Genomic DNA, 41,025 nt, shown 5'->3' on the forward strand with positions numbered 1-41,025 from the left:
AGCCATGATCTCCTGGTTTACGCGCTTGCCACGTGTCAGCTCTTTGAGCTTCTCATATGGTTTTTCGATACCATATTTACGCATTACTGTCTGGATTGGCTCTGCAAGTAGCTCCCAGTTGTCATCCAGCTCAGCCAACAGACGATCGGCATTGACTTCCAGCTTGCTGATCCCTTTAAGTGTCGCCTGGTAAGCGATCAGGGTATAACCCATACCAACACCCAGGTTACGTAGTACAGTTGAGTCAGTCAGGTCACGCTGCCAGCGAGAAACCGGTAGCTTTTGTGCAAGGTGAGTGAAGATAGCATTGGCAATGCCCAGGTTGCCTTCTGAGTTTTCGAAGTCAATTGGGTTTACTTTATGCGGCATGGTCGAAGAGCCGATTTCGCCTGCAATGGTTTTTTGCTTGAAGTGGTTCAGTGCAATGTAGCCCCACACGTCACGGTCAAAATCGAGCAAAATGGTGTTGAAACGTGCCACTGCATCGAATAGCTCAGCGATGTAATCGTGCGGCTCAATTTGTGTAGTAAACGCATTCCAGGTCAGACCCAGGCTAGTGACAAACTGCTCTGCATGCGCGTGCCAGTCATAGTCTGGGTATGCGCTCAGGTGAGCATTGTAGTTACCTACGGCGCCATTAATTTTGCCCAGGATCTGAACGTTGGCGATTTGCTCGCGCTGACGTTGCAGGCGTACATAGACGTTAGCGAATTCCTTACCCATAGTTGAAGGAGAAGCAGGCTGACCGTGGGTACGGGTCATCATAGCGACCGATTTATATTCAATTGCTTTTTCTTTAATGGCAGCAAGTAACTTATCGCAGTAGGGCAGTAGTACCTGGTCGCGTGCTTCACTGAGCATCAGGCCATGCGATAGGTTGTTAATATCTTCTGAGGTACAGGCAAAGTGAATGAACTCGTTAACAGCCTGAAGCTCAGCGTTGTCGGCCACTTTCTCTTTTAACAGATACTCAACGGCTTTAACGTCATGGTTGGTGGTGCGCTCAATCTCTTTGACACGCTCGGCATCGGCTTCGCTGAAGTTATCAACAATGCTGTCCAGCAGGGCATTTGCCTGCTCACTGAAAGCCGGAACTTCGTTGATTGCAGCGGCCTGGGCCAGGGCTTGTAGCCAACGCACTTCAACGGTTACGCGGTACTTGATCAGGCCGAACTCACTGAAAATACTTCTCAGCTCACTGGTTTTGCTACCATAGCGGCCATCCACTGGAGAGATAGCGGTTAACGCCGAAAGCTCCATAACTTCTCCTAACTAATTGGTTTTTTGAACGATATTTAAATATAACTTTGTGCAGCAGCAATAATTTTCTTCTTAGCAAAGAAGAACTGGCGACGCTTACCACCGAGCTGACGCCACAGCACTGCACTGCGGATCCCGGCCAACAGCAGGGCCCGGATCTGATGTTGTACATTGGATTGTTTGAGTAACTCGGGTTTACCAAAAATTTGAATTTTCGGCCCAACCGGACTCACGACCTGGCTGTAAATATCCGCAAGTGCCCCAATGATTTGCTCATCAACAATGTCGAAATGTTGTAACTGTCTGTCGAGCTGTTCGATACGTTTGCCAAGCTCCGACATCGCCTTGTCATTGGCGGACAGGGCACGCTCCAGCTGCATCAGGCTGCCAACGTATTTAACCATTTCGACGTCTTTTTCACCTTGTGCGCTCAGCTGATCGACCAGTGCGCGACAGCCTTGCTTCACTGCACTGGGATCTTCATAGACATCTTGTGGATTTTTTGGCGATGTAATGGTAATACTTTTTAACAGGCTCTCCGCTTCATGACGATTAAAAGTGCCATAGCGGGCACATTTTTGCACAAGCTTGGCTATCTGACACATGGCTGCCAGCGGGATCACGACTTCACGTTGCATTACTTGATCACCGACTCAATAATACCGCCACCCAGGCAGACGTCATCCAGATAAAATACGGCAGATTGACCTGGTGTTACCGCTTTTTGCGGCTCATCGAACAGTACCCGAGCCATACCATCCTGACCAACCAGCAGGGTACATGGAATATCTTCCTGGCGGTAACGGGTTTTAACCGTACAACGTGTGGTGCCTTGCGGGCCTACTCGATCAACCCAGTGCAACTGGTTGGCGTTGAGTCCATTGCTGAACAGGCGAGGGTGGTTTTTGCCTTGTCCAACGACCAGTACATTGCGCTCCACGTCTTTGTCGACGACATACCAGGGCTCACCTGAACCTTCTTTCATGCCTCCGATCAGCAGGCCTTTGCGCTGGCCCAAAGTGTGATACATCAGGCCTTCGTGTTCACCGACATGATTGCCTTCACTGTCTTCAATTTTGCCTGGCTGAGCCGGCAAGAATTTTTGCAGGAAGTCTTTGAACTTGCGCTCACCAATAAAGCAAATACCGGTGCTGTCTTTTTTGTCGTGGGTGATCAGATCTTGCTCTTCTGCAATACGGCGTACTTCTGGTTTTTCAATATTGCCAACCGGGAACAGGGTTTGTGCTACGTGCTCGTGGCTAAGCGTGTACAGGAAATAGCTCTGGTCTTTGTTGTTGTCCAGTCCGCGCAACATGGCAAACTTGCCATCGCGCTCTTCACGACGCACATAGTGACCCGTCGCAATATAATCGGCGCCCAATGCCTCGGCTGCAAATTCAAGAAATGCCTTAAATTTGATTTCTTTGTTGCACATGATATCCGGGTTTGGCGTACGGCCTGCTTTGTATTCGGCAAGAAAGTACTCGAAGACATTGTCCCAGTATTCTGCGGCAAAGTTGACGGTATGTAGCTCAATACCCAGCTTGTCGCACACAGCCTGAGCATCTTTTAAATCTTCAGCAGCGGCACAGTATTCGTCATTGTCGTCTTCTTCCCAGTTCTTCATGAACAGGCCTTCAACCTGATAACCTTGCTGTTTAAGCAGGTAGGCTGAAACGGAGGAATCTACGCCGCCGGACATACCGACGATGACTTTAATTTGACTGTTATCGCTCATAAACTCGCTGTGTATTTTAATTACAAAAAAGTGAGCTGCATTATAGCATGTAAATCAAGGTGCCCGGAAGTCGCGGGCCGATTAATCACGAGTTTTTCGTGGCCAGATCAGGAGGCTTTCACCACCTTATAGTGGCCATTTTCAATTCCATCCAGTGTGTAAGGTCCTATCTGGTAGCGAATAAGCCGCAGCGTTGGATGGCCAACATGAGCGGTCATCCGTCTAACCTGACGATTGCGACCTTCTGAGATGGTGATCTCGAGCCAGCTGGTTGGAATGTTTTTCCGCTCGCGGATTGGCGGATTGCGTGGCCAAATGGTTGGCGCACAGATCAGGCTGACCTTAGCGGGGCGGGTAGGACCGTCTTTAAGTGTGACGCCGTCACGCAGTGCCTGCAGTGCCGTTTCATCCGGTTCGCCCTCGACCTGAACCCAGTAGGTTTTATCGGTTTTTTTGCCCGGTTCAGTGAGTTTGTGCTGCAAGCGGCCGCAGTTAGTCAGTAACAACAGGCCCTCGCTATCACGATCAAGCCTTCCTGCGGCATAGACTTCTTTGATGTCAATAAAATCGGCGAGAGTTTGACGGTTTTGGTCATCGGTAAACTGACATAAAACATCAAACGGCTTGTTGAACAGTACGACCTTGACCTGATCTGGCGAGAGTCTTGGTTTGATAGTTCGTTTAGAGCCGGGGCGCTTATTGGTAGGGCGCTTAGCATGACCTGGTTTTGCTGTATGTGTTCGGGTTTTCGGGCGCGGAGCGGGCATAATGATGAATTTAGCTAATATTGCAATGGCGGGAGTGTAGCAAAAATTAGCGGCAAATAAAAAAGGTGGCCGTCGGGCCACCTTTTTTTGAACACGTAACGAATTAAGCCATGCTGGCCAGTACGTCGTTAAATGTTTTGCTCGGGCGCATGGCTTCAGCTGCCAGCGCTTCGTTTGGCTGGAAGTAGCCGCCAATATTCATGGCCTGACCCTGCACATCGTTCAGTTCGCTGACGATGGCCGCTTCGTTGTCTGTCAGACCTTTTGCAACGTCGGTGAACTTGGCCTGAAGCTCTGCATCTTGCGTTTGCTCAGCCAGAGCTTGTGCCCAGTACATAGCCAGATAGAAGTGGCTGCCACGGTTGTCCAGTTCTTTCACTTTACGTGAAGGAGACTTGTTCTCGTCCAGGAATTTACCGGTTGCCGCATCCAGAGTATCAGCCAGTACTTGCGCCTTGCTGTTACCAGTTGCCTGGCTCAGGTGTTCAAGAGACGCTGCCAGTGCCAGGAACTCACCCAGTGAATCCCAGCGCAGGTGGTTTTCTTTTTCAAACTGCTGAACGTGCTTAGGTGCTGAGCCGCCCGCACCTGTTTCGAACAGGCCGCCGCCATTCATCAGAGGTACGATAGACAGCATTTTCGCACTGGTACCCAGCTCAAGGATTGGGAACAAGTCTGTCAGGTAGTCACGTAAAACGTTACCCGTTACAGAGATAGTGTCTTTGCCGTCTTTCATACGTGCCAGTGAGAACTTAGTGGCTTCAACTGGCGCCAGGATGTGAATTTCCAGGCCGTCAGTGTCATGCTCTGGCAGGTAGGCATTTACTTTCTTGATCAGTTCTGCATCGTGTGCACGGTTTTCGTTCAACCAGAATACCGCAGGGGTATTAGAAGCGCGTGAACGGTTAACCGCCAGCTTAACCCAGTCTTTGATAGGCGCATCTTTTACCTGACACATACGCCAGATATCGCCTTGCTCAACATCGTGTTGCAGCAATACGTTACCTGCCTGGTCAACCACGCGGATTTGACCCGCTGCAGGTGCTTCGAATGTTTTGTCATGTGAACCGTATTCTTCAGCCTTTTGTGCCATCAGACCAACGTTAGGGATAGTACCCATGGTACGCGGGTCAAATGCACCGTGCTCTTTACAGAACTCGATTGTTGCCTGGTAAACGCCTGAGTAGCAGCGGTCCGGGATCACAAAGCTGGTGTCTTGTTGCTTGCCTTCAGCATTCCACATTTGACCGCTGGTGCGGATAGCCGCTGGCATTGATGCATCGATGATCACGTCACTTGGTACGTGCAGGTTAGTGATGCCACGATCAGAATCAACCATAGCGATGCTTGGACGTACATCATAAACTGCAGCAAGATCGGCTTCGATTTCTGCACGCTTTGCGTCGTCCAGGTTGGCCAGCTTGTTGTACACGTCGCCGATACCATTGTTAACATCTACACCCAGCTTTTCGAAAGTTTCGCCGTGTTTGGCAAATACTTCTTTATAGAAGACTTTTACAGCGTGGCCGAAGATGATTGGATCAGAGACCTTCATCATTGTGGCTTTCATGTGCAGTGAGAACAATACGCCTTTTTCTTTGGCAGCTTCTACTTCAGCTTCCAGGAAGCTACGCAGTGCTTTAACGCTCATGCGTGACGCATCAATGATTTCACCAGCAAGCAAAGGTGTGCTTTGCTTAAGGACAGACACCGTGCCGTCAGTAGCAACGTGCTCGATGCGAACGTCGGTCGCTTCGGCGATGGTTGTTGACTGCTCAGAGCCAAAGAAATCACCTTCGCTCATGCTGGCAACATAAGATTGTGAGTCTTTCGACCAGGCACCCATTGAGTGTGGGTTTTTGCGCGCGTACGCCTTAACAGAGGCAGGAGCACGACGGTCTGAGTTACCTTCACGCAGTACCGGGTTTACCGCACTACCTTTGATTTTGTCGTAAGTTGCTTTGATCTGCGCTTCTTTGTCGTCTTTTGGCTCTTCCGGGTAGTCAGGCAGGGCGTAGCCTTTTTCCTGAAGCTCTTTGATAGTGGCTTTTAACTGGGGGATAGACGCACTGATGTTAGGGAGTTTGATGATATTGGCTTCTGGCGTTTTCGCCAGCTCACCCAGCTCTGCCAGGGCGTCACCAATTCGTTGCTCTTCGCTCAGAAATTCTGGGAAGTTAGCAATGACACGGCCCGCCAGTGAAATATCACGGGTTTCAACTTCAACACCAGCCGCTTTGGTGTAAGCCTGGATAACTGGCAATAAAGAATAAGTTGCCAGAGCCGGCGCTTCATCTGTTTTAGTGTAAATAATTTTTGATGTCATCATCATTCCTAGATAGTTTAGGGCTAAATAGCCGTTCAACAAAGCAAAAGCTTGCTATTCAAGGACGTATCCGCATACACGATCTTTATTCAACCATCAGTTTGTTGACCACAATAAGAGATCATCAAACTGATGGTTGAGCTCGGCATATAGCAAGTTTGTTAGGTATTGTTACTCACAGGCACAATAAAAATATCTAACACACCTGACGCACCTTTTGGCATACCAGATCAGTTGGCTCGTTTGACACCGGCGGGGATTGTATCAACCAAATGACTAAGTCGCTAATGCAATTTAATAAACATATAAAATTTTATGAACTAAGATGGAAGAAATGAGACTAATTGATGAAGGGGATTAAGCGAGCAACAAATGTAACCCGCTTTGAGTGTGCCAAAATATTGCAATCCTACACAACTTCGTCCGCAAGCGGTGCGATGTTGGTAGCGTGCAGGCCTTTGGGACCTTCTTGCAGATCGAATGTTACATCCTGACCAGCTTTAAGCGTTTTGTATCCATCCATTACAATCGTGGAGTAATGGGCAAAGATATCTTCCTCGCTGCCGTCTTCTACGATGAAACCAAACCCTTTGGCATTGTTGAACCATTTGACTTTTCCGCAAGCCATACTTCTACATCCTTCTATAAGTTGACTAAATTAAGTTAATCTAACCTTTGAAATTTGCTAAGCTGCCCATATGATTAATATGTCCAGCTAGGTAAAGACTGTAGTTTATTTGGCCAGACAGTCAAGTTTTTAAAGCGATTTTTTAACAATTTATTTATTTTTCAATTCAAGTTGCTTGAGTTGATAAGACAAGACTATATTTTATGAGTGGGACAAACGAATCTGGTGTGGTTGACGCGGTCCGCGAGGAACAGAAGCAAAAGTTGCAACCGCCGCGCAAGTACAAAGTGATTTTAAACAATGACGATTACACACCTATGGATTTTGTCATTGAAGTTTTAATGACATTTTTCAATATGGATAGCGAAAGAGCAACTGATGTGATGTTGAAAGTACATCACGAGGGAAAAGCGGTATGTGGACTGTACCCTGCCGACATTGCCCATACAAAGGCTGAGCAGGTAAATCGATATGCTCGGGATCACGAGCACCCGCTGCTCTGTAGTTGTGAGCAGGAATGACCTTATATATTCTCGTTGGGGGTTGCCAATGCTAAATAAAGATCTAGAAATTACTCTGAATACCGCATTTCGTGAGGCAAGAAATCGTCGTCACGAATTTATGACGGTAGAACATTTACTGCTCGCATTGATTGATAACCCGTCCGCCAGTGAAGCATTGAACGCTTGTGGCGTTGACACAGAAGGGCTAAAACGGGAACTGTCGGAGTTCATAGATGAGACGACTCCGGTAATTCCAGACCTGGAAGAAGACCGCGAAACACAGCCTACACTGGGTTTTCAGCGTGTTTTACAGCGTGCGGTTTTCCATGTGCAATCATCTGGTCGCAATGAAGTGACCGGTGTTAACGTGCTGGTGGCGATTTTCTCTGAGCAAGAAAGTCAGGCTGTTTATCTGCTGAAGAAAGCAGATGTGAGCCGCCTGGATATTGTTAACTATATCAGCCATGGCATTTCTAAATCTGACGACGAAGCTGAACCGGAAGATAATGAGGAAGTGCATGAAGAAAGCCATGAAACAGCGTCAGAAGAAAAAACCAAACTGGAGAACTTTACAGCTAATTTGAATGTGCTGGCCAAAGCCGGACAAATTGATCCACTGGTCGGGCGCGATCAGGAAGTAGAGCGGACCATTCAGGTCTTATGCCGCAGAAAGAAAAACAATCCACTGTTGGTCGGCGAGGCCGGAGTGGGTAAAACCGCAATTGCCGAGGGGCTGGCTTATCGTATTGTCAATGAGCTGGTACCCGATGTGATTGCTGATGCTGTGGTGTACTCACTCGATATGGGTGCCTTACTTGCTGGTACTAAGTACCGTGGTGACTTTGAAAAACGTTTCAAAGCCTTGCTTAAAGAGTTACAAGCAAAGCCCAATGCTATTTTATTCATTGATGAAATCCACACCATTATCGGTGCGGGGGCGGCATCGGGCGGCGTGATGGACGCCTCAAACCTGATCAAACCACTATTGTCGAGTGGTCAGCTACGCTGTCTCGGTTCAACCACTTACTCTGAATTCAAAAATATTTTTGAAAAAGATCGTGCTCTGGTACGTCGTTTCCAGAAAATTGATATTGTAGAGCCGAGTGTTGCTGACACAGCTAAGATCCTTAGCGGTCTGAAAGAACGTTACGAAGAACATCACGGCATTCGTTATACCCAAAAAGCCTTGAAGGCAGCTGCTGAGCTGAGTGCAAAATACATTAATGAACGGCACTTGCCTGATAAAGCCATTGATGTGATTGACGAAGCCGGCGCCAACCAGCGTCTGTTGCCTGCCTCGCGGCGCAAGAAAACCATTGGTGTTGCAGACATAGAACAAATTGTCTCTAAGATTGCGCGTATTCCGCAGCAGAATGTCTCTTCCAGCGATAAAGAGGTGCTTAAGAATCTGGATCGTAACCTGAAGATGCTGGTGTTCGGTCAGGATGAGTCAATCGACGCGCTGACGTCGGCCATTCGTTTGTCACGCTCAGGCCTTGGCAGTGAGGACAAGCCTATAGGCTCATTCCTGTTTGCAGGACCTACTGGTGTGGGTAAAACTGAGGTGACCAAGCAGCTGGCGAAGTGTATGGGCATAGAGTTCGTGCGTTTTGATATGTCTGAGTACTCAGAGCGCCATGCGGTGAGTCGATTAATTGGAGCGCCTCCGGGCTATGTTGGTTTTGAACAGGGCGGTTTGTTGACAGATTCAGTGATCAAACACCCACACTCTGTGGTACTGCTGGACGAAATCGAAAAAGCCCATCCAGACATTTACAACATTCTGTTGCAGGTGATGGATCATGGCACACTGACCGATAACAATGGCCGTAAAGCCGATTTCCGCAATGTGATTGTAGTAATGACAACCAATGCGGGTGTGCAGGAAACAGTGCGTCAGTCTATTGGCTTCCAGGAGCAGGACCATTCGCACGATGCCATGGTTGAGATCAACAAGGTGTTTACTCCTGAGTTCAGAAACCGTCTGGATAACATTATTTGGTTCAACCACCTTGAAAAAGACGTTATTTTGCAGGTTGTTGATAAATTTATTGTTGAGCTTCAGGCGCAACTGGATAAGAAATCAGTTTGCCTTGATTTGACCAATGAAGCCAGAGACTGGTTAGCAGACATTGGCTATGATAAGTCGATGGGCGCGCGACCTATGGCGAGGGTCATTCAGGATAACCTTAAGAAGCCACTGGCCAACGAGATCCTGTTTGGTGAGCTGGTAGACGGAGGAACGGTTACTATTTCGGTTAAAGATAAGAAGCTGGCGTTTAAGTTTGAGTCCAATGTGGCTGAACCCGCTTAGTATAACGCCCAAACAACAAAAAGCCCGGCACTAGCCGGGCTTTTTGTTTTAATCGTCTCTTGTCCACGGTTACCTGATGGGTAAGCGTATCTGAGCTGGGCGAATTAACGCGCGCGGAAGACGATACGTCCTTTGCTCAGATCATAAGGTGTCATTTCAACAGTCACCTTGTCACCGGTCAAAATACGGATGTAGTTTTTGCGCATTTTGCCAGAGATATGTGCCACAACTACGTGACCATTTTCCAATTCAACACGGAACATAGTATTTGGTAAAGTGTCAAGGACCGTGCCTTGCATTTCAATAACGTCTTCTTTCGCCATGGGGAGCGTATCACCTCTTTGATAAGTTTAACGGTGCAGATTTTGCCGAAAAGCGCGCGATAAGTAAAGGCAGGAGCGCTTATTTTTGTAATCTAAATGTTGACCCAGACATCACTTTTGAACTGTTGTGCAGGCAAATATTGCTGCTTGTAGCGCATTTTGGGGCAGGCATCTATCTGATAGCCAAGATAGAGATAGGTTTTGGCATGCTGGCGTGCAAACTCCAATTGCGCCATGATCATCACAGTCCCCAGGCTTAAATCAGCGTAGTCGGGGTCAAAAAAAGTATAGATGGCGGACAAAGCGGTTGGCATGGTGTCGGTCACCGCTACAGCTATCAATTGCTCTTTGTGCCATAGTTCAATAAAGGTAATGGGCAGCCAGCGACAAAATAAGAAGCTTTCGTACTGCAACCGGTTAGGCGGGTACATAGAGCCGTCACTATGGCGCATGGTGATGTACTTTTCGTATAACTGATAATAATCTGTCTGCTCCTGAGTGTTGTACTCGAAGCGAAATTCCGAGTTTATTTTATTCCACTTGCGTTTTTGTGAACGTGAGGGCACATAGGCGTCGGCCAGCACCCGCACCGACTGACAGGCATGGCACGCAGGGCAGTGAGGGCGGTATATTTGGTCACCGCTGCGGCGAAAGCCAAACGAAAGCAAGGTCTCAAAGCGTGACGGTGTATAGCAGTTACTATCCAGAATAACCAATAGCTGTTCTTTCTTATCAGCCAGGTAGCTGCAATCAAACTGCTGGCTTAGGCCAATTTTTGAAGGGAAATGTTCAGTCATATATCGCCCTCAGTGGTTGCGGATGCCACATCGTTTCAGGCACTTGATAATGGCTTGCTGTTTTAAGTTTAGCTAAAAATTCTTTTCTTGAAATGACTTTTGCACCTAAAGACAGCAAATAAGGGTTTTCCAGCTGACAATCTATAAAATGGGCATTATGCCTTTTGAGCCAGTTAACCAATGCCCACATTGCCAGCTTAGAGGCGTCGGGTATACGATAGAACATTGATTCACCGCAAAAAACGCCATTTAACATGACACCATATAAGCCACCAATCAAGGCCTCTTCATGCCACACTTCGACACTGTGAACGAACCCTTCTTCATGTCCTTTAAGATAAGCGCTGAGCATGGCACTGTTTATCCAGGTACCTTCTTTATCCAGCCGCTGTTCTCTGCATGCCTTAATGACTTGTTCAAATGCTGTATTAACGGTAATTTTTGGCGCCAGTTTGCGCGCTGTTTTCTTTAATGAGCGGCTGGCATGAAACTCATCTAGCTCCAAAATTCCTCGCTCACTGGGCGCCCACCACATGATGGGCTCGCGTTCATTAAACCAGGGGAAAATACCTTGCTGATAGGCGCGGCGCAGTCTTGCAGTACTCAGGCATCCGCCAATAGCGAGTAAGCCATCGGGGTCTTTCAGTGCAAAATGGCAGGGGGGGAAAATAAAGTCGGTTGAAGACAGGTGAAACAATTGCTGAGTCATATTCGCGGTTCTGAATTACAAACTAAAAACCTCAGGGATGACGTTAGTTTAACCTATTTTTGATGTGACGTGGGGATTTTATGGTTGAAGGCGTGCTGGTAAGCGCACGCCTTCAAGCCTTTGTTACTTAAGGTTATCTAAGTAACGCTCAGCATCCAGGGCAGCCATACAGCCGGTGCCTGCTGAGGTAATTGCCTGACGATAAATATGGTCAGACACATCACCTGCGGCGAACACACCTTCAACGCTGGTTTGTGTGGCATTACCGTTCAGGCCTGATTGTACAACCAGGTAGCCGTCTTTCATTTCCAGCTGGCCGGCAAACATGTCGGTATTTGGTTTATGGCCAATGGCAATAAAGACACCAGCAAGGTCAAGCTGCTCGGTCGCATCTGAGTCTGTATCTTTGATGCGAATGCCAGTTACGCCCATGTCGTCACCCAGTACTTCGTCCAAAGTTTTGTTCAGGTGCAGCACCACGTTACCATTGTTTGCTTTTTCCATCAGACGGTCAGACAGGATCTTTTCGCTGCGGAAGGTATCTCGTCTGTGGATCACGTGGACTTCTTCAGCAATGTTTGACAGGTAAAGGGCTTCTTCAACCGCTGTGTTACCACCGCCAACAACCGCCACTTTTTGTCCGCGATAGAAGAATCCATCACAGGTTGCACAAGCTGAAACACCACGACCCTGGAAGTTGGTTTCAGATTCCAGGCCCAGGTACTTAGCAGAAGCGCCTGTCGCAATGATCAGCGCATCACAGGTATACGTTCCCTGATCACCCGTTAACGTGAAAGGACGCTTAGTGACATCAACTTTATTGATGTGATCAAAAATGATCTCAGTCTCGAAGCGCTCAGCGTGCTCTTTCATGCGGTCCATTAGCGCAGGACCTGTCAGGCCGTGGGCATCGCCCGGCCAGTTTTCTACTTCAGTGGTTGTGGTCAGCTGACCACCTTGCTGCATTCCCGTGATCAGTACAGGGTTCAGGTTCGCGCGCGCGGCGTAAACAGCAGCTGTGTAGCCAGCAGGGCCGGAGCCCAGGATCAATAGTTTGCAGTGCTTTGCATCACTCATTTAAATAATTCCTACAAGTAAACTTCTATCTTTTCTAGTTAGTGCTGCCGATTCTATGAAATTCAAGCCAGAAGTAAAATAAATTACAAAAATCGATTTTTTATAAATTCATAAGCTGTCAAATATACTGTACTTGCTGACAATTTGTGCCACAAATGCGTAAATGAACGGTATTTCATGACCTGAGAGTTTTTTTTTGCTATGTTCTAGGGAATTTTTCTCTGTCTATTTGACGTTAGTCTGTTTTTAAAGGTAGTTATGGCATTTTGGCAGGATAAACCTGGGTTTGCACTGGAAGCACAAAGTTGCGCAATACTGACTGATGCGAAGCAATATCGCTCGCAGCTGTTATCGCTCATTCGGGGGGCGCAACATCGCATCTACTTAACCGCATTGTATTTGCAAGACGATGAAGCTGGTCGTGAAATTCTGGCTGCGTTACATGACGTGGCATCGCAACGACCGCATCTGCAAATTCACGTACTGGTTGATTTTCATCGCGCCCAGCGAGGGTTAATAGGCGAGGCCAAGTCTGAAGGCAATGCGAAACTGTATTGCGATATGCAAGCTGAGTTTGGCTCCAACGTAAAAGTATATGGCGTGCCGGTTAAGGCAAAAGAGCTGTTCGGGGTATTGCACCTTAAAGGGTTCGTGATTGATGACACTGTATTGTACAGCGGTGCCAGTATTAATAATGTGTATTTGCAGCATGGTGATAAATACCGCCTTGACCGTTATTTTGTGATCCAGAACCCAGCACTGGCAGCCAGCTTTTGTCATTTCCTGGATACTTATTTGTTGTCCAGCGAGGCCGTACCAAGGCTGGATCAGCGTCCACTTAAGCCCTTTTCTGAGCTAAAGGTGGCGCAAAGACAGCTGATGAAGCAGCTTAAAAAAGCAAATTACGATATGAGCGATGCGAGTGCAACTGATGGCTTAAACGTGCGCGCGTTTTTGGGCTTTGGACGTCGCACCAACAAACTAAATCGTTTGATTAAGGCGCTGTTTGATACCACAGAGCGTGAGCTACTGTTATACACGCCTTACTTTAACTTTCCGGCGCCTTTGTTACGCTCATTACGTCGATTGCTAAAAGAGGGTAAAACAGTCACCATTGTCATTGGTGATAAAACGGCGAATGATTTTTACATCGCGCCAGATCAGCCGTTTAGCCGCATTGGTGCTTTACCTTATTTGTACGAAACCATTTTGTACAAGTTCCTGAAATCGCAAAAGCGCTACATCAACTCGGGTCACCTCAATGTGTATCTGTGGCGTGATGGCAATAATTCATTTCATCTCAAGGGCATTAACCGCGATAACCAGGTACATCTGATGACCGGGCATAATCTTAATCCGCGTGCCTGGGGACTGGATATCGAAAATGGTATTTTGATAGAAGATCCCGAGCAAAAACTGGAGCAGGCGATAAATGCAGAGCGTGAAGCCATTCTGGCCAACTGTACTAAGCTGACCGGTGCGCAGGATCTGGAAACCGTCGATGATTACCCGCCACCAGTTAAGAAAATCCTGGGCCAGGCAAAGCGGGTGAAAGTGGATTTTATCATCAAAAAATTCATTTAAATCATATAAATAAAAAGGGCCTTCAGGCCCTTTTTATTTTTCTATTGAAGGTCAGTTTTGGTTGCCATAGGCATGGCTGTGCACATTGGCTGCGCGCCCGGATGGATCGGCATTTTGCTCGAACGAAGCATCCCAGGCCAGCGCCTCAGGTGTAGAGCAGGCAACTGATTTACCATGAGGCACGCATTTGGCGGCCGCATCACCGGGAAAGTGAGACTCAAAGATACAGCGGTAGTAGTAGGCCTCTTTGCTGTCGGGTGTGTTGATTGGAAAGCGATACTCGGCGCTGGCGAGCTCCTGATCGCTAACCTTTTCGTCGACATACTCTTTTAGAGAGTCAATCCAGGAGTAACCCACCCCATCGGAGAATTGCTCTTTTTGACGCCACAAGACATCGTCAGGCAGATAACCATCAAATGCTTCACGGATAATATGCTTTTCAATGCGGCCCTCTTTACACATCTTGTATTCGGGGTTGGTTCGCATGGCGATATCGACAAACTCTTTATCCAGAAAGGGGACCCTGGCTTCGACACCCCAGGCTGCCATCGACTTGTTGGCACGCAGGCAGTCGAACATATGCAGCTTTGATACTTTACGATTGAGCTCTTCATGGAATTCCCGGCTGTTGGGGGCCTTGTGGAAGTACAAATAACCACCAAATAACTCATCGGCACCTTCCCCTGAAAGCACCATTTTTATTCCCATGGCTTTGATGTAGCGCGCCATCAGATACATTGGGGTAGACGCTCGGACCGTGGTGACGTCATAGGTTTCAAGGTGGTAAATGACTTCCTTAAGGGCATCGATCCCTTGTTGCACCGTAAAGTGAATAGGGTGATGCACGGTACCAATCTGATCGGCGACTTTCTGCGCCGCAGCCAGATCGGGGGAACCCTCCAGACCGATAGAAAAGGAGTGTAATTTGGGCCACCAGGCTTCTGTGGCGTCGTCATCTTCAATACGCCGCGCCGCAAATTGTTGGGTGATAGCGGAAATAACCGATGAATCCAGGCCTCCAGAAAGCAACACTCCGTATGGCACATCGCACATCAGCTGGCGCTTGACGGCGGCTTCTAAAGCCGTTTTAACCGTGTCTGCAGAGGCATCGTTGTCCTTCACCGCGTCAAATTGCTGCCAGTCACGCTGATAATAGGAGCGCAGGGTTCCTTCTTTTGAATACAGATAGTGCCCCGGTGGAAACTCCTCAATCTGATTACAGATGGGAGTGAGCGCTTTCATTTCGCTGGCGACATAGAAATTACCATGCTGATCGCGGCCGGTGTAAAGCGGAATAATGCCGATATGATCGCGGCCGATGAGATAGGCATCCTCTTGTTCATCATACAGACAAAAGGCAAAAATCCCGTTCAGGTCGTCTAAAAATTCCGGGCCTTTTTGCTTGTACAGAGCCAGTAACACTTCGCAGTCCGACTGCGTCTGGAAGGTAAAGGGAACGCTTAGCTGCTGAGCCAGTTCCTTGTGGTTATAGATTTCTCCGTTGACTGCGAGAATATGCGTCCGCTCAGGGTTGTACAAAGGTTGTGCACCACTGGATACGCCAACAATGGCGAGCCGCTCATGCACCAGAATGGCGTTATCACTGGCATAAACACCGGACCAGTCGGGTCCACGGTGGCGTAATCGCTTAGACATTTCTATTGCCTGCTCGCGCAGGATGGCTGGATCAGATTTAATCTCCAGCACACCAAAAATTGAACACATAATGACCTCATTCCTGTTAACTATTATTGTCGAGCGCGCGCAGTGGCGCTGGCTCGTGCTGTTAGTACTATCAGAAATGAACGGGCAAGTCACATAAAAAACCGTGATTTTACTGAGGAAATATTGCCCTGTTTTGGTGCATAAATGAACCAAAACAGGGCGAGCAGATCAGTGCGTGGTACCGGCAGCAATCTCAAGATCGCTATCATGGGTCAGGGCCGAGGAAATCATCACTTTGAGCGCGTCAATCACCTGCAGGGCGCTCATGCTCGGTGCACCGCTGTGGTGCATGGCTTGCTCGGGTAAGTAGGGGATATGAATAAAACCGCCCCGGCAATTGAGCTGATGCTCGCTGATATAATGAAGTAACCCGTACATCACATGGTTACAGACATAAGTGCCTGCGGTGTTCGAAATGCTGGCCGGGATCTGCGCCTGGCGAAGGTCGTTCAGCATGTGTTTTACAGGCAGTGCGGCAAAATAGGCCGCAGGTCCACCGGCGAGTACCGGCGTGTCTATCGGCTGGGCACCGGCATTATCCGGGATACGGGCGTCGTTAATATTGATGGCCACGCGTTCGATAGAAATATCTGCGCGGCCACCGGCCTGACCGACACATAAAACCAGCGCAGGCGCATATTTGTCGATGGCCCGGTTAAGTTGTGTCAGGGCGTGATCAAACTCACACGGGAGCTCTTTGGTCCTGATTGTGTGTCCGGCAATATGACATCCGTCGAGCTGATGTACTGCCTGCCAGGAGGGATTAATCGATTCGCCGCCGAAGGGTTCAAAACCCGTCAACAATACGGTTTTATGGGTGCCTTTAGTCATTGAAGATGACTCCATACATAAGCAATATATTAATGAACAACAGCGATAGCGCTGTCGGGATCTGTACTTTGATCACCTGATACTTGTCTTTCAGGTTTAACAGCGCGGCGGGCACAATATTGAAATTGGCGGCCATTGGCGTCATTAGCGTCCCGCAGTAACCTGAATACATGCCGATGGCAACCAGAGGAGCCGGGCTTGCGTCGTGACCCTGAATGAGAAAGGGCACTGCAATACCTGCTGTCATCACAGGGAAGGCGGCAAAAGCATTGCCCATCACCATAGTAAATAAGGCCATACCGACACAATAGATAACAACCAGCATAAAGCGATTGTCGGGCGAGACAAACAAGGTCACCAGATCCTGAATCGCCGTGCCGGTATTCGCTACAAGGAAAACGCCCCCCAGCATTGCGAGCATTTGCGGCAGGATAGCTGCCCAGCCAATAGAATCGACCAGTCGACGTGATTCGCCTAGCGCCTGAAGTGGGCTGCCGCCGGTGAATTTCCAGCTGACTAACAAGGCGATGGTACAGGCCAGCGTCAGTGCAGCCAGGGTTACATGGCTTTGATCGAATACATACAGGCTGCCAAGCTGGATATCCTTCAGCAAGATAGTACACACCACAGTGACGACAGGAATTAGCACAGCGGGAATAAACAGCTTGTTACCAATGCGTCGGGCACTGGCAGTTTGCACCTCATCACTGGGCACATCGTAGCTGCCCATTGAGACCTTGCCCATGCCGGCCAGTAATGCAATGGCGATGACACAGACTCCCACCCAGCGATAGGTCAGGCTCTCTCCTAAATAAGCAACAGATAAATCGCCAAGCAGGAACACACTGCCAAACAAGCCCCAGAACAACGCGGTGGTCAAGCGCTTGGGATGACCTTTGTCCTGTAAGGTTTTAATGACCAGAAATAACACCACAAAGCCTATCAACAAGTAGATATTACCAATTGAGAGCAGGGCTGGTTGCGCAGTGGCGGTCGTTGTCATTGCACTCATGCCAGCTCCTCCCGGACAGCCGGGCCGTCTGAGTCTTGTTGTTCAGTATGTTGGGCTATCTGTTCACGTATTTTAGCTTCCAGCCTGGCCAGTCGAAACAGGTGAACAATTAACGCGGCAATGGCTGTCGGGATCGCCCACAGGCCAATATGCAGTGGCTCAATCCCGGCAATGCCGTTTTCTCTTAAAAAGGCATCCATCAACAAGACTGCACCAAAGGCAATGAAGATATCTTCACCAAAGAAAACGGCAATGTTGTCACATGCCGCGGCATGTGCACTGATCATATCCCGGATTGGTTTGGGCAGGTCGCCATGCAGGTTGCTTGCCGCACCGAGTGCCATTGGGGCCAGCAAAGGGCGCACCGTTTGAGCCTGGCCTGCGAGGTTAATCAGCCCCAATGCGGCGCTGCACTCACGCACCACAAAATAAACGCTCAGGATCCTGGCTGTGGTGGCCCCTTTGATACTGGCTATCCAGCTTTTGGCATGCTGTTGTAAACCATATCGCTCTAAAATGGCGATGACGGGCAGGAGTAATAAAAAGCTGGCCAGCTGGCGCGAGTTGAGAAACTTCTCGCCAAAGGTTTCCAGCAAAGGCAGGTAGTCCAAATCGACAGCCCAGCCGGTTACGATACCGGCACAGGTCACGACCAGCAGGGGATTAAACCGCAAGGCAAACCCAAGGATCACCACCAAAATGCCACTGAGGGGTAAAAAGTTCAATTCGCTCACGAAATACTCCTGTCGTGATGTGTCAGCGCAATGCGCAATTGATTAAGATGATAATTGTGTTGTTGTGTTTCCTGGTGTGCCAGAGCCGGTGTGGTCAATGTAAAGCTGATCTGGTCGCCGGCACTCAATTGCGCAAAATGGCGCAGATCAGCTTGAATGACCTGAGCTATCATCGGGTAACCGCCCGTGGTCTGACAATCATTCAGCAAAACAATCGGCGCACCATTGGGTGGCAGCTGAATGGTGCCAGGTAAGACGGCCTGAGAGTTGATTGAGAGCTGATGGGCGAATAGGTCTGGGCCGGTTAATCGCATGCCCATTCGGTTGCTGTCCGGTAATACTTGCCAGGGCTTTGCACACAATAATTGCGCTGCTGAGCTATTCAGCCGCGTGCAATGAGGGCCGCTCAGGATACGCACCTGTTTGTGGTATCCCGGTTGCAGCGCACCTAAACTGCGTCGCTCAAGGCAGCTGACATAGTGCAGTTGATCTCCCGCAGCCAGCGGTGAGCCATTGATACCGCCAAACTCCGCCTGGAGATCGGTCGCACAGGAACCCATCACGCTTTGCAGATCAAAGCCGCCCTCAACACTGACATAAGCACGCAGTGCATCGGGGCTCGAAGCAAAGCTAAGTAGCTGCCCGGGTTTGGCATAATAGCGCCAGCCCGGTGTCAGTGGCGTATCGTCAAGGCACGCTTTGAGGTCGCCTCCGGTTAACGCGAAGTTAGTAGCGTTGGTAAATCTGAGCTGAGTCAGTCCAACGGTGATTTCAAGTACTGCAGTATTAAGGGGGTTGCCTAACAGGGTATTGGCTATCTTAACGGCGAGGGGATCTAATGCGCCACTTTGAGATACGCCCAGATGACGATGACCGTGCCGACCCAGATCCTGGATACACAGCTGTACGCCTGGCTTAATAACTTCTAACACAGGCCCTCCTTTTGCGGTACAAATTTTACATTATCACCTGGCTGAAACAGACAAGGTGGTTGGCTATGTGGGTTGAATAACTGTGTCGGGCTGTGGCCCAGCAATCGCCAGCCACCAGGGGAAGCGCTGGGATAAATCGCACTTAAATCTTCAGCGATAGCAACCGAGCCCGCCGGCACATGGGCTCTCGGCGAGTCAAGCCGCGCAACCCGAAGCGGCTCGGGCAGGCAGCCCAGATAGGCAAAGCCTGGCAAAAAGCCCAGAAACTTGACCTGATAGAGCGGTGCGCTGTGCAGTTCTATAATGTCGCTTTGTGACAGGCCCAGTTGCGCAGCCAAAGGAGCCAGATCCGGGCCTGCTGCTTGCCCATAAACGACAGGTACTTGGTGCGTGGTGGGATGGAAGTCCTCTGCACTGAGCTCTTCCCAGAGTAACAGAAGCTGGTCCTGCCAGTTCGGGCATTGTGTCGGGTCTTGTAAAACCAGAGTCAGGGAGGTTTTCCCGACCACAATATCCGTAAATTGAGCCTGTTTTTGCAGGTGGCGGTGCAAAGCAAACAGGCGATTCTGTTGCGTGTTATCGAGTCGGGCGCAGTTTAAGTCGAGCACTACCGCCTGCTCGCCAAGCAGATAAGTCTGTTCTTGAGTCATGGTAAGTTATTTTTCATTTTGTTATCGGCAGATTTAATCCCTCTGATTAGTTATGCGTTGATGGGGCAGGGTATTGCACAGAGGGACGCCCGGGCAAAGCATAGCAAGCTTATTTGCGGCTGTCTTGCCAAACCTGATAACCGCCAGGCAGACTGAGATTAAAAAAAAGCCATGCAATCATTGCATGGCTCAGTTGGGTTGGGATTGTGTTAGTTACTCAGCAGCCATTCGCTCAGCAGGCGTACACCAAATCCGGTACCGCCCGCAGAAACTTCGCCCTTACCTGAAGAGGCTAATGCGTTGCCTGCGATATCGATATGTAACCAGCGGGTTTCACCGGCAAAGTGTTGCAGGAATGAGGCCGCAGTGGTTGCGCCCGGACCTCCTGAACCGACATTGGCAATATCTGCGATGTCAGACTTCAGCTTGTCTTTGTAGCCCAGAGGCAGTCGCCAAAGTGGTTCATTAACCGCTTTACCGGCAAGGGTAAATTCCGAGATCAGGTGTTCATCATCTGAGAATACTGCGGCATAGCGATTGCCTACAGCACGGATCTTAGAGCCCGTCAGTGTTGCCAGGTCAATCATCACCTCAGGCTTATAATAGGTGCGTGCATACCACATAGCGTCGCTTAATACTAAGCGGCCTTCTGCATCGGTGTTGAGGATCTCAACGCTCAGGCCTTCTGCTGTGCGCAGCACATCACCCGGTGCAATCGAGTTTTCAGAGACCATATTGGCGGCCATACCCATTACTGCAACAACGTTAACATCGGCCTTCGCCAGCGCCATGGCTTTTACTGTGCCCAGTACTGCTGCTGCACCGGCCATATCTGATTTCATGCGGGCAATGGATTTGCCGGTTTTAATGCTGTAACCACCAGAGTCGAAGGTGATCCCTTTACCTACCAATGCGATAGGGGTATCGTTATTGCCTTTATAATGTGCAACAACCAGGCGTGAGCCTTCTTTACTGCCACGGCCAACCCCTTCCAGTGCATTCATACCCAGGGATTTAAGCTGCTCTGGCTCCAAGATCTTCACTTCAACACCATACTGCTCAAGTTGTTTGGCAGCATTGGCAAAATCAACCGGCGTCATTTCAGTCGGGACTTCTGAGGTTAAGTCACGTGCCAGAAATACACCCTGTTCAATGTGGCTTAACATAGTGTATTCGGCTTGCGTCTGACCTTGGTCGTCTACACTCAAGTTGTAGGTCATACTGTGTGTGTTCGGCTCTTTCTTATATAGCTCAAACGTATGGTCGCGCAGATTGGCACCGTGTGCATATTGCGCCGCCAGCTCATGGTTGCTGAGCTGGCCATTAATGCCTTTGAATGCAACGCTGACTGTCGCGGCTTCTTTTTGTTCCAGTTTTGCGTGCAGGTTACCGCCGAGCTTAGCCATTTTGGCGCTGTCCAGCTCGTCGCGCTCACCCAGACCAACCACAAGGATACGCTGGTGCTTAGAGTCAACGGGTGCCAGTACTTCGACCACTTTACCGTAATCACCAGAAAACTTGTCTGCTTCCAGCGCTTTGTTCAGTTGTTTTCGGGTATCTCTGTCAAGAAATTTAAATGCATTGCTTTGCTCACTATCCTGAAACACAACCAGAGCATCGGTTTTTTCGTTCAATTTACTGGTGAACTGGATGTCGGCTGCCAGCGCCGAGGCTGAACCGAAAAGAGCGACAGTGAGTGCGCAAAGACGAGTAGATAATGGCATTGATTAAACCCTCAATAACTAATTTGGGCCTTGTTTTACCTTAAACACGCAGATTAATTAATTAAATGTCGTTGAATGACACAGAATCCTAGTTAAAGCGCGGGCTGGCTGATTTTTTCGTACTCGACGAAAGTATGGCGTGGCTGCCACGGTCTTGGTAGTTAAGAGAAATCAATTTAAAGGAAGTCGGAGTGAATAAACGATTAATTGTACAGCTAACGCTCTCGAGTTTACTTGGGTTTGCCAGCATCAGTCATGCGACTGTGCTTAACAGCCAACCAGAACAAGCCAGTTCGCATATCAAAACACTGGTGCTGGGATCGGGTTGTTTTTGGGGGGCAGAAAAACGCTACGAAGCGCTGCCAGGCGTAATCGATGCTGAATCAGGTTATGCCGATGGGCGCGGATTCAAGGCCAGTTATAAGGCAATCACGGCTGCAAGCCGACGTTTTGACCCCAATAATTACGCAGAAGTCGTACGGGTAACCTACAACGCCAGCCGCTTATCGACAGAGTCGTTGTTAAAAGTCTATTTTGAAAGCCACGATCCGACGCAGAAAAACCGTCAGGGTAATGATGTGGGTACGCAATATCGCTCCACCATCCTGTATACCGATGAGTCGCAAAAAACCACGGCGGCTTCATTAAAAGAACAGTATCAGGCACTGCTGACGCAAGCTGGTTATGGCCAAATTCAAACGACACTTAAGCCACTGAGCACTTTTGTGCGGGCAGAAGAATATCACCAGAATTATCTGGTAAAAAACCCCAATGGATATTGCCCGGATCACAGTACAGGCGTTACTTTTGCGGATGTGCAAGAGCAGCTGGTTGATAATAAAGCTTTGTTAACGGGCAAGCATATTGTCGTGATTGATGCACCGTACTGCCCTTATTGTGACAAGTTTAAGCAGCAAGTGGTGTATGATTATCAGGGCAGTATTGCATTGCACTTTCGCCGGGCCAGTCAGCTACAGGGCCTGAATATCATGTCTGCTACCTGGGCGACCCCGACCATTTTATTTATGGAAAATGGTAAGGAAGTTGCGGGCTTTCAGGGGTATATGGACCGTAAAACGTTTTACCGGGTACTGGGCGCATTTAAGCTAGGGGACAGTGATGCCTATACTACAGCGTTTGAGCAAGGCACAGATCGGCCGTTTTGCAAACAATATGATTTATTTAAACAAACCGGCGACGGGGTATTTATAGATAAGCTCAGCGGACAGGCCTTGTTTGATACCAAAGACCGATTTAACTCAGGTACAGGCTGGTTGTCTTTCAAGCATCCGGTGGCTGGCAGTGTAACTTACCATGAAGACAACAGTCACGGAATGAAACGCACTGAAATTCGTTCCAGCTCATCCGGCATTCATCTGGGTCATGTGTTTGCGAGTGAAGGACCCGGTGGAAGCGATCGCTACTGCATTAATGCGACCGTATTGGAGTTCAAATCAAGACAGGCTTACCAGGCAAATCGCCAGTAATCCGGCAGATTCGTTAAAGGGTTAGCAACCGATGGCCTGAGATAATGGGCAGTTGTTAATCGACTCTTCCCAGCAGAAACGATTTTCTGTTGGTGCACAGTTATTGAAGTAGCTTTTTGGGCGACCACCGGCCACTTGCGGCGTTGCTTGCAATGCCAAAGTGGCTTTGTCTGCGCTGAGTCTTTTGATGTTCTTTTTGTTCAGGTTAAGCTTCATTTTGATATTCCTTTTTTAAAATTCGTTATGTTCACAAATTGAACGATATATAAGTTAGTACAAATGAATTAATATTGTTAAATTGTTTATACTGTGTAATTGTAAATAATTGTGTCGTAAAACTGACACGAACTTTCGGGCAAACCTAAAGCGCGTTTGCAACTATACTTTGCAGACCTGCATTTTTTGACTTTGACACGATTATGTTCCGCTTAATATGTTTCTGGGTGCTAGTTTGGTCATTGCCGCTAAGAGCCACCGGGCCGATACAGATCCTCTATAACGACTGGACCAGTCAGCAAGTACTTTCCCACATTGTTGCAAATATTTTTACAGAGCTGGGTTACCAGACTGAGTTTATTGAAGCGAAAACAGACGGTCAGTGGTTCTTACTCAAAGCCGGGATGGCGGACGTCCAGGTTGAAGTGTGGGAAGGGACAATGGCGGACAAGTACGCGCAGCTGATGCACAGCCAGGTGATTGTCGATCTGGGCGACTATAGTTTAAAAACCCGCGAGGACTGGTGGTATCCCTTGTATGTCAAGCAGCACTGTCCCGGGCTGCCGCATTGGCAAGCACTGATCCAGTGTGCCGAGGTGTTCGCCAGACCTGGCTCTCAGGGTAAAGGCGTTTATATTGCGGGCCCCTGGGAAAAGCCAGACAGGGCGAGGATCCGGGCATTGCAATTGCCTTTTGTGGTTGAGCAGGTCGAAAGTGGTGAGGCCCTGTGGAAAAAGCTCGCCATTGCACACAAAATCAAGCAACCCATATTAATGTTTAACTGGACGCCAAACTGGGTCGGCGCTGTGTATCCTGGCGAATTTGTTGAATTTCCTGACTATGACATCCGCTGCGAAACTGAGCCTGAGTGGGGCGTTAATTCCAAATTTTTGTTTGACTGCGGCAACCCCAAATCTGGCTGGTTAAAAAAAGTAGTCAGCACAGAGTTTTTTGACCAGCACCCTTGTCTGGCAAAGGGCCTGCGCCAGTTTGACATGAACAATACTACGCTTGAGCAGCTGGCTGCGATGGTTAACCTGGAAAATTTCACCCCAGCATTGGTTGCAAAGCACTGGCTTGAAAACAATCAGGCTAAATGGCGTAAGTGGTTTGTTGCGTGTATTAATTAGCCCTGCATAGTTAAATAAAACAACAGGGTTGCAAATCTTGAGCTAAGCTTTCAGTACCTGTCGAATTTACAAGTCAGGATGACGCTGGAGGTGCTATGAGCATCAAATTAAAACTTATTGTAAGCGTCTCAACTCTGATAACTATTGCGCTTATTGTTCTTTCACTAAGTGTTGGTATTGTAACTCAGAAAGATGTGGTCAACACGCTGACCAGCCAGATCCAACATCGCCTGGTGGGCCTCAGAGATGCGAAGAAAGAGCAGTTAACGGCGTACTTTGATTTCATCAATGGTCAGTTACTCACTTTGGCCAAAAGTGAAGCTACTCGTGATGCGGCAATCCAATTTACCAACACCTTCAAGCAAGTGGGTCCACAGCCTGATGAGGAGGCTCTGAGCCGTTATTATCGTGATGAGTTTGGGCAGGTATTTGCACAAAGAAACGGTACATCAACAGATACACGAAGTCTGATGGAGGCATTGGATACACCAGCCAGGTACTGGCAGGACAAGTACATTGCGCAAAACACCCACCCATTGGGCAGCAAAAATGCTCTGCAGGGGATACAAGATGGCAGCGGCTATGACACCTCTCACTATCTGTATCACCCCTTTTTCAATGCATTTTTAGAGCGCTTTGGCTATTACGATATCTTTATCGTCGATGCTCAGAGCGGACATGTGGTGTATTCCGTATTTAAAGAGCTAGACTATGCGACTTCTCTGTTGCGAGGTCCGTATGCTCAAAGTGGGCTCGGGGAAGTGTTCAGGGCCGCCAGAGCACTCCCTTCCGGTGAGGTCGCCTTTGTTGATTTTGCCCCTTATTTGCCTTCGTATAATGCGGCTGCGTCCTTTGTCGCGACTCCGATAGTTAAAGACGGCGACACCCTGGCAGTGCTGGTTTTTCAAATGCCGATTGACAGACTCAATGATATTCTGACTTATCAACAAAACTGGCAAGCTCGGGGGCTGGGAGCATCCGGCGAAACTTATCTGGTAGGCAGTGATTTTAAAATGCGCAGCATGAGTCGCTTTTTACTGGAAGATAAAGCCGGTTATTTGCAGGTACTCAAAAACGCGAACGTCGAGCCACAGACTATTGCCGCAATAGACAGGTTCGACACCTCGGTTGGTTTGCAAAGCGTTCGCACGCAGGCCGTAGAAGCGGCACTGTCGGGTCGCTCTGGCTTTGCCATCATTAAAGACTATCGCAATGTAGCGGTGGCATCTGCTTATACCCATGTCGAGATCAACGGTAAAACCTGGGCGCTGCTGAGCGAGTTGGACCAGTCAGAAGCCTTTGCGGATGTGGAGGAAATCACCAACCAGATCACAGTCATGGCAACCATTATTACAGCTATTCTAATCGTCATTGCGTTATTCTGCGCCTGGATACTGGGCAATATTATTGCGACGCCCATCCAAAAGATGAGCCTGTTCATCAACCGTGTTGCTACATCATTGGATCTAACTCAGCGGTTTAACGAGTCAAATAGCCAGGACGAATTGGGACAGGTAGAGCGCGCGTTAAACTCTATGTTTGAAACCTTTGCCGATACTTTAAATCAGGTGAATAGTAGCGCAGAAAACCTGTCTGGTCAGATGGGTCAGTTGCAAGCTAATTTCGCAGAGCTGACGAACAAGAGCGACACGCAAACGGACCTCACGGTGCACATTGCTGCGGCAATGGAGCAAATGGCCGCGACCTCAGAGGACGTGGCGAAAAATGCGCAGTTCACTAGCGAAGCCAGTCACGATGCAGTGAGTGCATCTGAGCAGGGGAAGAGTAACGTGGCCAAGAATATGCAGTCATCCCGCAGCCTGGAGCAGGCGATGGACCTGACCATGCAACAAATGACGGCGTTACAGGAACAATCCAACAACATAAGCCAGGTGCTGGAGGTGATCCAGACCATCGCCGAACAAACCAATTTACTGGCATTGAATGCCGCGATAGAAGCTGCGCGAGCGGGAGAGCAGGGCAGAGGGTTCTCTGTGGTGGCCGATGAGGTCAGGTCTTTGGCGCAAAGAACGCAGCAGTCGACAGAAGAAATCAACTGCATGATCCAAGGTCTGCAAAGTGGCTCGGCAAGTGCGATGTCGGCGATTCAGGAAGCGCATGCACTGACAGAAAATAACTTATCCTCAACGGATTCCACACGGGACTCTTTGCAGCACATTAACGACCAAATTTGCAAAATTGAAGCCTTCAATGAACAAATGGCAACAGCGGCAACTGAGCAAAGTGCGGTGGCCAAAGACGTTACCCAACAAATATCAGACATCACAAGCCTGGCGCAGGCTAACTGCGCGATAATCACTCAGGTCAACGAAATGGCCTCTGCTGCGGATGAGGATGCGCGATTGCTCAAGCAGCAGATCAGTAAATTTCATTTATAGCGCAGGCGCTCAGGCGGATCTGCGCACAATCAGCTTGGGTGGTAGCAGAGTATCTGTTACCGCTTCCCCTTTGATTAAATTAAGCAGGTTGTTAACCAGCATTTGTCCTGCCAATGTGGTATTTTGCTGTACCGTGGTGAGTGCGGGTGAAATAAAACTGGCAGCGGCAATATTGTCAAAGCCGACAACGGCGACATCGCCAGGCACTTCTTTACCGGCTTCTTTCAGTGCTTTCAGGGCGCCTATGGCTATCAGATCGCTTGCTGCGAACAGGGCATCAAACTGAATATTGTTTGCCAGCAAAGAGCGGGTGGCGTGATAACCAGACTCTTCGGTTGAGATAGCGTTGGCGATTTGGCGCTCGGATAAACTATGGCCCTGAGCTGCCAGAGTATCCCTAAAACCTTTGAAGCGTGCAAAAAACTCCGGGCTGTGGTCAGAGGCATCGCCGATAAATACATATTGTGAGCGGTTTTGCTGTAACAGGTGTTCGGCTGCCAGTTTGCCACCGCCGTAATTATCACAGCTTACGGTTAAGTCTTCACGTCCGTCGACGGTGGCACCCCAGCAAACAAACTTGGTGTCCTGAGCAAGCAGTTGCTGAAGCCGAGACTGGTAGTCCATATAATCACCATAACCCAGTAAAATAATGCCATCGGCACGGTGACTGTCTTCATAATCTGCTCGCCAGTCCTGGCTGGAGGATTGAAATGAAACCAGCAGGTCGTAGCCCTGTTTTGCGCAGGCGCGGGTAATGCTCCCTAGCATATTTAGAAAGAAGGGATTGATCTGTGACTCGTCCCCGGTCGGATCTTCAAACAATAACAGCGCCAGTGTGCTGCTTTGCTGAGTCCGCAGGTTACTGGCATTTTTGTCAACCTTATAATTGAGCTGCTTTGCGACTTCCCAGACGCGACGGCGGGTCTCTTCATTTACCAGCGGGCTGTTTCGCAGCGCGCGCGATACGGTAGACTGGGAGACACCCGCAAAGTGGGCGATATCAAAAGAAGTGGCTTTGCCTTTTGGTTTCATAGCGTATTTGTTCTGAGTGATAACCTGATTATTGTCAGCGAATGAATAAAATTTGCAAGCGCAATCTCCATATTGCTGCCCAGCGAGCCTAATTGACCGACCTGATCCTTATAAATAGTACCGCGCTGCAAAATAATTGCTGTGAAAATGCTCAGTTAGTGAATGACGCACCGATTGGGCGAAAATTTTTATTGCCTCCATCTGACACCGGTGTCATAATGTCACTGTTTTATCATTTTGTTGTCAAAACGTATTGGCTGTCCCTCCGGGGACAGCATTTTTTCAGCTGAACGTGCAAAGTTATCTTGCTGAATCTTGGCATCATCACCCAAGCCAGTTACCTTGGAAGTTGTGCACTCAGTGCACCCGGATAAAAGAGAAAAACAACATGAGCCAGACAACACCTCATAGCTCGAATGACAAAGACCAGGCTTTTGAGCCTATTGTCGTTGCCGATATTGGCGGCACCAACGCCCGCTTTGCTGTCGTAACCCATTACGATCCGAGCACCAATCAGTTTATTATTAGTCATCAGTCTACGTATCCCAGCGCCGAATTCCCCTCTTTTGAAACAGCCATCAGTCGCTACCTTAATGAACTGCCAATCACCAAACCAACACGAGCGTGTTTGGCTGTTGCGGGTCCTGTAAAAGCACAGCAGGTTTATCTGACTAACCTTGGCTGGCAGTTCAATAGCCAGGATATTAAACAGGAGTTTGGTTTCAATGAATTGGCCGTCATCAATGATTTTGCTGCCTTTGCCTATGCCGCACCTTACCTGGATCCAAAACAAAACATAGAAATAAAATCAGGTCAGGCCCAGGCGGGAGCCAATATTGCGGTGATGGGGCCGGGGACCGGGTTTGGCGCAGCGTGTCTGGCCCGCGACATTAACGGCAGCGCGGTGATGAGTTGTGAAGCCGGCCATATCAGTCTGGCCGCAGTCACTGAGCTGGATCAGCAACTGCTGGCCGCGCTCAAGCAGGAGATAGCCCATGTCTCTGTTGAAGAAGTGTTTTCAGGTCGTGGTCTGGCGCATTTGTATCAGGCAATGGCAAAAGTAAAAGGTGTGCCTGCTGAGCGATTAAGTGCAGCGCAGATCAGTGAGCGTGCCGCTGAGTGCGATATTTGCGATGCCACCTTAAATCATTTCTGCGACTGGATTGGCAGTGTGGCGGGCGATCTGTCTTTAACCTTCGGTGCTCTGGGTGGGGTGTTTATTGGCGGTGGTATTTTACCGCGCATGGCCGAGCGACTAAAATCAAGTCAGTTTACAGAGCGCTTTGTTACCAAAGGACCGATGAGCCAGTATGCAGGCCAGATCCCCGTCACCTTAGTGGTGCAGGAAAATATTCCTTTGATTGGTGCTGCGGCGTGTTTACATGAGCGCGCGAGTACCAGATAGCCAGGACAAGTGTAATGAAAAAAGTGACCATTAACAGCGTCGCACAGTATGCGGGGGTGTCGAAAAAGACCGTATCCCGTGTACTGAATAATGAGCCCAATGTCAGCCCGGCAACCCGAGAAAAAGTGCTCAAGGTGTTTAAAGAGCTCGACTACCGACCCAACCCCATTGCCCGGGGACTGGCGCGTAATAAGAGCTTTATAATTGGTTGCCTTTACGACAACCCCAGTAAAAGTTATATCACCCGGGTGCAAAGTGGTGCTCTAGAGGCGTGTCATAAGCACAATTACAACTTGCTTATTCATCCGTGCGAACTCAGGGGCGAAGCATTGATTGATAATATCGATCAATTGCTGACTACGTCTCGTCTCGATGGTCTGGTGTTGACGCCGCCTTTCTCGGACTCTCGGGAGTTAATCGAATTTCTTAAGCAAAAGAACATCAATTATGCACTGGTGGCATCCGCTATCCAGGACGATGATTCGATTTCTGTTTGTAGCAATGACGAGCAGGGGGCCTTTGAGCTAACCGAGCACCTGATTGCGCTTGGACACACAGACATCGCGTTTATTAAAGGTCATCCAGATCACAGCGCGACAGAAAATCGTTTTAACGGATATAAACGGGCGCTTGAGCAGCACCAAATTCCATTGCAAGAGCGACTTGTCGCCGAGGGTAACTTCAGTTATCACTCCGGGGCTGACAGCGCCAAAGCGATATTAGATTTGAATCCCAGGCCCTCTGCGGTATTCGCATCAAACGACTACATGGCGGCTGCGGTACTGAAGCTGGCGACACAACGCCAGTTACGGGTACCGGAGGATTTGTCCATTGCAGGATTCGATAACGCGCCGATCGCCAGACATATCTGGCCGGGTCTGACGACCATTGCGCAACCAGTGGAAGAGATGACTCGCCAGGCGGTAGAACAATTGATTTTGCAGATCTCAGAGCCGCAGGACACGGTTTATCAGTGTGTTCTCGAAGCGCGCCTGATCACCCGTGAATCAACGGCTGCAAACCACTAAATCCCATTTTTATACTTGCCCAAAGCCCGGCCATCATTGGTCGGGCTTTTTTGTTCATTATTTGGTCATTGATGAAATTTAGACTAAATTTAATGTAAGGGTTGACACCGGTGTCAGAAACGTGAGTAAATATGGTGACACCGGTGTCAGGTTGGGGTGAGAGACAACCTGACAGCGTACCTTTGAACGGGTAAATCAAAGCTGCTCAGTACAGGGAGAGCTGTACTGAGCCTTTTCCTCTAACAATAGAGAGTTGAATTATGTTGCATCCTCGAATTCATGAAGTCACTCAACGCGTTATCACCCGCAGTCAGCAATCTCGTCAGGCCTATCTTGAGCGCATAGAACAAGCAAAAAAACAAACTCGCGTCAGAGCCGGACTTGGCTGTGGTAACCTGGCACACGTGATGGCGGCCTGTTCGAGCAGTGACAAAGCCAGATTAAAAGCCGATGAACAGCCTAACCTGGCGATCATCAATGCCTACAATGACATGTTGTCTGCCCATGTCCCTTATAAAGAATACCCAGATCAAATCAAAGCCATTGCTGAAAAGTTTGATGCCACGGCGCAGGTTGCCGGTGGTGTCCCTGCGATGTGTGACGGTGTAACACAAGGGCGTGATGGCATGGAGTTGTCGTTGTTCTCTCGTGATGTTATCGCAATGTCGACGGCGGTTGCCCTGTCACATGATGTATTTGACGGTGTGTTTTGTCTGGGCGTGTGCGACAAAATCGTCCCGGGGTTACTGATTGGCGCGCTGTCATTTGGTCACCTTCCTGTTTACTTCCTGCCTGCCGGTCCGATGCAGTCGGGTATTCCAAACAAAGAAAAGGCACGTGTCAGACAGAAGTTTGCGCAAGGGCTGGTCAGCCGTGAAGAGTTACTTGAAGCAGAAAGTGCGTCTTACCACAGTGCGGGTACCTGTACTTTCTATGGCACCGCCAACTCAAACCAGATGTTGATGGAAATAATGGGTCTGCATTTACCGGGCAGTTCATTTATCAACCCGTACACTGAATTGCGCGAAGGCCTTACAGCCAGTGCGGTTGAGACCATGTTGAAGCAACTGTTGGGCGATGGTCCGGTTAACAGTCTGGCGGATGTCGTCAGCGAAAAAACCGTCATTAACGGCCTGGTTGGTTTGCTGGCTACGGGTGGGTCTACCAACCATGCTATCCACCTGGTGGCGATGGCCAAAGCCGCAGGTGTTCAAATCACCTGGAAAGACATGGCCGACTTGTCTGAAGTGGTGCCATTACTGACACGTATCTATCCCAATGGTTCAGCGGATGTGAATCACTTCCAGGCTGCCGGTGGTATGGGCTTCTTGATGCGCGAATTGCGTGATGCCGGTTACCTGCACAATGATGTTAAAACCATCGTTGGTGAAGGTTTAGATGCCTACACCCAGGAGCCAGTACTGGATGTTGACCCTACACTCATCATGACTGACAGCACGGGTCCTGCGAAAGTGAAGTGGGTAGATTGCCCGGCAGACTCCTTAGATGAGGAGGTACTCAGACCGGTATCGAATCCATTTAACAAACAGGGCGGTTTGCAGCTGCTCAGCGGTAACTTAGGCAAGTCAGTGATCAAGGTGTCGGCGGTTGCAGAGCAACATCAGGTGGTCACGGCGCCTGCCAAAGTGTTCAGTTCACAAGCTGCACTGCAAGAAGCGTATACCCGTGGCGAGCTAAACCAGGACTTTATTGCCGTACTGAAAGAGCAAGGTCCGAAGGCAAAAGGGATGCCTGAGCTACATAAATTGACGCCGGTAATGGCAAGCTTGCAGGACGAAGGCTTCAAAGTCGCCATTGTCACCGACGGCCGGATGTCAGGTGCATCGGGTAAAGTGCCAGCGGCGATTCACCTGGCACCAGAAGCCGTTGAAGGCGGGCCGATTGCAAAAGTGCGTGAGGGCGATTTGATCACGCTGGATGCACCTAAAGGTGAACTGGTTCTGCATGTTAGCGATGAAGAGCTGGCACAGCGCGAAATTGAATTAACGGAAGTAGGGCCAACTTTTGGTACGGGTCGTGAGCTATTTAGCGGCTTTAGAAACATTGTCAGCAGCGCCGATTTAGGTGCAAGTGCATTCGGCATAGAAGAATAACAGCAACTGGGAATGAGGACATTATGAGCATTAAAGAGATTTTATCAGCGGCGCCGGTAGTACCCGTTATCGTCATTGATGACCTGGAAGATGCCGTGCCACTGGCACAGGCGCTATATCGTGGTGGTTTGCGTGCACTGGAAGTGACGTTACGCACACCGGTTGCTGCACAAGCGGTTAAAGCCATGAAAGAAGCCGTACCTGAGGCCTATGTAGGGACTGGAACCGTTGTCGACAAAGCCTCATTCGATGCTTCCGTCGAAGCTGGTGCTGATTTTATGGTGAGCCCGGGCGTCAGCTCTGAGCTACTGGCGCTGGCAAAAGACTCGGACATTCCGTTTCTGCCAGGGGCCGCAACGCCAAGTGAAGCAATGGAACTGGCTGCACAGGGCTTTAAATTTCTTAAGTTTTTCCCGGCAGAGGCAGCCGGCGGGACTGCCATGCTGAAATCAATCGGCGGTCCGCTACCTCAGGTGACATTTTGTCCAACTGGTGGGATAAGCCTCGAGACAGCGCCTAATTATCTGGCACTTAAAAATGTGATTTGTGTTGGCGGAACCTGGATGCTGGATAAAACACTGATCGCAAACAAAGACTGGCAAGCCATTGAAGCGCTTGCTCGACAAGCAAGTGAAGTAAACTAATTTAGGGGAATAGGGTTATGATTAATATTGCAATTAATGGCTATGGCCGTATCGGTCGAAATGTACTCAGAGCACTGTATGAATCAGGTCAGAATGATCAGGTAAAGATTGTTGCCATTAACGACTTGGCACCTGCGCAAACCAACGCACACCTGACGCAGTTTGACTCTGTACATGGGCGTTTTAACTTCCCGGTTGAACTAAAAGACAATACGCTCGTCATCGGTGAAGACGAGATCACACTGACTCAGGAGCGCGACCCAGCCCAATTACCCTGGCGCGACCTGAACGTAGACATCGTACTTGAATGTACCGGCCTGTTTACTTCACGCGAAACAGCGGGCAAGCACATCGCTGCGGGTGCGAAAAAAGTCATCGTATCTGCCCCTGGCACAGATATGGATGCCACCGTTGTGCATGGCGTAAACAGTGAAGTGCTCAATGCGGATTGCAATATCATTTCAAACGCGTCTTGTACAACCAACTGTTTGGCGCCAGTGGCCAAAGCGCTTAACGATACTATCGGCATTGAGCAAGGCAGCATGACAACCATTCATGCCTACACCAATGACCAAAACTTGTGCGATGTGTACCATAAAGACTTGTACCGTGCGCGCAGTGCTACACAGTCGATGATCCCGACCAAAACCGGTGCTGCTAAAGCGGTAGGCCTGGTGTTGCCTGAACTTGCGGGTAAACTAGATGGTATGGCAGTGCGTGTACCAACTGTGAATGTATCTTTGGTAGACCTGACCTTTATTGCCAAGCGTGAGACCTCTGCTGAGGAAGTTAACGAGATCCTAAAAGGCGCAGCTGAGGGCGCAATGGCGGGCATTCTTGAATATAACACCTTGCCGCTGGTTTCTGTCGACTTCAATCATCATCCGGCATCGTCAATCTTTGATGCGACTCAGACCAAAGTGGATGGCAAGCTGGTTAAAGTGATGGCCTGGTACGACAACGAATGGGGTTTCTCAAACCGTATGCTCGATCAGGTAAAAGTACTCGGCGGCTTTTTATAAGCTAAGCTCGTAAGTAAGTGTTTCTTGCGCCATATCAGCCCTGCATAATGCAGGGCTTTTTTGTGGCCGATTAAGCACCCTAGCTCAAGCTGGTTTGTTTACCTTTTTTAACGCCAAAGTTGGGTGATTAGCCGCGTGGTGTTTGCACCTTAGGGTCAATTTTTATTACACTGCGCACAATTTTAGTTAACGACAAAGAAATAACATGAAAGAAGGGTTTAAAGTTCCCCATACGCTCATCCTGCTACTGTCTATGATGCTGGTGGCCTATCTTGCGACCTGGCTGGTCCCGCAAGGTTTCTTCGATACTGTCACACTCGACAATGGCCGTCAGGCTGTCGTGCCAGGCACCTATGCGCTTGCCGAGGCGCAAACTCGCTTAACGCCCATGGACTTCCTGGTTGCTATTCCGCGCGCGTTTGCCGCTGCACAGGATGTCATTTTCTTTGTTTTCATTGTCGGTGGTGTATTAGCCATCGCGCGTGCTACTGGCACCATTGATGCCTTGATTGGTCGTTTGCTTGAGCGCTTTGGTCACAAGCCAAACATTCTGATTTTTATGGTGGTGTTTTGTTTTGCGCTGGCTTCAGGCGCGATTGGTACAGCGGGCGAATATATTCCTTTTGTGCTAATCCTGGTGGGTCTGTGTAAGGCAATGCGTCTGGATGCCATGACCGCCGTGGGCATGGTGGTCGCGGGCTACGGTATTGGTTACGGCGTATCTGCCTTTAACCCGTTCACAGTGATGGTGGCGCAAAAGGTGGCAGACATTCCGGTTTATTCGGGGATTGAGTTGCGCCTGGCGATTTTCTTGCCGTTCGTATTAATTGGTTTCCACCATGTGTGGAGCTACGCCAAAAAGGTACAGGCCAACCCGGAATTATCTCTGACCAAAGGCCTGCCTTGTCCTTTAGCCGGTACCGCTGAGGCAAATTACCCTGCACTCAATAAACGCCATCAAATGATCCTATTTGGTCTGATTGCGGCCATTGCCACGGCGGTTTGGGGGATTTCTCAAAAAGGCTGGTATCTGTATGAACTGGGTGCTGTGTTTATTTCCTGGGGTATATTTACCACAGTAGTGGGCCAGATCGGCGCAGATCGCGCAGCAAACGAATTTATCGAAGGTGTTAAAGACTTGGCAAGTACTGCGATTCTAGTCGGTGTCGCACGGGGTATTGCACTTATCATGGAAGACGGTCAAATACTGCATACGCTGGTTTACGCCATGTCTTCACCTTTATCACATTTAGGCGCTGAACTGGCAGCTGTTGGCATGTTCATTATGCAAACTTTGCTGAATCTGTTTATTCCATCGGGTAGTGGCCAGGCCTATGTCACTATGCCGCTGATGGCGCCGGTGGGTGACATTATTGGTGTGTATCGTCAGGTTGCAGTCCTTGCCTATCAGTTTGGTGATGGCTTCTCGAATATGATTATTCCAACCAATGCGGTGCTGATGGGGATCATTGGTATGGCAGGTGTGCCTTACCACTTGTGGTTCCGCTTCTGTCTGCCTTTGTTTGGCAAACTGATGCTGGCCGCATCCGTTGTACTCGTACTGGCGGTCACGTTTGGATACGGTGAAGATGTGCAGCCAAAAGTGGAGGCGACTGCGCAAGTCCAGTCGTAACTAGTTTAGCACAGCCCGCAGAGCGCTAGCTTTGTGGGCTTCCTCTCTCCCCAAAAACAGAATAGTCTCGCTTTCACTCCATCCGCACATAACTAAAAAGTGCTAACTGCCAGTTTGCCAGCCTGTATCTTATAAAACAGACGTATCAGGTTGAAACTTTCCATTCATGTTAACCAATGGATAACTTTTAGTAGTTATTTTCTTGACAATGGAAAAGTCGAAGTGCTAGAAATAGTTTGAACCCAAAAAAGGAACTAACAATGAAAATAAAGAAACAACCCCTTGCTGGCCTCATCGCCGCACTGCTCAGCGTGAGTGCATCAGCAACAACAGACCGTGACTACCAGCACCGCTGGCTTGACCCAAATGGCGACCCCATGCTGGCCCTGCAGTGGAATTTGCTGAACTCTGGGGCGCTGGAGAACACCCAATCTGGCATAGATTTAAATCTATGGCAAACCCATATCTGGGGTCATAAAGGGCAGGATGTGCTGGTTGCCGTTGTGGACTCGGGCGTTGATATGGAACATGCTGATCTGGACACCAATACGATAGATGATCCTCAGATTTATCCTGACCCTAATGTAAATGGTGATCACGGCACTATGGTCGCCGGGATTATCGCCGCGGTACAAAACAACGTTGGTGTACGTGGCGTGGCTCCAATGGCCAAGGTTACGGCGTTTGCTAACTATGGTGGGACGTTTGAAAGTCATGAGCAGTGGAAAATCAGTCACGGCTATGATGGCGACGTCTCGGATAACTCAACCACTGACCGGATCCGGGTCTTCAATAAAAGTTATGGTATGAGCCCGGCGGTCAGTCTTCCCTATACTTTTTCTAAAACGGTCAAAGATAACCAGGGCAAGAATGTACTGATGTTCAGTCAGCCTGAGCAGGAAAAGATCTACGAAGCGGTTTCTCTGTCCACTGATCAAGATCCCCGCACAGCGGTGTATGTACAAGCAGCGGGCAATTCGTACCTGAACTCGCGTATTCATTATTTCACAGAAAATGGGCTAGCCTTCTATGGTTATAGTTTTCCGATTGGAGATAATTATGGGTTACCCTGGACAAATGGTAACTCGCTTTACACGCCCGCCAATTTCTGGAACCTGACAGTAAGTGCACTCAGTGCGGACGGTGTGCTGTCCAGCTACTCTACGGTTGGCAGCAACGTGTTTTTGACGGCTCCAGGAGGGTTGGACAGAGGCACGCCAGGCCACGCAACGACACGTATTTCCTGTGCCTGGTATCTGGAAAACATCGATGCAAACTTTGACTGCAGTAGTTACGATGATTTTACTGTACGTATGAATGGTACGTCTTCTGCAGCGCCGAATACGTCCGGCGCGATTGCCCTGTTGCTGTCTGCTGCGCAGCAGCAAAACCATGACCTCACGCCACGTGACATTCGCCACCTGTTGGCGCGCACAGCCACAAAAGTGGACCCTGCACGTGCCGATATTGAGGTGAATGGCATTACCGCCTTAGAAGGTTGGAGTACCAATGCAGCAGGCCACACCTTCTCGCCGTACTACGGTTTTGGTCTGATTGATGTGGATAAAGCAACTGAGTTGGTACGTCGCTACGCCATTGAACAGTTACCTTCTGAGCTGGTTAAAACGCCTTGGTATGGCTTGAATGAAGCCGTTAATGCGACCATAGCTGATGACGCCAGCCAGACGACCACCGCCACGATTAATGTGACGGATGATCTGTTCATTGAAGGCGTTCAGATCCGGTTAAATGCACAGCATGCACGTATTTCAGATCTGAAAATAGAGCTGGAGTCACCCAGTGGTACTCGCAGCATTTTGATGTCGCCGTTCAATAATCTGGTTGGCCAGCATCTGGGTTTACCAGAGCAGTCAGCGGGGAGCCAGGATGGCTATACGGACCATTTGATGCTCAGCTACAAGTTCTGGGATGAAAAAGCCAATGCCGGAAGTGGTCAGTGGAAACTGCATATCACAGATATGAGTAATGAAGCACGCGCACTTGGAATCTATGACTTAGACACGGGTCGTCGATACTATCAGTTGGACAATAATGCTGAGGCGGGTGTGTTACAAAGCTGGTCTATCCGTATTCTTGGTCATAAGAGCAAAGTCACAAAGAAAAAAGCGCTTTAGATTTTTGCAGGATATGAGGCTATTTAGTTAACTTAAAAAAAAGCAGCGCTCAATGAATTGAGGCGCTGCTTTTTTATGTTGTGCTATTACGACTTATCGGGCTTAGAATGTTGCGCGGTAGCGAACGCCAAATTCGCTGGCATCATTGCTCTTAATAACCAGGATGTAGTCTCCGGTGTTGAGACGTGCATCGTCGTAACGCTCATCAAAGATATTGCGGCCATACAGTGAGATATCCCAGTTAGCATTGGCTGGTGCGTATGAAATATCAAAGTTTACTGTGGTACGGTCGTCAATTTGAGTCATGCGGCGCGGATCTGAGCTCGGCTCACCATACATGCTGTCGCGGTATGAAACATCAAAACGGGTGTTTACCGTTGCGTTGTTGTCCAGTTCAAACTCATAAGACGGGCTGATCGACGCAGTCCACTCTGGCGTCAGAGGGGCAACCGGCTTGATGCCATTTTGCTCTTCTACATCTACATCCATAAAGCCGAAGCTTGAATGCAGAGTAAATTGGTCAGTGACGTAGTAGGTGCTTTCAAATTCGATACCACGTGACGTTTGCTCAACGATCAGGTTGTTGGTGTCGAAGCCAGAATCTGTTACTACGTTAACCTGATAAGGTAAGTCTTCATATTCAGTATTGAAAAACGCCACGCTCATGCTGAAGTCGTTAGTCAGCTGGCCTTTGAAACCCGTTTCATAGTTGATTGCGCTGATATTTTCGCTTGCCATGAAGGCATTATTTGCGCGCACAGCTGCTGCGGCATTTGGGTTATCAAAGCCACCTTCACCAAAGAACTGACCGATCAGGAAGTATGGACGGGCAGGGTATTGACCAGACTGGTAACCAGTTTGAACTGTGCCGTACCAGTTAAGGCCATTCTCAAAGGTATAATTCGCGGCAACTTCCCATGAGATTTCATCCCAATCTTTGCTTGAATAAATGGTGCCGACAGGGTCGAATACATTCGTCGATGCGGTTTTTTCGTCTTCTGTGTAACGCACACCACCACTTAGGCGTAAGTCATCTGTCAGGTCATAGCCCAGGTTAAAGAATATTGCGCGACTGGTCGTTTCCTGATCCAGCTCCAACTTAGTCGGACCACCATCAAAGCTTGCTTCGTCCGGGCTCTGACGGTTGCTGCCTTCTTCGTTAAACCAGTAAATACCAGTAACAAAGTCAGCACGGCCCAGGTAGCCGGTCAGTTGCAGCTCAACAGAGGTTTGATCTGCTTCGCCACGCTCAGGGTAGTGATCAAGCGCGACTGCGGTGCCGTCGTCATCCAGACCCGCTTTATATTCTGATGAGCGCTTACTGAAGATGAATTTAGTACCATAATCGGCGTTGATGTCATACTCAGCAGTCAGTGAGAGTCCGTTTGCTTTGTTTGAAACGGTTGCAGTGTCGATACTGCTAGTCGCGTTGTCGTATGGATCGGCGGCAACCATCGCATTGCGTAAGCCTGCTTTATAAAGACGGCCTTCCGGCATCTCGTCGATTAACACAGTAAACGGACGAGTACCACCTTCACCATCGTTGGCGTCAGCCGTCAGTACCAGACGCAGGTCATCAGTAGGGGTGTATTTAACAGAGACACGGCCGTGGAATTCCTGGTTCTCACCCACATCGTACTCAGCATATGGCAGGTTAGTGAACTCACCTAAACCACCGCGGCGGTTAAAGCCCATGTTGAAGTTAAACGCCAGTTCATCTGTTACGGCCTGGTTGGTAAACATGCTGGCTTTAACACGTCCACGTGTGCCTGTCTCGGCGCTCACCTTAGTCACAGCTTCCTGATCTGGTTGCTTAGTGATGATGTTAATGGCGCCACCGATTGAGTTACGGCCATACAGCGTACCCTGAGGGCCACGCAATACTTCAATACGCTCGATGTTGGCCAGGTTCCAGTTTTGCCCAACTTGACGGCCCAGGTAAACACCATCAACATAAACGCTGACGCCAGGATCTGTGGTGATCAGGTGGTCCTGTAAACCAATACCGCGAATAAACGGGTTGGCAGAGGAGTTGTGACCAGCTGAGAAGCCGGTAATATTCAGGTTTGGAACAAATTTGCCCACGTCAGTGATGTCTGAGATACCTTGTGCATCCAGATCATCTCCTGAGAATGCACTCATAGCGATCGGTACTTCATAGATAACCTGTGAACGCTTGGTCGCGGTTACCGTGATAGCTTCGATTTTTGATTTCTCAGCTTGTGCTTCTTCAGCCAAAATTGGGGCTGAAGATAAGCCGGCCATTGCCAGTGCCATGGCGGTTGCGATCGGAGTAAGATTGCGTGCTGTGGTGCTCATGTATGTTCCTCAAGTTAGAAACGGTTAATTTTAAATCTCGTGTGTGGTGGTTTCTGCGAGGGTAGTCGCCAACCTGGTTGAATGGCTATCGCTGAGCTGACTTTTGACATTTATAAAATTGACGCGCACAAAAAAGCAATCACCATATGGGGACTGCACGACTTTTATTAACAAGAATTTTAAGAATGAAAGGTCAGCAAAAGCTGCTATTCGGTTGGGCGTGCATTCTACAATGGAATGAAATAATTTTGCAATGAAAAATGGTTTAATTTTTTTATTTTGGCGAATTGTTGCATTGCTTTGTCTACTAATCAGGTAAATTTACATGAATGTACCTTTTTAGTAAAAAGTGGCAGTAATTAAAATGATTATTTCATAATTAGAAACAAACTGTGTGTGCAGTTTTGCTCTTGTCGTGAAATTTATGCTAGCGTGATGCTTTGCATTGGACCCGGATTAGGGTGAAAAAGTCGTTAGGTCAGGAAGGGAATATGGATTTAAAAAGCGGTTGAGTTTGTTTTTCTTTGACAGAACTGGGTTAAAGCGAAAAGTCAGCTGACAATGAGACCGGGCAAAGGTGGGGGTAAATTGAGCAATTTGCCGCGCCTATTCGAATATTATGACAAGCTGGGCGAATTTTGTTCGCCTTGTTGCAATCAGCGCTAGACAATTGGTCTAAGTCCCTTGAGTATCCCTGCCCAATGTGAAAAAATTCGACACAATTAAAATCCAGTTAATACCAATTTGCTTAATTAAGTGTTCTATTTTGAGGCGAGAAAATAGGGTCGATAACAAGGCAAAAATTTTGCTATTTAGTTGTTCTAAAT

Annotated in this window: 33 protein-coding genes (1 of these 33 running past the window's edge); 13 read left to right on the forward strand and 20 right to left on the reverse strand. The window is 48.9% G+C overall.

Annotated features, from left to right (window positions below; all coding sequences use genetic code 11):
- The 6 genes from purB to cspD all read right to left on the reverse strand — a co-directional run.
- Positions 1-1,260 carry the 5' portion of an adenylosuccinate lyase gene (gene purB, locus C3B51_RS13820; protein WP_125719476.1) on the reverse strand. Its footprint begins 111 nt before the window's first position, so 1,260 of the gene's 1,371 nt are visible here — the first part of the coding sequence; the start codon lies at positions 1,258-1,260; its stop codon lies beyond the left edge, outside the window.
- Between the two features lie 35 nt (positions 1,261-1,295).
- A complete protein-coding gene (gene hflD / locus C3B51_RS13825; protein WP_125719478.1) occupies positions 1,296-1,898 on the reverse strand; it encodes a high frequency lysogenization protein HflD in 603 nt (200 codons plus the stop codon).
- On the reverse strand, positions 1,898-2,998 hold the full coding sequence (mnmA, locus tag C3B51_RS13830) for a tRNA 2-thiouridine(34) synthase MnmA (protein ID WP_046003213.1): 1,101 nt from the start codon (positions 2,996-2,998) through the stop codon (positions 1,898-1,900). The genes hflD and mnmA overlap by 1 nt, the downstream gene beginning before the upstream one ends.
- A 107-nt stretch (positions 2,999-3,105) precedes the next feature.
- On the reverse strand, positions 3,106-3,765 hold the full coding sequence (locus tag C3B51_RS13835; RefSeq protein WP_130245402.1) for an rRNA large subunit pseudouridine synthase E: 660 nt from the start codon (positions 3,763-3,765) through the stop codon (positions 3,106-3,108).
- A 103-nt stretch (positions 3,766-3,868) separates the two neighbouring features.
- A complete protein-coding gene (locus C3B51_RS13840; protein WP_130245403.1) occupies positions 3,869-6,091 on the reverse strand; it encodes an NADP-dependent isocitrate dehydrogenase in 2,223 nt (740 codons plus the stop codon).
- A gap of 409 nt (positions 6,092-6,500) precedes the next feature.
- Positions 6,501-6,719, reverse strand: coding sequence for a cold shock domain-containing protein CspD (gene cspD, locus C3B51_RS13845; protein ID WP_046003210.1), 219 nt, complete (start codon positions 6,717-6,719; stop codon positions 6,501-6,503).
- Positions 6,720-6,922: 203 nt separating this feature from the next.
- Between cspD and clpS the strand changes: the two genes are divergently transcribed.
- On the forward strand, positions 6,923-7,240 hold the full coding sequence (gene clpS / locus C3B51_RS13850; RefSeq protein ID WP_046003209.1) for an ATP-dependent Clp protease adapter ClpS: 318 nt from the start codon (positions 6,923-6,925) through the stop codon (positions 7,238-7,240).
- 28 nt (positions 7,241-7,268) lie between these two features.
- Positions 7,269-9,536 (forward strand): ATP-dependent Clp protease ATP-binding subunit ClpA, encoded by a 2,268-nt coding sequence (gene clpA, locus C3B51_RS13855; RefSeq protein ID WP_130245404.1) that lies wholly within the window; start codon positions 7,269-7,271, stop codon positions 9,534-9,536.
- A 104-nt stretch (positions 9,537-9,640) separates the two neighbouring features.
- On the opposite strand, the gene infA is transcribed toward clpA, so the two are convergent.
- The 4 genes from infA to trxB all read right to left on the reverse strand — a co-directional run bounded on the left by infA (position 9,641) and on the right by trxB (position 12,442).
- Positions 9,641-9,859 (reverse strand): translation initiation factor IF-1, encoded by a 219-nt coding sequence (gene infA / locus C3B51_RS13860; RefSeq protein WP_002962494.1) that lies wholly within the window; start codon positions 9,857-9,859, stop codon positions 9,641-9,643.
- A 92-nt stretch (positions 9,860-9,951) separates the two neighbouring features.
- Complete coding sequence (locus C3B51_RS13865; RefSeq protein ID WP_130245405.1) at positions 9,952-10,656, reverse strand: arginyltransferase; 705 nt, start codon at positions 10,654-10,656, stop codon at positions 9,952-9,954.
- Positions 10,649-11,365, reverse strand: a complete 717-nt coding sequence (aat, locus tag C3B51_RS13870) for a leucyl/phenylalanyl-tRNA--protein transferase (protein ID WP_130245406.1) — start codon at positions 11,363-11,365, stop codon at positions 10,649-10,651. The genes C3B51_RS13865 and aat overlap by 8 nt, the downstream gene beginning before the upstream one ends.
- 123 nt (positions 11,366-11,488) lie before the next feature.
- Complete coding sequence (gene trxB / locus C3B51_RS13875) at positions 11,489-12,442, reverse strand: thioredoxin-disulfide reductase (protein ID WP_046003205.1); 954 nt, start codon at positions 12,440-12,442, stop codon at positions 11,489-11,491.
- A 258-nt stretch (positions 12,443-12,700) separates the two neighbouring features.
- Here trxB and pssA point away from each other — a divergent pair, with 258 nt between their 5' ends.
- A complete protein-coding gene (gene pssA / locus C3B51_RS13880) occupies positions 12,701-14,026 on the forward strand; it encodes a CDP-diacylglycerol--serine O-phosphatidyltransferase (protein WP_130245407.1) in 1,326 nt (441 codons plus the stop codon).
- Between the two features lie 51 nt (positions 14,027-14,077).
- Here the strand turns inward: pssA and asnB are convergent, their stop codons facing one another.
- The 7 genes from asnB to C3B51_RS13915 all read right to left on the reverse strand — a co-directional run bounded on the left by asnB (position 14,078) and on the right by C3B51_RS13915 (position 21,634).
- A complete protein-coding gene (gene asnB, locus C3B51_RS13885) occupies positions 14,078-15,751 on the reverse strand; it encodes an asparagine synthase B (RefSeq protein ID WP_130245408.1) in 1,674 nt (557 codons plus the stop codon).
- A 168-nt stretch (positions 15,752-15,919) separates the two neighbouring features.
- Positions 15,920-16,582: a pyroglutamyl-peptidase I gene (pcp, locus tag C3B51_RS13890; RefSeq protein ID WP_130245409.1), complete on the reverse strand. Its 663-nt coding sequence runs from the start codon at positions 16,580-16,582 to the stop codon at positions 15,920-15,922.
- The gene (locus C3B51_RS13895; RefSeq protein ID WP_130245410.1) at positions 16,575-17,594 is read right to left on the reverse strand and encodes a DUF979 domain-containing protein; all 1,020 of its coding nucleotides are present in this window, start codon (positions 17,592-17,594) and stop codon (positions 16,575-16,577) included. The genes pcp and C3B51_RS13895 overlap by 8 nt, the downstream gene beginning before the upstream one ends.
- The gene (locus tag C3B51_RS13900) at positions 17,591-18,328 is read right to left on the reverse strand and encodes a DUF969 domain-containing protein (protein WP_130245411.1); all 738 of its coding nucleotides are present in this window, start codon (positions 18,326-18,328) and stop codon (positions 17,591-17,593) included. The genes C3B51_RS13895 and C3B51_RS13900 overlap by 4 nt, the downstream gene beginning before the upstream one ends.
- Positions 18,325-19,260, reverse strand: a complete 936-nt coding sequence (locus C3B51_RS13905; protein WP_130245412.1) for a biotin-dependent carboxyltransferase family protein — start codon at positions 19,258-19,260, stop codon at positions 18,325-18,327. The genes C3B51_RS13900 and C3B51_RS13905 overlap by 4 nt, the downstream gene beginning before the upstream one ends.
- Positions 19,254-19,910 (reverse strand): 5-oxoprolinase subunit PxpB, encoded by a 657-nt coding sequence (pxpB, locus tag C3B51_RS13910; protein WP_130245413.1) that lies wholly within the window; start codon positions 19,908-19,910, stop codon positions 19,254-19,256. Before pxpB ends, C3B51_RS13905 begins: the two co-directional genes overlap by 7 nt.
- A gap of 209 nt (positions 19,911-20,119) precedes the next feature.
- Positions 20,120-21,634, reverse strand: a complete 1,515-nt coding sequence (locus C3B51_RS13915) for a leucyl aminopeptidase (protein ID WP_130245414.1) — start codon at positions 21,632-21,634, stop codon at positions 20,120-20,122.
- Between the two features lie 248 nt (positions 21,635-21,882).
- Here C3B51_RS13915 and msrA point away from each other — a divergent pair, with 248 nt between their 5' ends.
- Positions 21,883-23,121 (forward strand): peptide-methionine (S)-S-oxide reductase MsrA, encoded by a 1,239-nt coding sequence (msrA, locus tag C3B51_RS13920; RefSeq protein ID WP_430929843.1) that lies wholly within the window; start codon positions 21,883-21,885, stop codon positions 23,119-23,121.
- A 21-nt stretch (positions 23,122-23,142) separates the two neighbouring features.
- Here the strand turns inward: msrA and C3B51_RS13925 are convergent, their stop codons facing one another.
- The gene (locus tag C3B51_RS13925; RefSeq protein ID WP_125719508.1) at positions 23,143-23,337 is read right to left on the reverse strand and encodes a hypothetical protein; all 195 of its coding nucleotides are present in this window, start codon (positions 23,335-23,337) and stop codon (positions 23,143-23,145) included.
- A gap of 227 nt (positions 23,338-23,564) precedes the next feature.
- Here C3B51_RS13925 and C3B51_RS13930 point away from each other — a divergent pair, with 227 nt between their 5' ends.
- Positions 23,565-24,467 carry an ABC transporter substrate-binding protein gene (locus C3B51_RS13930; protein WP_240701904.1) on the forward strand — a complete coding sequence of 301 codons (903 nt, stop codon included), beginning with the start codon at positions 23,565-23,567 and terminating at the stop codon, positions 24,465-24,467.
- A 95-nt stretch (positions 24,468-24,562) separates the two neighbouring features.
- Positions 24,563-26,866 carry a methyl-accepting chemotaxis protein gene (locus tag C3B51_RS13935; protein ID WP_130245417.1) on the forward strand — a complete coding sequence of 768 codons (2,304 nt, stop codon included), beginning with the start codon at positions 24,563-24,565 and terminating at the stop codon, positions 26,864-26,866.
- A 9-nt stretch (positions 26,867-26,875) separates the two neighbouring features.
- Here the strand turns inward: C3B51_RS13935 and C3B51_RS13940 are convergent, their stop codons facing one another.
- Positions 26,876-27,898 carry a LacI family DNA-binding transcriptional regulator gene (locus C3B51_RS13940; protein WP_130245418.1) on the reverse strand — a complete coding sequence of 341 codons (1,023 nt, stop codon included), beginning with the start codon at positions 27,896-27,898 and terminating at the stop codon, positions 26,876-26,878.
- A 388-nt stretch (positions 27,899-28,286) separates the two neighbouring features.
- Here C3B51_RS13940 and glk point away from each other — a divergent pair, with 388 nt between their 5' ends.
- The 7 genes from glk to C3B51_RS24075 all read left to right on the forward strand — a co-directional run bounded on the left by glk (position 28,287) and on the right by C3B51_RS24075 (position 37,879).
- Positions 28,287-29,303, forward strand: a complete 1,017-nt coding sequence (glk, locus tag C3B51_RS13945) for a glucokinase (protein WP_130245419.1) — start codon at positions 28,287-28,289, stop codon at positions 29,301-29,303.
- Positions 29,304-29,317: 14 nt separating this feature from the next.
- Positions 29,318-30,331, forward strand: coding sequence for a LacI family DNA-binding transcriptional regulator (locus tag C3B51_RS13950; RefSeq protein WP_130245420.1), 1,014 nt, complete (start codon positions 29,318-29,320; stop codon positions 30,329-30,331).
- Positions 30,332-30,591: 260 nt separating this feature from the next.
- Positions 30,592-32,445, forward strand: coding sequence for a phosphogluconate dehydratase (gene edd, locus C3B51_RS13955; protein WP_130245421.1), 1,854 nt, complete (start codon positions 30,592-30,594; stop codon positions 32,443-32,445).
- 23 nt (positions 32,446-32,468) lie between these two features.
- Positions 32,469-33,089 (forward strand): bifunctional 4-hydroxy-2-oxoglutarate aldolase/2-dehydro-3-deoxy-phosphogluconate aldolase, encoded by a 621-nt coding sequence (locus tag C3B51_RS13960; protein WP_046003175.1) that lies wholly within the window; start codon positions 32,469-32,471, stop codon positions 33,087-33,089.
- Between the two features lie 17 nt (positions 33,090-33,106).
- Positions 33,107-34,111, forward strand: coding sequence for a type I glyceraldehyde-3-phosphate dehydrogenase (gene gap / locus C3B51_RS13965; protein ID WP_046003174.1), 1,005 nt, complete (start codon positions 33,107-33,109; stop codon positions 34,109-34,111).
- A gap of 205 nt (positions 34,112-34,316) precedes the next feature.
- Positions 34,317-35,744 carry a YfcC family protein gene (locus C3B51_RS13970; RefSeq protein WP_125719522.1) on the forward strand — a complete coding sequence of 476 codons (1,428 nt, stop codon included), beginning with the start codon at positions 34,317-34,319 and terminating at the stop codon, positions 35,742-35,744.
- Positions 35,745-36,004: 260 nt separating this feature from the next.
- Complete coding sequence (locus C3B51_RS24075; protein ID WP_130245422.1) at positions 36,005-37,879, forward strand: S8 family serine peptidase; 1,875 nt, start codon at positions 36,005-36,007, stop codon at positions 37,877-37,879.
- A gap of 102 nt (positions 37,880-37,981) precedes the next feature.
- Here the strand turns inward: C3B51_RS24075 and C3B51_RS13980 are convergent, their stop codons facing one another.
- Positions 37,982-40,198 (reverse strand): TonB-dependent receptor, encoded by a 2,217-nt coding sequence (locus tag C3B51_RS13980; protein ID WP_130245423.1) that lies wholly within the window; start codon positions 40,196-40,198, stop codon positions 37,982-37,984.
- Positions 40,199-41,025 lie beyond the last annotated feature (827 nt).

Source organism: Pseudoalteromonas rubra (genome assembly GCF_004212645.1).
In the GTDB taxonomy this organism is placed as follows: Bacteria; Pseudomonadota; Gammaproteobacteria; order Enterobacterales; family Alteromonadaceae; genus Pseudoalteromonas; species Pseudoalteromonas rubra_G.

What these genes read in the sequence shown, in the direction of transcription:
- pcp (WP_130245409.1), bottom strand. Translation starts at nt 16,582, where the DNA reads ATGACTAAAGGCACCCATAAAACCGTATTGTTGACGGGTTTTGAACCC.
- C3B51_RS13895 (WP_130245410.1), bottom strand. Translation starts at nt 17,594, where the DNA reads ATGAGTGCAATGACAACGACCGCCACTGCGCAACCAGCCCTGCTCTCA.
- C3B51_RS13925 (WP_125719508.1), bottom strand. Translation starts at nt 23,337, where the DNA reads ATGAAGCTTAACCTGAACAAAAAGAACATCAAAAGACTCAGCGCAGAC.
- C3B51_RS13970 (WP_125719522.1), top strand. Translation starts at nt 34,317, where the DNA reads ATGAAAGAAGGGTTTAAAGTTCCCCATACGCTCATCCTGCTACTGTCT.
- pxpB (WP_130245413.1), bottom strand. Translation starts at nt 19,910, where the DNA reads ATGACTCAAGAACAGACTTATCTGCTTGGCGAGCAGGCGGTAGTGCTC.
- clpS (WP_046003209.1), top strand. Translation starts at nt 6,923, where the DNA reads ATGAGTGGGACAAACGAATCTGGTGTGGTTGACGCGGTCCGCGAGGAA.
- asnB (WP_130245408.1), bottom strand. Translation starts at nt 15,751, where the DNA reads ATGTGTTCAATTTTTGGTGTGCTGGAGATTAAATCTGATCCAGCCATC.
- aat (WP_130245406.1), bottom strand. Translation starts at nt 11,365, where the DNA reads ATGACTCAGCAATTGTTTCACCTGTCTTCAACCGACTTTATTTTCCCC.
- C3B51_RS13940 (WP_130245418.1), bottom strand. Translation starts at nt 27,898, where the DNA reads ATGAAACCAAAAGGCAAAGCCACTTCTTTTGATATCGCCCACTTTGCG.
- C3B51_RS13840 (WP_130245403.1), bottom strand. Translation starts at nt 6,091, where the DNA reads ATGACATCAAAAATTATTTACACTAAAACAGATGAAGCGCCGGCTCTG.
- pssA (WP_130245407.1), top strand. Translation starts at nt 12,701, where the DNA reads ATGGCATTTTGGCAGGATAAACCTGGGTTTGCACTGGAAGCACAAAGT.
- edd (WP_130245421.1), top strand. Translation starts at nt 30,592, where the DNA reads ATGTTGCATCCTCGAATTCATGAAGTCACTCAACGCGTTATCACCCGC.
- C3B51_RS13950 (WP_130245420.1), top strand. Translation starts at nt 29,318, where the DNA reads ATGAAAAAAGTGACCATTAACAGCGTCGCACAGTATGCGGGGGTGTCG.
- mnmA (WP_046003213.1), bottom strand. Translation starts at nt 2,998, where the DNA reads ATGAGCGATAACAGTCAAATTAAAGTCATCGTCGGTATGTCCGGCGGC.
- clpA (WP_130245404.1), top strand. Translation starts at nt 7,269, where the DNA reads ATGCTAAATAAAGATCTAGAAATTACTCTGAATACCGCATTTCGTGAG.
- glk (WP_130245419.1), top strand. Translation starts at nt 28,287, where the DNA reads ATGAGCCAGACAACACCTCATAGCTCGAATGACAAAGACCAGGCTTTT.
- C3B51_RS13915 (WP_130245414.1), bottom strand. Translation starts at nt 21,634, where the DNA reads ATGCCATTATCTACTCGTCTTTGCGCACTCACTGTCGCTCTTTTCGGT.
- cspD (WP_046003210.1), bottom strand. Translation starts at nt 6,719, where the DNA reads ATGGCTTGCGGAAAAGTCAAATGGTTCAACAATGCCAAAGGGTTTGGT.
- C3B51_RS13960 (WP_046003175.1), top strand. Translation starts at nt 32,469, where the DNA reads ATGAGCATTAAAGAGATTTTATCAGCGGCGCCGGTAGTACCCGTTATC.
- trxB (WP_046003205.1), bottom strand. Translation starts at nt 12,442, where the DNA reads ATGAGTGATGCAAAGCACTGCAAACTATTGATCCTGGGCTCCGGCCCT.
- hflD (WP_125719478.1), bottom strand. Translation starts at nt 1,898, where the DNA reads ATGCAACGTGAAGTCGTGATCCCGCTGGCAGCCATGTGTCAGATAGCC.
- C3B51_RS24075 (WP_130245422.1), top strand. Translation starts at nt 36,005, where the DNA reads ATGAAAATAAAGAAACAACCCCTTGCTGGCCTCATCGCCGCACTGCTC.
- C3B51_RS13835 (WP_130245402.1), bottom strand. Translation starts at nt 3,765, where the DNA reads ATGCCCGCTCCGCGCCCGAAAACCCGAACACATACAGCAAAACCAGGT.
- C3B51_RS13865 (WP_130245405.1), bottom strand. Translation starts at nt 10,656, where the DNA reads ATGACTGAACATTTCCCTTCAAAAATTGGCCTAAGCCAGCAGTTTGAT.
- C3B51_RS13980 (WP_130245423.1), bottom strand. Translation starts at nt 40,198, where the DNA reads ATGAGCACCACAGCACGCAATCTTACTCCGATCGCAACCGCCATGGCA.
- gap (WP_046003174.1), top strand. Translation starts at nt 33,107, where the DNA reads ATGATTAATATTGCAATTAATGGCTATGGCCGTATCGGTCGAAATGTA.
- C3B51_RS13935 (WP_130245417.1), top strand. Translation starts at nt 24,563, where the DNA reads ATGAGCATCAAATTAAAACTTATTGTAAGCGTCTCAACTCTGATAACT.
- infA (WP_002962494.1), bottom strand. Translation starts at nt 9,859, where the DNA reads ATGGCGAAAGAAGACGTTATTGAAATGCAAGGCACGGTCCTTGACACT.